General features: G+C 65.4%; 49 protein-coding genes, 3 tRNA genes and 2 other RNA genes (2 of these 54 running past the window's edge). 13 read left to right on the top strand and 41 right to left on the bottom strand.

Annotation, left to right across the window (positions count from 1 at the left end; all coding sequences use genetic code 11):
• The 9 genes from ACCQ06_RS06295 to prpB all read right to left on the bottom strand — a co-directional run.
• Nucleotides 1-356, bottom strand: partial view of a MarR family winged helix-turn-helix transcriptional regulator gene (locus ACCQ06_RS06295; RefSeq protein WP_104617464.1) — the 5' portion only. Its footprint begins 133 nt before the window's first position; the window shows 356 of its 489 coding nt (coding positions 1-356); its start codon is at nt 354-356; the stop codon falls past the left edge of the window.
• Between the two features lie 642 nt (nt 357-998).
• On the bottom strand, nt 999-5921 hold the full coding sequence (locus ACCQ06_RS06290; RefSeq protein WP_372365281.1) for an alpha-2-macroglobulin family protein: 4923 nt from the start codon (nt 5919-5921) through the stop codon (nt 999-1001).
• Nucleotides 5922-6618: 697 nt separating this feature from the next.
• Nucleotides 6619-6695, bottom strand: a non-coding RNA gene (locus ACCQ06_RS06285) — sX9 sRNA.
• 60 nt (nt 6696-6755) lie between these two features.
• Entirely contained in the window at nt 6756-7748 is a 993-nt protein-coding gene (locus tag ACCQ06_RS06280) for a nucleoside hydrolase (protein WP_316691320.1), read from the bottom strand.
• Nucleotides 7749-7825: 77 nt separating this feature from the next.
• Nucleotides 7826-10042, bottom strand: coding sequence for a TonB-dependent receptor (locus ACCQ06_RS06275; RefSeq protein WP_228324333.1), 2217 nt, complete (start codon nt 10040-10042; stop codon nt 7826-7828).
• A 419-nt stretch (nt 10043-10461) separates the two neighbouring features.
• Nucleotides 10462-11661 carry a 2-methylaconitate cis-trans isomerase PrpF gene (gene prpF, locus ACCQ06_RS06270; RefSeq protein ID WP_104617103.1) on the bottom strand — a complete coding sequence of 400 codons (1200 nt, stop codon included), beginning with the start codon at nt 11659-11661 and terminating at the stop codon, nt 10462-10464.
• Nucleotides 11662-11729: 68 nt separating this feature from the next.
• Complete coding sequence (gene acnD, locus ACCQ06_RS06265) at nt 11730-14372, bottom strand: Fe/S-dependent 2-methylisocitrate dehydratase AcnD (RefSeq protein ID WP_316691316.1); 2643 nt, start codon at nt 14370-14372, stop codon at nt 11730-11732.
• A 201-nt stretch (nt 14373-14573) separates the two neighbouring features.
• Nucleotides 14574-15728: a bifunctional 2-methylcitrate synthase/citrate synthase gene (gene prpC / locus ACCQ06_RS06260; RefSeq protein ID WP_228324330.1), complete on the bottom strand. Its 1155-nt coding sequence runs from the start codon at nt 15726-15728 to the stop codon at nt 14574-14576.
• Nucleotides 15729-15800: 72 nt separating this feature from the next.
• Nucleotides 15801-16697, bottom strand: coding sequence for a methylisocitrate lyase (gene prpB / locus ACCQ06_RS06255; RefSeq protein WP_055846320.1), 897 nt, complete (start codon nt 16695-16697; stop codon nt 15801-15803).
• Between the two features lie 145 nt (nt 16698-16842).
• Here prpB and prpR point away from each other — a divergent pair, with 145 nt between their 5' ends.
• Nucleotides 16843-18441, top strand: coding sequence for a propionate catabolism operon regulatory protein PrpR (gene prpR / locus ACCQ06_RS06250; protein WP_316691313.1), 1599 nt, complete (start codon nt 16843-16845; stop codon nt 18439-18441).
• 134 nt (nt 18442-18575) lie between these two features.
• Here prpR and ACCQ06_RS06245 read toward each other — a convergent pair whose 3' ends face one another.
• The 13 genes from ACCQ06_RS06245 to ACCQ06_RS06185 all read right to left on the bottom strand — a co-directional run bounded on the left by ACCQ06_RS06245 (nt 18576) and on the right by ACCQ06_RS06185 (nt 29733).
• The gene (locus ACCQ06_RS06245) at nt 18576-18902 is read right to left on the bottom strand and encodes a hypothetical protein (protein WP_104617099.1); all 327 of its coding nucleotides are present in this window, start codon (nt 18900-18902) and stop codon (nt 18576-18578) included.
• A 425-nt stretch (nt 18903-19327) separates the two neighbouring features.
• Nucleotides 19328-19402 (bottom strand) — tRNA-Val (locus ACCQ06_RS06240).
• 319 nt (nt 19403-19721) lie between these two features.
• On the bottom strand, nt 19722-20075 hold the full coding sequence (locus ACCQ06_RS06235; RefSeq protein WP_104617098.1) for a PilZ domain-containing protein: 354 nt from the start codon (nt 20073-20075) through the stop codon (nt 19722-19724).
• Nucleotides 20072-21031 (bottom strand): DNA polymerase III subunit delta', encoded by a 960-nt coding sequence (locus tag ACCQ06_RS06230; protein WP_316691309.1) that lies wholly within the window; start codon nt 21029-21031, stop codon nt 20072-20074. Before ACCQ06_RS06230 ends, ACCQ06_RS06235 begins: the two co-directional genes overlap by 4 nt.
• The gene (mltG, locus tag ACCQ06_RS06225) at nt 21028-22101 is read right to left on the bottom strand and encodes an endolytic transglycosylase MltG (protein ID WP_316691307.1); all 1074 of its coding nucleotides are present in this window, start codon (nt 22099-22101) and stop codon (nt 21028-21030) included. The genes ACCQ06_RS06230 and mltG overlap by 4 nt, the downstream gene beginning before the upstream one ends.
• A gap of 60 nt (nt 22102-22161) precedes the next feature.
• Nucleotides 22162-23517, bottom strand: a complete 1356-nt coding sequence (locus ACCQ06_RS06220; RefSeq protein ID WP_316691305.1) for an aminodeoxychorismate synthase component I — start codon at nt 23515-23517, stop codon at nt 22162-22164.
• 175 nt (nt 23518-23692) lie between these two features.
• Nucleotides 23693-24928, bottom strand: a complete 1236-nt coding sequence (fabF, locus tag ACCQ06_RS06215) for a beta-ketoacyl-ACP synthase II (protein WP_104617094.1) — start codon at nt 24926-24928, stop codon at nt 23693-23695.
• Between the two features lie 141 nt (nt 24929-25069).
• Nucleotides 25070-25309, bottom strand: coding sequence for an acyl carrier protein (gene acpP / locus ACCQ06_RS06210; protein ID WP_002814322.1), 240 nt, complete (start codon nt 25307-25309; stop codon nt 25070-25072).
• 156 nt (nt 25310-25465) lie between these two features.
• Nucleotides 25466-26209 (bottom strand): 3-oxoacyl-ACP reductase FabG, encoded by a 744-nt coding sequence (gene fabG / locus ACCQ06_RS06205; RefSeq protein WP_104617093.1) that lies wholly within the window; start codon nt 26207-26209, stop codon nt 25466-25468.
• An 82-nt stretch (nt 26210-26291) separates the two neighbouring features.
• Nucleotides 26292-27236: an ACP S-malonyltransferase gene (gene fabD / locus ACCQ06_RS06200; RefSeq protein ID WP_316691293.1), complete on the bottom strand. Its 945-nt coding sequence runs from the start codon at nt 27234-27236 to the stop codon at nt 26292-26294.
• A 628-nt stretch (nt 27237-27864) separates the two neighbouring features.
• The gene (locus ACCQ06_RS06195; protein WP_228324322.1) at nt 27865-28842 is read right to left on the bottom strand and encodes a beta-ketoacyl-ACP synthase III; all 978 of its coding nucleotides are present in this window, start codon (nt 28840-28842) and stop codon (nt 27865-27867) included.
• A gap of 89 nt (nt 28843-28931) precedes the next feature.
• Nucleotides 28932-29126 carry a 50S ribosomal protein L32 gene (rpmF, locus tag ACCQ06_RS06190; RefSeq protein ID WP_003483870.1) on the bottom strand — a complete coding sequence of 65 codons (195 nt, stop codon included), beginning with the start codon at nt 29124-29126 and terminating at the stop codon, nt 28932-28934.
• Between the two features lie 97 nt (nt 29127-29223).
• Nucleotides 29224-29733 carry a YceD family protein gene (locus ACCQ06_RS06185; RefSeq protein WP_104617090.1) on the bottom strand — a complete coding sequence of 170 codons (510 nt, stop codon included), beginning with the start codon at nt 29731-29733 and terminating at the stop codon, nt 29224-29226.
• Between the two features lie 109 nt (nt 29734-29842).
• Here ACCQ06_RS06185 and ACCQ06_RS06180 point away from each other — a divergent pair, with 109 nt between their 5' ends.
• A complete protein-coding gene (locus ACCQ06_RS06180; protein ID WP_316691270.1) occupies nt 29843-30418 on the top strand; it encodes a Maf family protein in 576 nt (191 codons plus the stop codon).
• Between the two features lie 154 nt (nt 30419-30572).
• On the opposite strand, the gene ACCQ06_RS06175 is transcribed toward ACCQ06_RS06180, so the two are convergent.
• Genes ACCQ06_RS06175 through ACCQ06_RS06165 form a run of 3 tightly spaced genes read right to left on the bottom strand, consistent with a single transcriptional unit; the run spans nt 30573 to nt 35247 of the window.
• Nucleotides 30573-32387, bottom strand: coding sequence for a hypothetical protein (locus ACCQ06_RS06175; RefSeq protein ID WP_316691268.1), 1815 nt, complete (start codon nt 32385-32387; stop codon nt 30573-30575).
• Nucleotides 32388-32401: 14 nt separating this feature from the next.
• Nucleotides 32402-33397 (bottom strand): glycosyltransferase, encoded by a 996-nt coding sequence (locus tag ACCQ06_RS06170; RefSeq protein ID WP_316691266.1) that lies wholly within the window; start codon nt 33395-33397, stop codon nt 32402-32404.
• A gap of 8 nt (nt 33398-33405) precedes the next feature.
• Nucleotides 33406-35247 (bottom strand): glycosyltransferase family 39 protein, encoded by a 1842-nt coding sequence (locus tag ACCQ06_RS06165; protein WP_228324318.1) that lies wholly within the window; start codon nt 35245-35247, stop codon nt 33406-33408.
• 37 nt (nt 35248-35284) lie between these two features.
• Here ACCQ06_RS06165 and ACCQ06_RS06160 point away from each other — a divergent pair, with 37 nt between their 5' ends.
• From ACCQ06_RS06160 to ACCQ06_RS06145, 4 genes are read left to right on the top strand one after another with little or no spacing between them, the layout of a single operon-like run.
• Nucleotides 35285-36238 (top strand): AAA family ATPase, encoded by a 954-nt coding sequence (locus tag ACCQ06_RS06160; protein WP_228324317.1) that lies wholly within the window; start codon nt 35285-35287, stop codon nt 36236-36238.
• Nucleotides 36239-36243: 5 nt separating this feature from the next.
• On the top strand, nt 36244-37200 hold the full coding sequence (locus ACCQ06_RS06155) for a DUF58 domain-containing protein (protein ID WP_316691263.1): 957 nt from the start codon (nt 36244-36246) through the stop codon (nt 37198-37200).
• Nucleotides 37193-39142: a transglutaminase TgpA family protein gene (locus ACCQ06_RS06150; RefSeq protein ID WP_316691261.1), complete on the top strand. Its 1950-nt coding sequence runs from the start codon at nt 37193-37195 to the stop codon at nt 39140-39142. The genes ACCQ06_RS06155 and ACCQ06_RS06150 overlap by 8 nt, the downstream gene beginning before the upstream one ends.
• On the top strand, nt 39139-39672 hold the full coding sequence (locus ACCQ06_RS06145) for a Slp family lipoprotein (RefSeq protein ID WP_005995216.1): 534 nt from the start codon (nt 39139-39141) through the stop codon (nt 39670-39672). The genes ACCQ06_RS06150 and ACCQ06_RS06145 overlap by 4 nt, the downstream gene beginning before the upstream one ends.
• 323 nt (nt 39673-39995) lie before the next feature.
• On the opposite strand, the gene ACCQ06_RS06140 is transcribed toward ACCQ06_RS06145, so the two are convergent.
• The 4 genes from ACCQ06_RS06140 to dnaX all read right to left on the bottom strand — a co-directional run bounded on the left by ACCQ06_RS06140 (nt 39996) and on the right by dnaX (nt 43777).
• Complete coding sequence (locus ACCQ06_RS06140; RefSeq protein WP_316691258.1) at nt 39996-40346, bottom strand: histidine triad nucleotide-binding protein; 351 nt, start codon at nt 40344-40346, stop codon at nt 39996-39998.
• Nucleotides 40347-40624: 278 nt separating this feature from the next.
• Nucleotides 40625-41218 carry a recombination mediator RecR gene (gene recR / locus ACCQ06_RS06135; RefSeq protein ID WP_055845864.1) on the bottom strand — a complete coding sequence of 198 codons (594 nt, stop codon included), beginning with the start codon at nt 41216-41218 and terminating at the stop codon, nt 40625-40627.
• Nucleotides 41219-41315: 97 nt separating this feature from the next.
• The gene (locus tag ACCQ06_RS06130) at nt 41316-41636 is read right to left on the bottom strand and encodes a YbaB/EbfC family nucleoid-associated protein (protein WP_005913896.1); all 321 of its coding nucleotides are present in this window, start codon (nt 41634-41636) and stop codon (nt 41316-41318) included.
• A 5-nt stretch (nt 41637-41641) separates the two neighbouring features.
• Nucleotides 41642-43777 (bottom strand): DNA polymerase III subunit gamma/tau, encoded by a 2136-nt coding sequence (gene dnaX, locus ACCQ06_RS06125; protein WP_316691229.1) that lies wholly within the window; start codon nt 43775-43777, stop codon nt 41642-41644.
• A gap of 135 nt (nt 43778-43912) precedes the next feature.
• Between dnaX and ACCQ06_RS06120 the strand changes: the two genes are divergently transcribed.
• Together ACCQ06_RS06120 and ffs are read left to right on the top strand one after the other, a co-directional pair.
• A tRNA-Ser gene (locus ACCQ06_RS06120) sits at nt 43913-44005 on the top strand.
• Nucleotides 44006-44080: 75 nt separating this feature from the next.
• Nucleotides 44081-44177: signal recognition particle sRNA small type (ffs, locus tag ACCQ06_RS06115), an RNA gene on the top strand.
• Nucleotides 44178-44335: 158 nt separating this feature from the next.
• Here the strand turns inward: ffs and ACCQ06_RS06110 are convergent.
• The 3 genes from ACCQ06_RS06110 to moaC are packed head-to-tail and all read right to left on the bottom strand — an operon-like array spanning nt 44336 to nt 45515.
• Nucleotides 44336-44779, bottom strand: a complete 444-nt coding sequence (locus ACCQ06_RS06110) for a molybdenum cofactor biosynthesis protein MoaE (RefSeq protein ID WP_316691227.1) — start codon at nt 44777-44779, stop codon at nt 44336-44338.
• A complete protein-coding gene (locus tag ACCQ06_RS06105) occupies nt 44776-45021 on the bottom strand; it encodes a MoaD/ThiS family protein (RefSeq protein WP_046963186.1) in 246 nt (81 codons plus the stop codon). The genes ACCQ06_RS06110 and ACCQ06_RS06105 overlap by 4 nt, the downstream gene beginning before the upstream one ends.
• Complete coding sequence (moaC, locus tag ACCQ06_RS06100; RefSeq protein WP_316691225.1) at nt 45018-45515, bottom strand: cyclic pyranopterin monophosphate synthase MoaC; 498 nt, start codon at nt 45513-45515, stop codon at nt 45018-45020. Before moaC ends, ACCQ06_RS06105 begins: the two co-directional genes overlap by 4 nt.
• A 117-nt stretch (nt 45516-45632) precedes the next feature.
• Here moaC and ACCQ06_RS06095 point away from each other — a divergent pair, with 117 nt between their 5' ends.
• Complete coding sequence (locus tag ACCQ06_RS06095; RefSeq protein WP_316691223.1) at nt 45633-45968, top strand: hypothetical protein; 336 nt, start codon at nt 45633-45635, stop codon at nt 45966-45968.
• Here the strand turns inward: ACCQ06_RS06095 and moaA are convergent.
• From moaA to ACCQ06_RS06080, 3 genes are read right to left on the bottom strand one after another with little or no spacing between them, the layout of a single operon-like run.
• Nucleotides 45915-46949 (bottom strand): GTP 3',8-cyclase MoaA, encoded by a 1035-nt coding sequence (gene moaA / locus ACCQ06_RS06090; RefSeq protein ID WP_228324291.1) that lies wholly within the window; start codon nt 46947-46949, stop codon nt 45915-45917. The genes ACCQ06_RS06095 and moaA overlap by 54 nt on opposite strands.
• Nucleotides 46949-47698 (bottom strand): MBL fold metallo-hydrolase, encoded by a 750-nt coding sequence (locus tag ACCQ06_RS06085; RefSeq protein WP_316691221.1) that lies wholly within the window; start codon nt 47696-47698, stop codon nt 46949-46951. Before ACCQ06_RS06085 ends, moaA begins: the two co-directional genes overlap by 1 nt.
• A complete protein-coding gene (locus ACCQ06_RS06080) occupies nt 47698-48447 on the bottom strand; it encodes a 3-deoxy-D-manno-octulosonic acid kinase (protein ID WP_104617017.1) in 750 nt (249 codons plus the stop codon). The genes ACCQ06_RS06085 and ACCQ06_RS06080 overlap by 1 nt, the downstream gene beginning before the upstream one ends.
• A gap of 20 nt (nt 48448-48467) precedes the next feature.
• On the opposite strand from ACCQ06_RS06080, the gene ACCQ06_RS06075 reads away from it, so the two are divergent.
• The gene (locus ACCQ06_RS06075; RefSeq protein WP_316691215.1) at nt 48468-49517 is read left to right on the top strand and encodes a glycosyltransferase family 9 protein; all 1050 of its coding nucleotides are present in this window, start codon (nt 48468-48470) and stop codon (nt 49515-49517) included.
• Between the two features lie 195 nt (nt 49518-49712).
• On the opposite strand, the gene ACCQ06_RS06070 is transcribed toward ACCQ06_RS06075, so the two are convergent.
• Both ACCQ06_RS06070 and ACCQ06_RS06065 read right to left on the bottom strand, forming a co-directional pair.
• Entirely contained in the window at nt 49713-50117 is a 405-nt protein-coding gene (locus ACCQ06_RS06070) for a DUF6165 family protein (protein ID WP_104617019.1), read from the bottom strand.
• Between the two features lie 260 nt (nt 50118-50377).
• Nucleotides 50378-50468: transfer RNA gene (locus tag ACCQ06_RS06065), tRNA-Ser, on the bottom strand.
• Nucleotides 50469-50664: 196 nt separating this feature from the next.
• Between ACCQ06_RS06065 and ACCQ06_RS06060 the strand changes: the two genes are divergently transcribed.
• Nucleotides 50665-51369 carry a PP2C family protein-serine/threonine phosphatase gene (locus ACCQ06_RS06060; RefSeq protein ID WP_104617020.1) on the top strand — a complete coding sequence of 235 codons (705 nt, stop codon included), beginning with the start codon at nt 50665-50667 and terminating at the stop codon, nt 51367-51369.
• Between the two features lie 127 nt (nt 51370-51496).
• Here ACCQ06_RS06060 and dnaQ read toward each other — a convergent pair whose 3' ends face one another.
• Genes dnaQ through ACCQ06_RS06045 form a run of 3 tightly spaced genes read right to left on the bottom strand, consistent with a single transcriptional unit; the run spans nt 51497 to nt 53380 of the window.
• Nucleotides 51497-52231: a DNA polymerase III subunit epsilon gene (gene dnaQ, locus ACCQ06_RS06055; RefSeq protein WP_228324286.1), complete on the bottom strand. Its 735-nt coding sequence runs from the start codon at nt 52229-52231 to the stop codon at nt 51497-51499.
• A gap of 8 nt (nt 52232-52239) precedes the next feature.
• Nucleotides 52240-52695 carry a ribonuclease HI gene (rnhA, locus tag ACCQ06_RS06050; protein WP_104617022.1) on the bottom strand — a complete coding sequence of 152 codons (456 nt, stop codon included), beginning with the start codon at nt 52693-52695 and terminating at the stop codon, nt 52240-52242.
• Nucleotides 52696-52723: 28 nt separating this feature from the next.
• Nucleotides 52724-53380, bottom strand: coding sequence for a hypothetical protein (locus tag ACCQ06_RS06045; RefSeq protein ID WP_316691209.1), 657 nt, complete (start codon nt 53378-53380; stop codon nt 52724-52726).
• Between the two features lie 12 nt (nt 53381-53392).
• Between ACCQ06_RS06045 and gloB the strand changes: the two genes are divergently transcribed.
• Entirely contained in the window at nt 53393-54160 is a 768-nt protein-coding gene (gene gloB / locus ACCQ06_RS06040; RefSeq protein WP_316691207.1) for a hydroxyacylglutathione hydrolase, read from the top strand.
• Nucleotides 54157-55356, top strand: coding sequence for a lytic transglycosylase domain-containing protein (locus ACCQ06_RS06035; RefSeq protein WP_104617025.1), 1200 nt, complete (start codon nt 54157-54159; stop codon nt 55354-55356). Before gloB ends, ACCQ06_RS06035 begins: the two co-directional genes overlap by 4 nt.
• A 652-nt stretch (nt 55357-56008) precedes the next feature.
• On the opposite strand, the gene ACCQ06_RS06030 is transcribed toward ACCQ06_RS06035, so the two are convergent.
• A protein-coding gene (locus tag ACCQ06_RS06030; RefSeq protein WP_316691204.1) for a peptidyl-prolyl cis-trans isomerase crosses the window boundary here: on the bottom strand, nt 56009-56481 show its 3' portion. Its footprint extends 1498 nt past the window's final position; 473 of the gene's 1971 nt are visible here — the last part of the coding sequence; its start codon lies off the right edge, out of view; the stop codon is at nt 56009-56011.

The following is a 56481-nucleotide window of genomic DNA, read 5'->3' as shown; positions in this document are numbered from 1 at the left end:
GCCTGGTCGAGTGGGGCTACGGCGTTCTCGGCGCCGTTCACTGCCTCGATGCCGGCCTGGGTGAGGGCAACGAGCTTGGCGCGGCGGTGATGGGGATTCGGCTGGAATTCGACCATCCCGTGCGCGGCAAGCACATCGACGATGCGCTGCACCGCCTGCCGGGTAAGGCCCATGTTGCGGGCGATCGAGGCCGCAGGAAGCGGCGCGGGCGCATACCGTAACGCCGCCAATACCTGCCACCACGCACTGGTGAGCCCAAGATGGGCAACCAATTCGTTGCCAGCACCGATCAATCGGCCGTTGGTCGCAAATACCGCCAGCGCCAGCTCACGTACCGGCACCTCCATCGCCTGCATACGACAACCCCTTTTCAAGTTGACAACATGCTGTCAACTTGGAGGTGAGCGATGCGTGATCGGGTGGTTGCAAGCCGCCAGCGGGGCATCGCGGGATGGCCTCGGCATTGGCCGACACTCAACACCGGGTGCACTTATTAACGAGGTCGATCTGCCCGTTTCCTGGAGAGATACCAGGACAGCCTTTTGCGGGGTGCCGGGTTGCCGGGTTGCCCGCGTCAGTCATCGTGTCTGCGGAATGGTTTGCGCGACCTTCTACCCGCCCCAACCCTCCCGAGCGAGCTGCGTGACGGCTGCTCGCGCACAGCTGCATCGCGTGCATCGGTAACGGTGACGTCGGGAGTCCACGGTTCCGCTTTCGGGCATCTTCCCCGCACATGAGAAGGCAGGCCATCGACCGTTGCAGCCACGCCGTCCTGTCGCCTGCGGAAGAGATCGGGGTCAGGGCATGGGCATAAATCACGGGGCAATGCAGGACGCCAGGCATCGCAGCCGCCCGCATCGATTGCCTCATCCGCTCCCGCGGAGCGTGCCGCCTACCCATCACCATGCTACGTGGCAGCACGAGCAGCGCCCCGGTCATCGCCCTTTCCCCGGAGGGAGAAGGGCTAATGTTTCTCAGCGCGAAAGGCCAATGCCCTCCTACGGCTGCACCACCGTGATCGTCGCCGGGGTGGTGCGGCCTACGCCACGCAGCTCGGGGCGATACATGTCTTCCACCAGCGACGGCGGCACGGTGTAGGTGCCCGGCGTCACCGCGCGCACCAGGTAATACACCTGCGCCTTGCTGCCCGACGACAGCGCCAGCGCGGCCACATAGCGGTCGTCGCGGAACTCTTCATGCTTGACGTCGGCGGCGCTGGAGCGCTCGCTGACGCCGATACCGTCCACCACCACATCGGCCCATTGCTTGGCATCGCCGAGATTGAAATTCTCGATTTCCAGGCCGGCCGGCAACAGATCGGTGAGCAACGCATCGGGCATCGATTCGTTGGCGGTGATGGTGACGCGCACGATCAGCGCCTCGCCTTCCTTCAGTGCACGCGGCGTCCACGGCTTGCCGTCGGTGGTGTACCAGCTGCGCTCCACGCTGAGGTGGCGCGTGTCTGCTTCCGGTGCAGTGCGCGGGATGCCGGCCACTTCCAGACTGGCATACATCGGCGCTTCGCCTTGCGGCGCGAACTGCACGCCGCGGGCCAGCGCCGCACTGTCGAAGCTGCGTCCGAACACGCGGGCCGGTGCGATCTGCTGCACCTCGTCGCCGACGGTCAAACTGCCCGAGACCTGCTTGCCCTGCCCCACCATCAACGCCTTGCCCAGCCGCGCCAGCGCAATCTGCTCCTGCGTGCTCAGCCACAACACTCCGCCGGCGCGGCGTGCATCCAGTGCCTGCCCCAGGGCCACCACACGGGTGTCGTACTCGGGCTTGGACAAACCGCGTTCGTGCAGCAACGCCATCATCAAGGCATCGTCGCGCACCACGCTGCCGTAATCGCTCAGATAGCGCGGACGCTCGGCGCTGTCCTTGGCAAACCCGGCCCTGATCGCCGCGTCGCCGCGCTTGGTGTCGCCCTGCAGCGACAACGCCGCGCCCAGATGCACCAGCGACAGGCCGGTCAACGCCTTGTCGCGCTGGTTGTCGTACAACGCACGCAGCGTGCCCAGCGGGGCACGGTTGACGCGTGCCAGCACGTAACCCGACCACGCCTGGTTGGCGAACTTCAGGTTGTCGCGACGGTCCTGCCCATAGAACTCGTTGCCGCCGGAGAGCAGATCTTCGCTCAGGCGATTGAGTGCCTTCTGCAGCACGTTATCGGGCACCGCAAAGCCGGCGTCCTTGGCGTCGAGCAGGAACTCGGCGATATAGGGGGTCAGGCCCGGATTGACGTAGCCATCGTCGCCCCACATCGAAAAATGCCCGCTGGCGATCTGCATCGACGCCAGGCGGCCGAACGCGCCTTCCATGCGCTCGCGGCGCGTGGCCGCATCCAGCCCCTTGGTGCCCAGCGCCTTGGCGGTGGCCTCGTCGAGCAACAGCGCCGCATACCCCTTGCTGGTGGTCTGCTCGGCGCAGCCGTACGGGTAATCCAGCGCGCCCTGCATGGCGCTGGCGAACGGAATCGGCGGCAGCGGGCTGACCAGCATGCGCGCAGTCACCGAGCCGGCCATCAGGCCGTCGGCAAAACTGCTGTCCAGCGTCACCGGCGCCAGCGGATCGAGCACGCGGGTCTGCGTGCGCAACACCTGCGGCCACCCGGCACGCACCGGCAGCTCGTAGTTGCGGTCGGCCCTGAAGCCATTGCCGTCCACACGCACGCGCACCTTGGCCACGCTATAACCTTCGGTGGCCGTCAGCGGGAAGCTCAGCGTCTGCTTGGCATCCACGCCCAGCTTGATGCTGCGCGCCGCCTCGGCAATGGCCAGCGGGCCGATGCCGTCCACGCGCACGTTGAACTCGCCCGGCTTGCCGGTGAAGTTCTGCACGTCCAGCGTCACCGTGCTGCGGTCGCCCGGCGCCATCACGCGCGGCATGCTGGCTTCGGCCAGGATCGGCGCACGCACGATGGTTTCCATATCGCGGTTGCCGTAGCGCGTGTCCGAATACACCAGCGCCGACACCCGCAAGGTGCCATTGAAATCCGGCACCGGCAGTTGCACGCGCGCATTACCCTTGGCATCGAGCGTCACCGACCCGGAGAACAGGTCCACGGTCTGCACGCGGGCGGTCGGGCGTTTGGCCTGCGGCAGCGCTTCCAGCGCCATGTCGCCGCCGAACTTGAGCTTGCCGCTGGCGCCTTCGAAACTTTCGATCACGCGGCCATAAATGTCATAGGCATCGGTGCCCAGGCGCCGTTGCGCGAAGAACTGCGCGTTGGCATCGGGCACCGGGAAACGGGTGATGTTGAGGATGCCCACGTCCACCGCCGAGATGGTGACATGCGCCGCCTTGCCCGCCAGCTCCGGCACGCTCACCGTCACCGGCAACGATTGTTCGGGACGCATCTGCTTGGGCGCGGACAAGCCCACCGCCACGCGCCGTGCCTTGCGATCCATCGGCACATGCGCCACGCCCACCGCACGCGCGGGGGTGATCTTGCTCGGCGCGGTACCGCCACGGAACACCAGCGCGGTGACGTACACGTCATGGCGCTCCCAGGCTTCTGTCACCGGAATTTCGAACGTGCTGCCCGGCTTGACGTCGATATCCTGCACGTACAGCAGCTTGTCGCTTTCCACCAGCAACACGCCCTTGCCGGCGTGCGGCGGGGTCAGCGTGACCTTGAGCGTGTCGCCGGCGCGGTAGCCGGTCTTGTCCAGCGCCAGCTTGACCTTGTCCGGGCGCGCATCCAGGCCGCGGTTTTCGTCGTTCCAGCTCCAGCCGGCACGGAACGGGTAACGCGTGGTCAGCCCGGTGGCCGGGTCGAACACGTCCAGGCGGTACTCGCCCCACTCCACCGGAAAATCGAGCTTGGCATTGGCGCTGCCCAAATCGAGCGTGCGGGTGTCCTTGTTCTCGAAGCGGCGGGTGAAGTCGTAGTCCCAATGGTCGTCGGTGTAGTTCCAGTGGTAGTCGCGCAGCTCGCGCACCAGGGTGGCCTTCAGGCCCTTGGCCGGCTGCGGTTTGCCATCGGCATCCACGCGGGTGAGTTCGAAGCGCGCATTGCCATTGGCATCGGCGCCGTCTTCGTCGTCGAACAACGGGCGCACGCCGACCAGCGCCTTGGCCGGCCACAGCACGCGCTTGACGGTGCGGGTCACCGTGCGCCCGCCGGTTTCGTAGACGCTGCCGGAGACCACTGCCGCGATCGTGCTGACCGGCTTGGCTTCGGCCGGCAGCGCGATGTCTTCGCGCAGGATGCCGTCGCTGCCGAACTCGGTATCGATCACGTCCTTGGCTTCGCGCGGCAGCTCCAGGGTGGGGTCGCCGAAGAACCAGCCCGGCAACGACTCCAGCGGATGCTGCTCGACGCTGACCGCGAGTTTGGCGGTGAAGCGGTTGCCATCGGCCGGTGCGCCGTACAGATACGCGGCAGTGGCGACCAGCTTGAACGGCTGGCCGGCACTCAAGGTCTTTTGCGCGGCATCCAGGTCCAGCTTCATGCGCTCGGGCAGAAACTCTTCCACGCGCACGGTCATGCCCTGCACGGCATCCTTGCTGGCCGGGTCGGTGCGGAACTCCACCTGCCAGCGGCCGGTCGCGGCATCGGCAGGAATCTGCTGGGTGAATTCGAAGTAGCCCTGCTCGCCCGGCTGCAGTTTGGTTTCGCGGAAGGTCTTGCCGTCCGGCTGCTTGAGGCGCAGGAAGACCGGTTGCGGCTTGGTAGGCTTGCCATCGTTGTCGCGCAGGATCGCCGACACACGCATGGTTTCGCCGGGGCGATACAGATCGCGGCCGGCCCAGGCGAACACGTCGAACCACGCACTCTGACGCCCGGCCACCGCGAATTCGCTCAGATCCAGCGCCGGTTGATTGAACGGCAGCAACGAGACATCGGTCTTGCTGCGCGCCACCAGCACGTGGCCGGCATCGAGCGTGTAGTTGAGCAGCGCATTGCCGTTACCGTCGGTGGCGCCCTTGAGGAACAGCTCGCCCTTGGCATCGAGGATGCGCACTTCCACATTCTTGATCGGCTCGCCGCTCTGCAGCGAGGCTGTGTGTACGAACAACTTGTCCTTGTAGGCGCGCGTGTGCAGGCCGATATCGCTGACGGTGAAGAACGCCGTCTCTTGTTCGTTCTCGAAGCTGCCGGCGCGCTTCATCACCGCAAAGTACAGGCCAGGCTCCTGCAGCTCCTTGATGTCCTGCGTCGGCAGGTAGGTCAGCACGCGCTCGTTCTGCTTGCCGCCCAGGATGAACCGGTTGACGTACACCGGCTCGGCCAGCCTGGACAGCGGTTGCTTGTCGTTATATTCGCTCTCAAGCTCCCAGCTGCCACGACGGCCGCCGCGCTGGAACTGCTGGAAGAACGCCGGCAGCGACTTCTCGCGCACGCGCAGAAATTCCACGTCCACTTCCGGCACGTTGACCGACACCACCGGCAGGCCGCGGCTTTCGCGTGCCGGCAACACGCTGCCCTGCGAAGCGAACCCGACCACCGGCTTGAGTTCGCCGGTGTAGACCTTCTGCTTGAGCGGCTTGCCCAGGCGGCTGCCATCGGCGGCCAGCAGATTGGCGTCGATCAGCACCGTGTAGTCCTTGGCGGCTTCCACGTACGGGTAGCGCAACGTCTTGCCGTCATCGGACAGCGACCAGCTGCTGTCGCCGGTACCGACCTTTTCTTCGAAGCGCACCAGCGCATCGAAATCCTGCGTGCCCACCAGCGGACGCGAGAATTCCAGCGCCAGCGACAGGCCGTCGCCGGTCTGGTCGGGATAGGCGCGCGCGAGCGCAAACCCGGTAATCGCCTGCTTGTCGGCCTTGATCGCCTCGCCGCTGGCGGTGGGCAGCTGCCCGCTTTCGTTGCGTTTGCAAGCCACCCCGCCGATCGCCACGGTCAGCAGTACCACCCAAAGCAGCATGCGCCGCGCGCCAAACCACTTCATCCCTGATTGCTGCCTGTCCATTCGCGCTACCCCATGACTGAGGCGGCCAGTATAGCGATGTGCTTCACGCCGCCGATGTCGGATGTGTGGTCGGTCGTGGACTTGCCGATGGGCGGTGATCGTGTGCAGCGGTAGACGCATGGCGACGGTAACGGTGCGCCCGACTGGCGATCAGCGCAGTGGTGTACTCAGTCCGCTTATAGCGACCAGTCAAACCACTTCACGCCATCGCTTAGAGGGCCGCTGGGCTACGACTGGGCTGCAGGGCCCTTGCCCGCCTACCATCGCGGGACACGCTGCAAGTACGTCCTTGTAAGCTCTTACGCGGCATCCATGCCGCGTAAGGTCCCGCGATGGTAGGCGGGCAAGGACCAATACAGATGGTCGGTGTGCATGGTGCAAGCAATGCATGACATGAGTTACCTGGATCACCGCGTGGACAATCAGCCCCATATCGCAACGAAATCCACGACAGCGTTTAAAAGGCAGCCGGCTCACTGTCTGGCGCGGTGTCCTCACCGATTGCGGGACCGTGTGGCGGCATGGATGCCGCCACCGAGCCTCCATTGACGGATGTACGGCGTGTCCCGCGAGCGGTGAGGGCATCGCGCCTTCGACCAACCAGGCGTTTGACTGCATCCCAAAAGTGCAGCCAACAAAACCACTGCGCTCACCGTCAGGCAGGCGCTAACTCCGTTGGTTCGCTGCTCTTAAGAGCAGCGAGCAAAACGTAATGAGCAGTCGTCAGGCAGGTATGGACGGCGCACTCAGAACCGGAATGCACACGTGGTACATGCCGCACCGAGTAACTGCCACGCCCGCCTGGCGGCTGCAAAGTGGTTTTGTTGGCTGCTCTCAGTGCAACTGCAACACCGTGCGCATGTATAGGTCGATCAACGCCGGCTTGTCCGCACGCAGACAGGCCTGCACGTTCGGCGTGCCCGGCACCTCGCGCGTATCGCCTTGCGCATCGATATCCAGATGCAGCGGCGTGGTCGGGCACAGTTCGGGGCGCAGCAACCAGGCCACCGGCACGGCATCGAACAAGGTCGGCGTTGCGCTCGCCCAGGGCTGGTCGGTGTTGCGCCATTGGTAGTAGAGCTGGGTGAGCGCGTCGGTCAGGCCATCGCCGTGCGCAAACAGCGCGATACGCTCGGGTTCTTCCAGGGTGATCTGGGTGGCATCCAGCGGCAGCAGGACGATTGGCACACCGGCCGCGAACACGCGCTGCGCGGCCGCCACATCGGACACGATGTTGTACTCGGCGGCCGGCGCGCTGGCCGGGCGATACGCGGACTTACCGTAGCCCACCCGCACCGACCCGCCCATCGCCACGATGCGCTTGAGCTTGGCAAAGCCCGCCGGGTCGCGTTGCTGCGCCAGTGCGGCATCGGTCATGGGGCCCAGCACCAGCAAGGTCACCTCACCCGGGTGGCGCTGCGCCTGCTGCAGGATCATCGTCGCCGCATCGGGCAAGCCGCTCGGCAGCTGCCCTTTCGCAGCCCAGCGCGCCTGACTGAAGGCGATCGTGCTGGTGGTGCGCTTGCCCATCGCCAACGGGATGTCGCTGCGCCCGGCCTGCTGCAACAAACGCTGCAACAGCTGTACACGCAGCGTGGTATCCCCCCACGCCGATGCAATGCCCAGCACCTGCACCTGTGGGCGACGCAACAGCAGTGCCAGCGCGAACGCATCGTCGATGTCGTCGCCGATATCGGTGGACACCACCACCATGTCGGCAGGCGCAGCTGCGCTCTGCACCGCCGCCGCGGGCGCCTGCGCCCACGCGGCGGCGCAGAGGCACCACATCGCCAGCATGCTCCAGGTGCGTTGCCATCTGTGTTGCATCTGTTCTCTCCTCCCGCAAAAAAAAAACCGCCGGCATGCTGGCCGGCGGTTCGCGTTCTACCGTACAACGGTGCCGATCAGAAGTTGGCGCGGAACTGGGCGCCAACGATGCGCGGGTCGTTGATGAAGCCGGTGAGGTTGTTGAAATCGATCGCACCGGTCACGCGGATCTGGTTGGTGCAGTTGCGGCAGAACACCGACAGCTCGTACGCACCGGCGCCCCAGTTGTAACCAATCTTGGCGCCGCCTTCGACCAGCGGCTGGCCGGTGAATTCCTTGGAGTCGTACAGGAAGAAATTCACTTCGCTGCGGTAGGACCAGTCGGTGTAGAAGAACAGCTCGCCATCGTTGCCCATCGGGATGCCGTAACGCAGCGTGGCGTTGGCCATCCACTTGGACGCCTGCGGCAGATCGTTACCGTCGATCAGCGCGCGGCCGGCCGCATTGAGCGGGTCGGTCACGGTGCAGGTGCGGCACACGCCCACCGACAGGTTCGGGTCGTCGATACGGGTCCAGTTGTAGGCGCCACCGGCGGTGACGCGCAGGTTCTGGGTGAGCAGCGCTTCGAAATCGAACTCGGCGCCGCGTGCCTTGGTCTTGTCGGCGTTGAGCAGACGCACATCGTTGGAGGCGCCGCCCACCGCGGTGAGCTGCTGGTTCTTGACCCGGAAATCGTAGATGTCAAAGCTCAGACGCGCGCGGTTGTCGAACAGATCCGACTTGACGCCGATCTCGAACGAATCCACCGTCTCCGGCTCGGCCACGGTCAGCGGCGCTGTGCCCGAGGGCACGCCGAAGCTGGCGCCGCGGAAGCCACGTGCGGCACGTGCATACACGTTGACGTCGTCGTTGATGGAGAACGTCGCCGCCAGGTCGCCGGTGACCTTGGAGTTGTCGGTCTCGCCGCTGGATGGCTCGACCAGCGTGACGCGATCCAGCGCCAGCACGTCGAAGGTCTTCTTGTCATAGGTGTAGCGGATACCGGCGCGCAGGTTCAGGCGATCGGTGGCCGCATAGTTCAACGAACCGAATGCCGCCCATGAGGTATTGCGCTGGCGGGTGAGCTGGTAGCTGGCCAGATCGCCGCCGCTGAAGGTGTTGTAGGTGTAGTTTTCGCCCTCCACATCGTCGTGGAAGTAGTACAGGCCGGCCTGCCAGTTGAGCGGGCCTTCGTACTGCGATTCGGCACGCAGTTCCTGGCTGTACTGGTCCAGGCTCTTGATGCCGCCGGCGGTTTCCACCGGGAACGGAATCGCGCCCGGGCCGGACGGCGGTGCGAACACCGCGCCGAAGCCGCCGTCGATGTCGCCACGGCTGTAGTACTTGCCGATGCCTTCATAGGCGGTGATCGAGTGCAGCGCGATATCGCCCAGGTCCCAGGTCAGATTGGCGCTGCCGCCATAGGTCTGCAGTTCCTGGGTGTTGGCGCCGTCGATGAAGGATTTTTCGGCGTCGAAGCCATCCACCAGCTGGTTGGTGCCGGGCTGGATGATATTGGCGCGGAACAGGCGCGCGGTGCCGTCCAGATGGCGCGCGTGCGCGTTGAACAATGCGCTGAAATCGTCGCTGGCCTGGTACAGCAACTGCAGGCGCACCGCCGAGTCGGTATAGCCTTCCAGATCGCGGCCGTCGCGGTTCTCCACCCAGTCGTCGCGGCGCTGGCCCAGGGTGGACAGACGCGCCGCCCAATGCTCGCCCATCGCGATGCTCAGGCCGCTTTCCAGCGTCATGGTGCCGTAGGTGCCATAGGACAGGCTGGCGTAGCCGTCGTTGGAGCCGATGGTCGGCTTGACCGAGTTGAACTTGACCACGCCGGCCGGCGTATTGCGGCCGAACAAGGTGCCCTGCGGGCCGCGCAGCACTTCCAGGCCTTCCAGATCGAAGATCGGGAAGCCCTTCAGGAAGGCGTTTTCCTGTACCACGTCGTCATAGATCAACGACACCGGCTGCGAGGCGTAGGTATTGAAGTCGGTGTTGCCGTAGCCGCGGATATACACGCGCGGGAACACACGGCCGTTGGACGATTCGATGTTCAGGCTCGGCGCCTTACCGGCCAGCACGCGGATGTCCGAGCCGCTGGTGGAAATGGCGTCCAGAAATTCCGGGCGCAACACGCTGGCAGACACCGGCACATCCTTGGAGTCTTCCGAGCGACGCTCGACCGTAACCTTGACCGCATCCAGACGCACGACACCGTCGTCGCCAGAGGCCTGCTGCGCAGCAGCGTGGAACGGAAGAAGCGAAACGACGGCAACGGCAAGCGCGCTGATCTTGAGCGACCGGCTGGCTGACATGGGAAGACTCCGAATTCGGTTGGCGGAGCGGCCTGATTTCCATGCCGCGTTGCAACAGAATTAACACGAATTACACAAATATGGCAGAGCGCGTGCGAAAAAGTTTTCTAAATTCGCAAGAGCGTTCTAATTAATGCAACAGAGGCGTGCAATTTGGGCGCTGGAGCGTTGCGTGTCTCAGCAGGCAGTGCTCAGCAAATCGGGCGCAGCAACAGGCTTGGCTGCACTGGACCCGGCGATGGCATAGGTCGCGGCGCATGCGCGAGCCCCAGGAAGCCCCATACGACGACTGCCCCCAATACCGATTGACGAGCGCGTAGACAAGCCGCAATGGACCGCCGGCAGGTTTTTAAAGCGGCGTGGATGCGCCCACTCCGCCCGCTACCGGAGACATCCACCCACGTGCATCCGTGTTCCGTTCACTCGACGTTGGCAACATCACCAGGCACGCGCACCCAACCTTCCATCAGCACGCGCGCACTGCGGCTCATCAGCGCCTTGGTCACCTGCCACTGCCCGTCCACCAGCGTCGCCTCCGCACCGACACGCAAGGTGCCGGACGGATGGCCGAAACGCACCGCCGAGCGCGTCGCGCCGCCTGCGGCCAGATTGACCAGGGTGCCGGGCACCGCCGCTGCGGTCCCGATGGCGACGGCGGCGGTACCCATCATCGCGTGGTGCAACTTGCCCATCGACATCGCACGCACCAGCAGATCGATCTCGCCAGCAAGCACCGGCTTGCCGCTGGAGGCGGTGTAGTCGGCCGGCGGCGCAACGAAGGCGACCTTGGGGGTGTGCTGGCGCGTGGCGGCGTCGTCGATGTTGGCAATCAACCCCATCCGCACCGCGCCATGTGCGCGCAGTGTTTCGAACATGGCCAGCGCACGCGGATCGCCATTGATTGCGTCCTGCAATTCGGTGCCGGTGTAACCCAGGTCATGCGCGTTGACAAAAATGGTCGGGATGCCGGCATTGATCAGCGTGGCGGCGATCGTGCCCAGGCCGGGAATCTCCAGCTGATCGATCAGCTTGCCGGTGGGAAACATCGCGCCGCCCTCGCCCTCGGCCGCATCGGCGGGGTCGAGAAATTCCAGCTGCACTTCGGCAGCGGGAAAGGTCACCCCATCCAGCTCGAAGTCGCCGGTTTCCTGCACCTGTCCGTCGCTCATCGGCACGTGCGCCACGATGGTCTTGCCGATATTGGCCTGCCAGATCCGCACCGTCGCCACACCATCGTGCGGCACCCGCGCCGCATCGACCAGGCCATTGGCGATCGCAAACGGCCCCACCGCCGCCGACAGGTTGCCGCAGTTGCCGCTCCAATCCACGAACGCACTGTCGATGGACACCTGCCCGAACAGATAGTCCACATCATGCCCGTCGCGCGTACTGGCAGAGACGATCACGCTCTTGCTGGTACTGGACGTGGCCCCGCCCATGCCATCGATCTGCTTGGCATACGGATCGGGGCTGCCGATCACCCGCAGCAACAACGCATCGCGCGCCGGCCCCGGCTGTTGTGCGGCAACCGGCAGATCCTGCAGGCGGAAAAACACACCCTTGCTGGTGCCACCGCGCAGGTAGGTGGCGGGGATGCGGAGTTGGGGGAGATAGATCATGGGAGGGCCGGGATTGGGGATTGGAGAATGGGGATTGGGTGGCAGAACCACGGCAAGGGCCATAGACGCTAGTGCGGTTGCGGTGCTGATGTCGCCTTCAACTCATCTCGATTCCCGACTCCCGATTCCCGGCTCTCAAGAAAATCCTGCGCAAACCGCTGCAACACGCCGCCGGCTTCATAGATCGCCACTTCTTCCGCAGTATCCAGACGGCAGGTCACCGGCACCTGCAGCTGCTCGCCGTTACGGCGATGGATCGATAACGTCAGCGTTGCGCCTGGCGTGCGCTCGCCCATCACGTCGAATGTTTCGCTGCCGTCGATACCTAGTGTCTTGCGATCGGTGCCCGGCTTGAATTCCAGCGGCAATACGCCCATGCCGATCAGGTTGGTGCGGTGGATCCGCTCGAAGCCTTCGGCCACGATCGCTTCCACGCCCGCCAGCCGTACGCCCTTGGCCGCCCAGTCGCGCGACGAGCCCTGCCCGTAATCGGCGCCGGCAATGATGACCAACGGCTGCTTGCGCGTCATATAGGTTTCGATCGCCTCCCACATGCGCACGACCTGCCCGTCCGGCTCCAGCCGTGCCAGCGAACCGGCGGTGACCTGCCCATCCACCACGGCCATTTCGTTGACCAACTTCGGGTTGGCGAAGGTGGCGCGTTGCGCGGTGAGGTGGTCGCCGCGATGGGTGGCGTAGGAATTGAAGTCTTCTTCCGGCACGCCCATCTGCGCCAGGTATTCGCCGGCCGCACTGCTGGCCATGATGGCGTTGGAGGGCGACAGGTGATCGGTGGTGATGTTGTCGCCCAGCACCGCCAGCGCGCGCATGCCATGCAGCGTGCGTATACCGGCCAGTGCGCCCTCCCAATACGGCGGACGGCGAATATAGGTGCTGGTTGGGCGCCAGTCGTACAGCGGGCTCACGCGCGCGCCCTGCCCGACGCTGCGCTTGAACATCGGGTCGTAGACGCTGCGGAAATGTTCTGGCTTGACGCTGCGCGCCACCACCGCATCGATCTCCGCATCGGTCGGCCACAACTCTTTGAGCGTGATCGGCGTGCCATCCGCATCGATGCCGAGCGCATCCTTTTCGATATCGAAGCGCACCGTTCCTGCGATGGCATAGGCGATCACCAATGGCGGCGAAGCGAGAAACGCCTGCTTGGCATACGGATGGATGCGCCCATCGAAATTGCGGTTGCCCGATAACACCGCCGTCGCATACAGGTCGCGATCGATGATCTCCTGCTGGATCACCGGGTCCAGCGCGCCGCTCATGCCATTGCAGGTGGTGCAGGCAAACGCCACGATGCCGAAGCCCAGCTGCTCCAGCTCGCTCAGCAGGCCGGCCTCTTCCAGATACAGCTGCACCGCCTTGGAGCCGGGCGCCAGCGAACTTTTCACCCACGGTTTGCGGGTCAGGCCGCGCGCATTGGCGTTGCGCGCCAGCAGGCCGGCGGCGATGACGTTACGTGGATTGGAGGTGTTGGTGCACGAGGTGATCGCCGCGATGATCACCGCGCCATCGGGCATCTGCCCTGGCACGTCTTCCCATGCAGCGGCGATGCCACGGCTTGCCAGCTCGGTAGTCGCCACCCGCTTGTGCGGGTTGGATGGCCCGGCCATGTTGCGTACCACGCTAGACAGATCGAACTGCAGCACGCGCTCGTACTGCGCGGTGACCAGAGCGTCGGCCCACAAGCCGGTCTGCCGCGCATAGGTTTCCACCAGCGCAATCTGCGCGTCCTCGCGGCCGGTCAGCCGCAGGTAGTCGATGGTCTGCTGGTCGATGTAGAACATCGCCGCGGTCGCGCCGAATTCCGGCGTCATATTGGAGATGGTGGCGCGGTCGCCGATGGTCAGCGCGCTGGCGCCGGCACCGTAAAACTCCAGGTATGCACCGACCACGCGCTGCTGGCGCAGGAATTCGGTCAAGGCCAGCACGATGTCGGTGGCGGTGATGCCCGGCGCCGGCCGGCCCAACAATTCCACGCCGATGATGTCGGGCAACCGCATCCACGACGCGCGCCCCAGCATCACGGTCTCCGCTTCCAGCCCGCCCACACCCACGGCGATCACGCCCAACGCATCCACGTGCGGGGTGTGGCTGTCGGTGCCCACGCAGGTATCCGGAAACGCCACGCCATCCAGTGTGTAGATCACCGGCGACATCTTCTCCAGATTGATCTGATGCATGATCCCGTTGCCCGGCGGAATCACCTCCATGTTCTCGAACGCACGCTTGGTCCATTCGATGAAGTGAAAGCGATCGGCATTGCGGCGATCTTCCACGCTGCGATTCTTGGCAAAGGCCTGCTTGTCGAAGCCGGCGTATTCCACTGCCAGCGAGTGATCGACGATCAACTGCACCGGCACCACCGGATTGACCTGCGCCGGGTCGCCGCCCTGCTCGGCGATGGCATCGCGCAAGCCGGCAAGGTCCACCAGCGCGGTCTGCCCCAGGATATCGTGGCAGACCACACGTGCCGGAAACCACGGGAAATCCAGGTCGCGCTTGCGCTCGATCAGCTGGCGCAGGTAGGCCTCCAGCAGTTGCGGCTCGGCGCGCCGCACCAGATTTTCGGCATGCACGCGCGCGGTGTACGGCAACGTTGCATACGCGCCCGGCTGCAACGCATCCACTGCGGCGCGTGCATCGAAATACTCCAACGAGGTGCCCGGCAAGGGCTTACGGTACTGGCTGTTCATGGCTGGCGATATCACAAGGCGGGCGAGGTTTCTTGCGGTTGCGGTACTGCTATTGCGGTGCGATTGCAGTGCTGCGATTGCGTTGCTGTTGCGGTGCTGCTACACGGCGCCACTGCTACCGCGATGCGGTTGCGGTGCCCTTCTCCCGCAAGCGGGAGAAGGTGCCCGAAGGGCGGATGAGGGCCAGCGCCGCCCACACAGTCAGGCGCGCTGGTCCAACGGCACGAAGACCTGATCTTCCGGCCCGGTGTAATTAGCCGACGGGCGAATGATCTTGCCGTCCACGCGCTGCTCGATGATGTGCGCGCTCCAACCGGCCGTGCGCGCCAGCACGAACAGCGGCGTAAACATCGCCGTCGGCACACCCATCATGTGGTAGCTCACCGCACTGAACCAATCCAGGTTGGGGAACATCTTCTTGATATCCCACATCACCGTTTCCAGGCGCTCGGCGATGTCGTACATCTTGCGGCTGCCCTGCGCATCGGACAGCTCGCGCGCCACATCCTTGATCACCTTGTTACGCGGGTCGGACACCGTGTACACCGGGTGGCCGAAGCCGATCACCACTTCCTTGCGCTCCACGCGCGCCTTGATATCGGCCTCGGCTTCGTCCGGCGTGTCGTAGCGCTTCTGCACTTCGAACGCCACTTCGTTGGCGCCGCCGTGCTTGGGTCCGCGCAGCGCGCCGATGCCACCGGCGATGGCGCTGTACATATCGCTGCCGGTGCCGGCGATCACCCGGCATGCGAACGTGGACGCGTTGAACTCGTGCTCGGCATACAGGATCAGGCTGGTGTGCATTGCACGCACCCACGACTCCTTGGGCGCAAACCCGTGCAGCAGATGCAGGAAATGCCCGCCGATCGAATCGTCATCGGTCTCCACCTCGATACGCTTGCCGTTGTGGCTGTAGTGATACCAATACAGCAGCATCGAGCCCAACGACGCCATCAGCTTGTCGGCGATGTCGCGCGCGCCCGGATGATTGTGGTCGTCCTTTTCCGGCTGCAGGCAGCCCAGCACCGAGACGCCGGTGCGCATCACATCCATCGGGTGCGCCGACGGCGGCAGTTGCTCCAGCGCCGCTTTCACTGCAGCCGGCACGCCCCGCAACGACCGCAACTTGGCCTTGTAACCGCGCAATTCGCCGCTATTGGGCAGCTTGCCGTGCACCAGCAGGTACGCAATTTCCTCGAACTCGCTGGTGGTTGCCAGATCCAGAATGTCGTAACCGCGATAGTGCAGATCGTTGCCGCTGCGCCCCACGGTGCACAGCGCAGTGTTGCCTGCGGCAGTGCCGGACAGGGCAACGGATTTTTTCGGCTTGAAACCGGGGATGGTGGTGTCGTTCATGCGATGAGCTCCCAAGCGGTGGCGTGTTGCGGTGTCACGGAGGAGTGACCAGGTGGACGCAGCAAGCGGCGATCATGCGCCTTTGCGTGCAAACAGTGCATCCAGGCGTTGTTCGTAGTCGTGGTAGCCGATGCGTTCGTAGAGTTCTTCGCGCGTCTGCATGGTTTCCAGCACTGCTTGTTGATGGCCATCGCGCCGGATCGCGGTATACACATCCTCGGCGGCCTTGTTGGCCGCACGAAATGCCGACAGCGGAAACAACTGGATCGCCACGCCGGCAGCGGCCAGTTGGTCGCGCGTAAACAGCGGCGTCTTGCCGAACTCGGTGATGTTGGCTAGCACCGGCACGCCCACCGCATCGACAAAGCGCTTGTAGGTGTCCAGGTCGTAGGCGGCCTCGGCAAAGATGCCGTCGGCGCCCGCTTCCACGCAGGCAATGGCGCGCTCGATCGCCGCGTCCACGCCTTCCATCTGGATGGCATCGGTCCGTGCGATCAAAAAGAACGCCGGGTCGGTCTTGGCATCGGCCGCCGCCTTGACCCGGTCCACCATCTCGCCCTGACTGACGATCTCCTTGCCCGGCCGATGCCCGCAGCGCTTGGCGCCGACCTGGTCTTCGATATGGCAACCGGCCGCGCCCGCCTTGATCAGCGATTTGATGGTGCGCTCGATGTTGAACGCGCTCGGCCCGAAGCCGGTGTCCACGTCCACCAGCAGCGGCAACCCGCATACATCGGTAATGCGGCGCACATCGATCAGCACATCTTCCAACGTATTGATGCCCAGATCCGGCAGCCCCAACGAACCCGCCGCCACGCCGCCGCCCGAGAGATAGATGGCCTGATACCCGGCACGCTGGGCCAGCAGCGCATGGTTGGCATTGATCGCACCGATGACCTGCAGCGGCGACTCGGCGGCCAGCGCCGCGCGGAAGCGGGTACCGGCGGAAGAAATGGGCGAGGACGTCATGGCGATTCCTGGGATGGGATAGTGGATAGTTCGCAAACCCTGTGCCAATCGCAAGCGCTTGATTCCACTGGGCACCGTCAGCGAATCGTTGCGAATATGCAACGCCTGGCGCAACATGAAACACTTATGGAACACGCCAACGTCGATGCGTAACCCCTCCCCCGCCGACCCGGCAGACACATCGCCGCCGGTGATCTGGACCGTCAGCGTGTCGCGGCTGACCGGCCTGCTTGCCGATGTCATCCCCGAATTCGACCAGCGCGCGCGGATCGAGCAGATCAACCTCGGCTTTGCCGACGCCGTGGACGTCATCGGCCAGCGCCTGCGCCGCGAGCGCTGCGATGTCTTGGTCGCTGGCGGCTCCAACGCCGCCTACCTGCGCAGCCGGCTTGCGCTGCCGCTGGCGCCGATCCAGGCCACCGGCTTCGACCTCATGGAAGCGTTGGCGCGTGCGCGCCGCATCGCACCGCGCATCGGCGTGGTGACCCATGCCAGCGACGTTCCCTCGTTCCACGCCTTCCAGCGCAGCTTCGACCTGGACATCGAACACCGCCGCTTCGTCACTGCCGAGGACGCGCGCGACTGCATTGCCGACCTGCGTGCCGGCGGTATCCAGGTCATCGTGGGTACCGGCATGGCGATCGATTTCGCCGAACAGGCCGGCCTGCCTGGTGTGCTGCTGTATTCGGCAGATTCGGTCCGTCACGCACTGGAAAACGCCATCGCATTAGGCACTGCTTCCAGCCAGGAACGCCCAACCGCCCGCAGCAACGCACGACGGACACGCCGCAGCGACGCGCTGCTTGGCGACGACACGGCAATGGTGCACGTCCGCGAGCTGGTGCAGTTGTATGCGCCGCACGCGGGCACCGTGTTGATCAGCGGTCAGACCGGGACCGGCAAGGAGTTGGTCGCCCGACAACTGCATGTCGGCAGTCGCCGGCGCGGCCGCTTTGTCGCGATCAATTGCGGCGCCATCACCGAATCGCTGCTGGAAGCGGAATTGTTCGGCTACAGCGATGGTGCGTTCACCGGCGCACGCCGCGGCGGCCACACCGGCCTGATCGAAGCCGCGCAGGAAGGCACGTTGTTTCTCGACGAAATCGGCGAATTGCCGATGGCGCTACAGACGCGCTTGCTGCGCGTACTGGAAGAACGCGAAGTGCTGCGCGTCGGCGCCACCGTGCCAATTGCCGTGGATGTGCGCGTGATCGCAGCCAGCCTGCAGGATCTGCATTCCCTGGTCGAGCAAGGGCGCTTTCGCCGCGACCTGTTCTATCGCTTGAACGCACTACGCATCGCACTACCGCCGTTACGCCACCGCCCCGACGACATTGCGATGCTGCTGACGCATTATTTTCAGCAACTGGGCAGCATCGCATCGCCATTGTCGCCCGCAGCACTGCACCGGCTGCAGCAGCATGCATGGCCGGGCAACGTGCGCGAACTACGGAACCTGGTCGAACGCTTATGCATTCACTGGAAGGCGCAGGCGCACGACCACCTAAGCCTGGAACAACTCCAACGCTGGGCGCCGGAACTGTTCGACGCACACGTCAGCGACCCTGCACCACAGGCGCACACCGAGCTTGCAGCATCGCGCCTGCAACTCACCGCCGCAGCGGTGCGCACGGCAGTGGAACGCGCCAACGGCAACCGTGCCCTCGCCGCCCAGGCGCTCGGCGTTTCGCGCACCACCTTGTGGCGTTGGATGCAGGCACAGGCCATGGCGCCACAGCGTTGAACACCGCACGTTAGCTCGGCTTTCAGCCCAGGTTGGACAGGGGCAACGCCGTACATCGGGTGATGCACTACTGCATGCAGCACCACCACACGCTACTGAGCGTGACAATCAGCACGCACGCGTCGATACGGCGATTACTTGATCCGCGTGTACTCGGTATCGCCCGTGCTCAGACGGCCTGTCGCCTCGTCGATCGCATAATTGACCGTACCGCTGCCGCTGGACACCTGCAGCACACCCTTGGTCAGCAGCGCCGGATAATTTCGGGTCCTCACGCCACTACCGAACAGCTCCGGCGTGGTATCGCGAATGATGAAGCTTTCGCCATTGTGCTCGATGCTCAGCACATTCTTCTGCGACTTCACATTGACCCACTTGCCCACGTACTGCTCGCCAACATCGCGCGCGCACCCGGCCAACAGCAACATCGCAACCAGCGCACTTCCAAGCAGCGTCTTCATCGCCACTCCATCTCGATCCGGGGCTTTGCAGGATGGCAAGTCCCTGTCGAGCTCGCAAGGCACCGACCCTAGCGAAAAGTGCTTACGTGCACCGCTTCTCGAAATGCAATGCAGCGTCACTACCAAGTGTGAGACAGCGACCCTGGCACACGGATTCATCACTGGTGCAATCGATTAACCGCAGCGTCCAAGCCATGCAGATGGCCAGTCCTGATCGAACGCGCAAGAAACGCGACATCGCGATGTCTCGCGCCAACGCGAACCACCGCACAACACGCATGCCGCTGAGTGAGTGGCAGTGGCTGCCGAGTGCTGCATAAGAATGAGGACTGCGGCGCTATCGCATCGCCCATCCATGCAGTCGCTACGACACTGCGGCAAAGAAAAAACCGGCTTTCGCCGGTTTTCATCTGACTCTGAATTCATGGTGGGCGGTACAAGGTTCGAACTTGTGACCCTTGCCGTGTGAAGGCAATGCTCTACCGCTGAGCTAACCGCCCGGTGACGCGAGCCGCACATTATAGGGCAGCCGCAGCAATCGTCAACAGCCGCGTTCGCGCCGGCGGATGCCTACTGAAACCACGGCAGTTTGCAGACGCCGGCTTCCTCTCGTCAGCCGGCGGCGCTGCACCTCTCGACCCGGCATCACGCACGTTAACTGCCTGGCCGTAGCGCCAAGCCGATCACTTGCCTGGCGCCTGATGGCTCATTCCCACCTGGCAGGAGTCTCACCTACACCGCAGTCAGCGCACTGCAATCAGTGGCAGCCCTGCCGCTGCAGTTGTGCGGCGGCCGGCCGCATGCCCAACAACAACCGCATCACATCGTATGCGTCGGCTTGTCCGAGGTGGTCAGGCCGGCCAGCAGGGTTTCGATCTTGTTGCGCACCGCCTCGCCTTCCGGGCCGTCCGGAAACTGCACGCCGATGCCGGCGGCGCGGTTGCCCTGCGCGCCCGCAGGCGTGGTCCATATCACCTTGCCGGCCACCGGCAGGCGCTCGCTGGAATCGGGCAGGGTCAGCAGCAGGAAAACTTCATCGCCCAGCATGTAGCGCTTGGGCGTGGGCACGAAGATGCCGCCGCCTTTCACGAACGGCATGTACGCGCCGTAGAGCGCCGGCTTGTCTTTCAACGCCAGCGACAAAATGCCTTGGCGTGCATTCATTGCACTCATCGAGTTCCCCTAGAACGTGTCTGGTGCGCTCCATCGCGCCAGGCCAGCAGCAATTCCGTCACTGCCAGGTCGGCGCGGACGGTGGTGCGCAGCAGATCGCGTGTGCGATTGGCGGCGTCGAACCAGGTCGCCAGCTTGTGCAACCGCGATGGATCGGTCAAGCCAGCCGAGGCCTGCGCCAATGCCAGGTCTGCGGCGTGCCGCAACCGCTGATCGGCCTGGCCGTCGTTGGTCCAGCGCTGCGCAACCTCTACCGCACCCGCGCGGCCGCTGGCGATCTGCTCCAGGTCCTGCGCCACCGCGCGACGCACCGTCAGGCCATCCTCGCGCAACCACTGTGCGGCCAGCCCGGGGTGGCCGCGTGCAGCGTCCAGCGCTTCCTGTGCCGCCCGCTCGCTGACGCCCTGTGCCAGCAACCAGGCCAGCGCTTCATGCGCGGGCGGCAGCTTGAATTCCAGGCGCTGGCAGCGGCTGCGGATGGTGGCCGGCAAACGCGCCGGCTGCGCGCTGATCAGCCACAGGTAGCGGCCCGGCGAAGGCTCTTCCAGGGTCTTGAGCAAGGCATTGCAGGCGGCGCGATTGATCGCATCGGCCGGGTCGACGATCACCACCTGGGCGATGCCGTACTGCGGCGTCAGCGACAGCTTTTGCGACACCTCGCGCACCTGCTCGATGACGATTTCCGTGCGCAGCTTGTCGCCGGTGCGATTGGGAATGAACGAGATCAGCTGCAGATCCGGATGGGTGCCGGCGGCGATCAGCTGCCGCGTGCGCTGCGCCAACGCCGGGTCCGGTGAGCTGGCCAGCACGTGCTCGGCCAGCGCCAGTGCCACGCCGCGCTTGCCCAACCCTTCCGGTCCGCAGATCAGCAACCCGTGTCCGAGCCGGCCAGCATCCAGCGCCGCCACGGTCTGGTCGAAGGCGCGTTGCTGCCAGGGCGAAAACGCGGCGGTCATGGCGTGGGCTCCGGTGGCGGCATGTTCGGCAGGCGGCGACGCTGCAGGTAGCGCGCCACTGCCGCGTTATGGTCGGCCAGGGTGGCCGAAAACGCATGCGCGCCGGTGCCGTCGCCAACGGCGACGAAATACAGCGCATCGCCGGGGGCCGGGCGCACTGCAGCCAGCAGCGCCTCGCGGCCGGGCATGGCGATCGGTGTGGGGGTCAGGCCGGTGCGGGTGTAGGTGTTGTACGGGGTATCGGTGGTCAGGTCGCGGCGGCGGATGTTGCCGTCGTAGCTGCTGCCGATGCCGTAGATCACGGTGGGGTCGGTCTGCAACTTCATGCCCAACTGCAGGCGGCGCAGGAACACCCCGGCGATCAACGGCCGCTCGCTGCCCAGCGCGGTTTCCTTTTCGATGATGGACGCCAGGATCAGCGCCTGCTCCGGCGAGGTCAGCGGCACGTTGGCGGCGCGCTGCTCCCAGGCCTGCGCCAGCGCGGTGTCCATTGCTGCGTGGGCGCGCTTGAGCACGTCCAGATCGCTGTCGCCGCGTTGATACAGATAGGTCTCCGGCAGGAAGCGGCCTTCCGGGTGCTGGTTGGCGAAACCCAGCCGCGCCATCAATGCGGCGTCATCCAGCGTGCCGATGGTCTGCTGCAACGGCGTGGCGGTGGCCAGCGCGGCGCGCAGCTGACGGAAATTCCAGCCCTCCACAATGGTGAAGCGGTACTGGATCACCCGGCCCTGGCGCATGCGACCGAGCAGTTCGCGCGGCGACAGGGCCGGCGCCAATGCGTACTCGCCCACCTTGAGTTTGCCGGCCGCATCGACCTGGCGCGCCAGCAGTTGCCATTCCAGATCGGTGCCTTGCGCGATGCCGGCCTCGCGCAATTTGCGCAAGGTGGCCCTGAGCGAATCGCCCGGCGCAATCACCACGCTGGGCGCCGTGGCGCTCACCGGCGTCTGCGCGAAGTGCAGGTAATGCCGCCATGCCACCAGCGCGGCAATCGCCAGCAGCGCTACGAGCAGCAATGCCGTGCCCAGCACGGCCAGACATCCGCGTTTGCCAGTCACCGCCACACCCACCTCGTCATTGCCCTAGCGCCGCGCAGGATACCGCGCGCCGGTGATGTCCCGTTGAAGCGCTCATGTCGGCTCGATCGCACGCAGCACGCCCCGTGCCTTGGCGCGGGTTTCGTCCAGCTCGCGTTGCGGGTCCGAGTCCACCACGATGCCGGCGCCGGTGCGAAAGCGCACCTGCGCGCCTGCCACCTCCGCGGTGCGGATCAGGATGTTCAGATCCATGTCGCCGTCGCGGTTGAGCCAGCCGAACGCGCCGGTGTAGGCGCCGCGCGCGGTCTGTTCGAGCTCGGCGATGATCTGCATGCAGCGCACCTTCGGACAGCCGGTGATGGTGCCGCCCGGGAACACCGCTGCGATCACCTCGCCCGGCGTGACCCCTGCGCGCAGACGGCCACGCACGTTGCTGACGATGTGATGCACGTGGGCATAGCTTTCCACCGCCATCAGTTCGTCCACCTCGACCGTGCCGGGCACGCAGATCCGGCCCAGGTCGTTGCGCTCCAGGTCGATCAGCATGACGTGCTCGGCGCGTTCTTTCGGGTGCCCGACCAGCTCGCGGATGCGCGCCGCGTCGTCGTCGCCGGCAAAGCGCGCGCGCGTTCCGGCGATCGGGCGGGTCTGCACCGTAGCGCCGTGCACCGACACCAGCCGCTCGGGCGAGGAACTCACCACCGCGCGCCCGGCCGCCACGAACACGCCGGCGAACGGCGCAGGGTTGGCCGAACGCAGCCGGGCGTGCAGCGCCGCCGGATCCACCACAGCGGCAAAGCGTGCATTCCAGGCGCGCGAAATATTGGCCTGGAACACATCGCCGGCACGCAGGTAATCGAGCACCCGCTGCACCGCATCGGTAAAGCGCTCGGGCGCATCTTCGTCCACCGCAACCGGCCCGACCCAGTCCGGCAACGGCGGCAGCGCGGCGCAGGCGGCAATGTCGTCGACGATACGATCCAGCAGATCGTCGCGACCAGGTTCGGCCAGCGCGATGCAGCGGCCTTCCACGCGATCGCGCAACACCGCTGCCGGCGCACGCAAGGCGATAGCGCTCGGCAGGCGGTCGGCCCGCGCAGGCAGCTGCAGGATCGGCTCGATCTGCGCGGCCAGTTCGTAGTCCAGCAATACCGCCCAGCCACCGCGAAACGGCAATGCGCTGGTCGCATCGCGCGGCAGCCGTTCGGCATGCCAGGCGGCATCCAGCGCGTCCAAAAAATTGCATTCGAGCGCTTGACCATCGCCATCGCGCGTCACGCCATCCGGATCCAGCCGCAGGCTGGCGCCATCTGCCAGCAACAGCACATCCCAGCGCCCATGCTCGGTACCGGAAGCAGTGGATTCCAGCAACGCCGGATACCGTTGCGGCGCCAACCGATGCAGCGCCAGCAAATCGATGTCCGCGTGCAGTGGTCGAGTGAGCGTCATCGGTCCGGGGTGGCGTGAGATGCGAAAGCGCGCCGCCTTCTAGAAGGCAGCGCGCGCGATGGGTAGATCAGGATTAGGTCAAGCCAACACTGTCCGGCTGGCCGCACGAACGCAGTGGGCGCGGCGGCCAAGGACTGTTGCGTGGCGCGCCGTGCGAGCGCGCAGACGCGCCGACTCAGATGCGCTTGAACACCAGCGTGCCGTTGGTGCCGCCAAACCCGAAGCCGTTGGACATCACCGCATCCACCTGCACTTCGCGCGCCACGTTCGGCACGTAATCCAGGTCGCAGCCTTCGCTGGCTTCTTCCAGGTTGATCGTCGGCGGGATGATGCCGGTGTGCAGCGCCATCACCGAGAAGATCGCTTCCACACCGCCGGCCGCGCCCAGCAGATGCCCGGTCATCGACTTGGTCGAGCTGACCATGGTCTTGTAGGCGTGGTCGCCCAGCGCGCGCTTCATCGCCAGCGTTTCGGCCAGATCGCCCAGCGGCGTGGAGGTACCGTGCGCGTTGAGGTAACCGATCTGCTCGGGGTTGAGCTTGGCATCGCGCATGGCCGCGACCATGCTGCGCGCCGCGCCTTCGCCGTCTTCGCTGGGGGCGGTCATGTGGAACGCGTCGGAGCTGGCACCGAAGCCGACCAGCTCGGCATAGATGCGCGCGCCACGCGCCTTGGCGTGTTCGTACTCTTCCAGCACCAGCACGCCGGCGCCGTCGCCCAGCACGAAGCCGTCGCGCTGCTTGTCCCAGGGACGCGATGCAGCGGTGGGGTCGTCGTTACGGGTGGACATCGCCTTCATCGCGCAGAACCCGCCCACCGAACTCGGCGAGGAACCGCGCTCGGCGCCGCCGGCCAGCATCACGTCGGCGTCGCCGTACTGGATCATACGCATCGCCGTGCCGATCGAGTGATTGGACGTGGCGCACGCCGATACGGCCGAGAACGTCGGGCCCTTCAGGCCTTTGATCAGGCTGACCTGGCCCGGCAGCATGTTGATGATGGTGCTGGGCACATAGAACGGCGAAATCTTGCGCGCGCCGCCCTCATGGAATTTGATGGTCTGCTCTTCGATACCGAGCAGCCCGCCGATGCCGGAGCCGAGAATGGCACCAGTGCGTTCGGCATTGCTTTCGTCGATGACCAAGCCGGAATCGTCCAGCGCCATGAACGAGGCGCCGACACCGTAGTGGATGAACGAATCCATCTTTTTGACGTCCTTGGCGGACACAAAAAGCGTGGGGTCGAAATTCTTGATTTCGCCAGCGATCTTGGTGGTGAACTGCGAGGCATCGATCTGCGTGATCGGGCCAATGCCTGAGCGCCCGTGGATGATCCCATCCCAGCTGCTGGCCAGATCATTGCCCAGCGGCGACACCATGCCCATGCCGGTAACGACAACACGACGACTCATTGCAGATCTCCTCACCACGGAACGGACGGTGCTTGCGGTTTGCGGGTGACACTTGAAAAACACAGGGCCGCATCAGCGGCCCCATGGAATGTCTGACGCAGTAGCGGCGCAATGCACGCCACCGCAGTCAGGAACAACGCATCAGCTCTTGACGTGAGCCTTGACGTAGTCGATCGCCTGCTGGACCGAGGTGATCTTCTCGGCCTCTTCGTCCGGGATCTCGCACTCGAACTCTTCTTCCAGCGCCATCACCAGCTCGACGGTGTCCAGCGAGTCGGCACCCAGGTCATCGACGAACGATGCGCTGGTGGTGACTTCCTCTTCCTTGACGCCGAGTTGTTCGACGACGATTTTCTTGACGCGTTCTTCGATGGTGCTCATTGGGGATATCGCTCCAGCTGGAGTAGTGGTGGTACGAAAAAAACGCCATCGCCGCTGCGATGGCCGCGTTGGATAGTGTAGTGGAAGCGCCCGAGCCTTGCATTGCATCACAAGTCCCGGCCGATCAGCCACTTAGCGCCTCCCGGCGGCGCACGCTCACGGCATGTACATGCCACCGTTGACGTGCAGGGTCTCGCCGGTGATATAGCGGGCGGTCGGGCCGGCCAGGAACGCCACCGCGTTGGCGATGTCCTCCGGCGCGCCCAGGTGACCGAGCGCGATCTGCTGCAGCAAGGCGGCCTTGGCCTCCTCCGGCAACGCCTTGGTCATATCGGTATCGATGAAACCGGGCGCCACCACATTCACGGTAATCCCGCGCGAACCGATTTCCTTGGCCAGCGACTTGGAGAACGCGATGATGCCGGCCTTGGCTGCGGCGTAGTTGGTCTGGCCCGGATTGCCGGTCACCCCGACCACCGAGGCGATATTGACGATGCGGCCCTTGCGCGCCTTCATCATGCCGCGCATCACCGCCTTGGACGTACGGAACACGCTGGTCAGATTGGTGTCGATGATGGCTTGCCAATCGTCGTCCTTCATCCGCATCAACAGGTTGTCGCGGGTGATGCCGGCGTTGTTGACCAGAATCGAGATGGCGCCGAATTCCTTGCCGATCGCCTCGATCAGGCCATCGACCGCCGCCGCATCGGTGACGTTGAGTTCGCGACCGTGGCTGCCGTGGGCCGCCAGCCGCTCGCCGATGGCCGTGGCGCCGGAGGCCGAGGTAGCGGTACCGATGACGGTGGCGCCCTGGGCGGCCAAGGTGTCGGCAATGGCCGCGCCGATGCCGCGACTGGCGCCGGTGACCAGGGCAATTTCGCCCTGCAGAGGCTTGCTCATGACTACTGTTCCTCGAAGGGGGACGCTGCGATCAGTGCCGCGAGCGTCGAGGGATGCCGGTAGCACCGGCATGTGCGTCGGATCAGTGCGCCCACGCGTCGAGCGCGCCGGCGTAATCGGCTGGCGTGGCCAACGGGCGGGCGTCCAGGCTCTTGTCGATGCGCTTGATCAGCCCGCTCAACACCTTGCCCGGGCCGCATTCGGCGATCTTGGTGATGTCATGGGCCGCCAGCGCCTGCACGCAGCCGGTCCACTGCACCGGTAGGTACAACTGCTCGACCAGGGCCTGGCGAATCGCCGCGCTGCCCTCGTGCACGCGCGCATCGACGTTCTGCACCACCGGAATCTGCGGCGTCTGCCAGCTCAACCCGGCCATCGCTTCGCCGAGCTGATTGGCCGCATCGCGCATCAGCGGCGTGTGCGACGGCACGCTCACCGCCAGCTTGACCGCCTTGCGCACGCCGCGCTCGGCCAGCAAGGCCAGCGCACGATCCACCGCCGCCGCATCGCCGCCAATCACGATCTGCCCGGGCGAATTGAAGTTGGCCGGCACCACCACCTGGCTGCCTGCCGCCTCGGCGCAGACTTCCAACACCAGGGCGTCGTCGGCGCCCAACACGGCGGCCATCGCACCGACACCCGCCGGCGCTGCGGCCTGCATGAATTGTCCGCGCAGCCGTACCAGGTGCGCACCGTCATGCAGCGACAAGGCACCAGAGGCCACCAGCGCGGTGTATTCGCCCAGGCTGTGCCCAGCAAGCAAGGCCGGACGCGCACCACGCTGCGCAGTCCACAGCCGCCACACCGCCACCCCCGCCGCCAGCAGCGCCGGCTGGGTGTACTCGGTGCGGTTGAGCATCTCTTCCGGGCCGCCCTGGGACAGCGCCCACAAGTCGACACCGGCGCCTTCGGAGGCTTCGGCAAACGTTTCGCGAACCTGCGGATGCAGTTCGGACAGTTCGGCCAGCATCCCCAGGGACTGCGAGCCCTGGCCGGGGAAGACGAAGGCGAGAGTGGATTCGGTCACGCGCGGCTGCCAGCAAAAATCGAGCCGGGATGATACGTGCGAAATCGCCCTAGCGTCTGTACTGCCGCGTATGCAGCAGAGTTTGCGACAGGACTCGGCCGGGCTGAAAGAACCGCTGCAACCGGCCAATGTGGCCGCCGATAAACCTTCAAATGCATACGGCCAATACCGAAGCCGGAGCGAACGCACCCACCAAGGAAAAGACTGGCTGGCGCGTGGCAGGGCGCGTGTAGAGTGCCGCAACGATGGCGGCGCGTAGGCAAATCGGCAGCACAGGGCTACCTCAAAACAAGCGAGCGTTGTCGCTCAGAATCAGCTCGATTTGGTCGCAGCCAAGCAAACTCGCGGACTATTGACCGCATCCGCATGCAACTCGCCGATCCGCTACACACGCAGGACCGCGCGCGGAATTGCCGCCACGGCGCAACACGGGGCGCACGGCACCCAGGCCCCAGCAGCATGCAAAGAGATGAAGAGACCGAGCGAGACCGGCCAATTGCAGCGGCAATAAGGCTTACGCCGGAGCACGGTCCAGCGATCACAGCGTGTTTGAGTTCGTTTCTGCAGGACGCATCGCCCTGACAGCGTCAGACCCTGTCCACCGTCGAGGTGGCAGGGCCTGCGTAACTCAGTAGCGCAGCAGCGCCGAGCCCCAGGTAAATCCACCACCGAACGCTTCCAGCAGCAGCAATTGGCCACGCTGCACGCGACCCGAGCGGACCGCTTCGTCCAGCGCCAGCGGCACCGAGGCCGACGAAGTGTTGCCGTGGCGATCCACGGTGACGATCACCTGCTCCATCGGCAGATCCAGCCGCTTGGCGGTGGCTTCGATGATGCGCAAATTGGCCTGATGCGGGATCAGCCAATCCAGGTCGTGCTTGTCGTAGCCGTTGGCGGCCAGGGTCTCATCGACCACCGAATCCAGCGCTTTGACTGCATATTTGAAGACGTCGTTGCCTTTCATCAGCAACGCGCCGCCGCCATTCTTGCCTTCGCCGAAACCGACCGACACGCCCACCGGGTCCCACAGCAGCTCTTTCTTGCTGCCGTCGGCATGCAGATGGGTGCTGAGGATGCCGGTCTCTTCGTCGGCCTTGAGGATCACCGCGCCAGCACCGTCGCCGAACAGCACGCAGGTGGTGCGGTCGGTCCAGTCGACGATACGAGTCAGCGTCTCCGCACCCACCACCAGCACGGTCTTGGCATCGCCGCTGCGCACGAACTTGTCGGCCACGCTGAGCGCGTAGACAAAGCCCGAGCAGGCGGCGTTGACGTCCATCGCGCCGCAACCGATGTTGCCCAGACGCGCCTGCAGCAGGCAGGCCGTGGACGGGAAGATCAGGTCGGGCGTGGTGGTGCCGATGACGATCAGGTCGATCTCGTCGGCGGTGACGCCGGCCGCTTCCATCGCCTTCAGCGAGGCGAAGTACGCCAGATCGCTGGTGGTCTGGTCGTCGGCGACGATATGACGTTCACGGATACCAGTACGCGAGAAGATCCATTCATCGCTGGTGTCGACGATCTTGGACATGTCGTCGTTGGTCAACACCTTTTCGGGCAAATAGCTACCCGTGCCCGCGATTCTGGAATAGATCCGCTTGCTCATGCTGTTTCCTGGTGCAAGAGCCGCGGTGATTGGCGGCTCCGGAAGTATCGAGGGTCACCCGCCAACAAAACTGCGGCGGGCGCCACGGATCAATCTTCTTGGACGGCCGACGACTTGGTCGCGATCACCTTCTTGCCACGGTAGTAACCGTCAGCGGTGATGTGGTGGCGCAGATGGATCTCGCCGCTGGTCGGGTCGGTCGACAGCTGCTTGGCGGTGAGGGCATCGTGCGAACGACGCTGGCCGCGACGCGACGGGGTGACACGGGATTTCTGCACAGCCATGGGATTGCTCCAACTTTAGTTCGATAACTTGTCTGTTGAGTCGAACAGCACGCTCTACGCCCGCGTCGACCTGTCTTTCCGCCCTTAACAGCGGCGGTTACTGTTTCTTCAACGCTGCCAGCGCCGCGAACGGACTGGCCTTGTCTTGCTCTTCCTGGCTCGGCACCCACTCAGCCTCGACGGCTTCGCTGCCCGGCGCCATCGGCACCACCGGTACCGACAGCACCAGTTCGTCCTCCACCAGATCCGTCGCCCGCAGCATGCCGTCGTCGGGCACCAGCAAGGCTTCGTAATCTGGCGGCAATGCCGCCTCTTCGTCCTCGTTGCGGATCAGGCCAAGGCGCTGGCTGATCTGCACCGGGTACAGAAAACGCTGCAAGGTGCGCTGGCAAGCCAGCGGCAGCTCGACATCGATGCTGAGTTCGACATAGGCGACCTTGAGCAGATCGTCCTGATCGAACTGGAGCGAATAAACACATTCGCCATCGGTATCGACAAGGCTCCCCTGCAAACGGGTCATCGCAGAGAGCGGGATGCGGCCATCGAAGCGCCTGCGCGCTGCGACCATCCGCCAAGCATCCAGCATTTCGGGTACGTTCGCGGACATAAGCCGCAGAATGTTAAAGACCCGCAGTAGCCATGTCAAATGCACCCATTCACATGTGCCGCGCGGCGCGCGGGCTGGCAGACTCCCGTGCCCGCCTCTTTCGACGTTCATGATGCCACGCCTGATCCTTGCCTCTACCTCCGTCTACCGGCGCGAGCTGCTCGGCCGCCTGCGACTGGACTTCGCCACCGCCCGCCCGGAGGTCGAAGAGCAGGCGCTGCCGGGCGAGGCGCCGAGCGCGCTCGCCAGCCGCCTGGCTGCCGAAAAGGCCGCCGCAGTGGCCGCGCATGCGCCCGACGCTTGGGTCATCGGCTCGGACCAGGTCGCCGATCTGGACGGGCGTGCCCTGGGCAAACCGGGAACCCTGGACCAGGCACGCGCGCAGCTAGGCGCCATGTCCGGGCGCGTGGTGCGCTTCCACACCGCCGTCAGCCTGATCGGCCCCGACCAGCACCTGCACGCGCTGGACGTGACCGAGGTACAGCTGCGCCCACTGACACCGGTGGAGATCGAACGCTACCTGGCCGCCGAGCCCGCGCTGGATTGCGCCGGCAGCTTCAAATGCGAGGGCCTGGGCATCAGCCTGTTCGATGCGATTCGCTCGGACGACCCCACCGCGCTGGTTGGCCTGCCGCTGATCGCGCTGGCGCGGCTGTTAAGGCAGGCCGGGTTTACGATTCCGTGAGGCCCGATTCGAGTGCGGCGACGCTGTTCAGGCGCATCGATCGAAAGTCGGCCGTGACAGTACAGACATACAACCACGAGGGTGCTGAAGCGGCCACTGAAGCCGCGCATGACCATACACAGCTGCCCGGCCGCACAACGCCTGGCCGCTTGCACTACTGCGGGCGAGCGAGCTCGCAGAACTGGTAGGGGTATTGGGCTTGTCCGACATGCGAGGACAAGGTGCGGCAATGTGACGGATCCAGGGTCAGCCCATACGCAGCCAGGCGCTGCTGCGCAGACTCGCGCACCGCACGATCTGCAGCGGCGATATCCAGCGCTTTGCCCTTGGAAACCTGCAGCACGCAGCGCCCCGGCGACACTTCCAGCTCCGCACGCAGACCGCGCGCGATCAACCAGCGCAACCGCGTGCACCGAGGCTGGATGTCCCAGGCAAACTGCCGCGCCCAGCCGTTCATGCGATCAATCCGCAATTGCTGCTTGTCGCGTGTCGCACCCAACATCGCGTACAGCTGCGGCCGCTCGGCGATCAAGGCCTTGACCCGGGCGCGGTACTGATCGGTCTCGGAGAGATTGGTCGCAACCCCGATATAGCGCGCCTGCTGCGGCAGCAGCGGCACACGCCAGGACTGCGGCTCGTCGCCGACCAGCAGCACCGTGGATGCCGCAGGATCGGCAAGCGCTGGTTGCTCGACCTGAAAACTGTCGCGCGCCCATGCCTCATGCCCCCAGTCCTTCCATCCAACCACCGCAACCAGCGCACACGCACCGATCAACCACCCAGCCTTGCGATCTGCATTCACCGCGAAGGCGCGCCGGCACACGACCCACAGCGCCAATGGCGCAAGCAGCTCCAGTACCAACAGATAGCGGTGGATACTGAAGACCGCTTGCCACAGCGCGTAGGCAATACCGAAGAACACCAACAGCACAACCGCTGCGCGATCGCGATTCGTTGCGGGCACGCGACGACGCAGCACGGTGCGTCCCGCGGCCATCAGCGCGACCGCATACAACACCGCCCACCCCGCCTGCACCAGACCGAGATCGCCGATGCGTTGCGGTTTGAGCGTAAACAGCAGCGGCCAGATCAGGTGTTCGCCGATGCTGCGCGGCAGCCATCGAACATCCGCAATCGACACCGGCTGAGCCAGCGGCGACTTGAACACGCCATTGAATTGCGGAAACAGCGGATTGCCCAGGTGTTGCCAGACCTGCCAGTACCAAGGCCCGGCCACGAGCAGCAAGACCAGCACGGCGACACCGGCAAGCACGCCCAACCCCAGAACCCGTGAGCGCATGCGTCCACCGTCGCAAAGCACCGCCGGCGCCAGCGCCAACGCGTACAGCGCATTGGTGAGCTTGAGCGCGATCGCCAGACCGATCAGCGCGCCGGCGATAACCCATAACCGCGTGACACGTCGGTCCTGCCGCGCGTTGGCCTGCGCCAACAGCACGACCGCCAACGACGCCAGCACCGGGATCGCGCTGGCGGTATCGCCCATGGTGTTGCCCAGTTCGGACAGGAACACCGCACTGCACATGCCGGCCAGCGCGAAGAGCGGGGCCCACTGCGCGCGTTGCGATTCCTTGGACAGGACACGCCACGCCACGGCTGCCACCGGCATGAACACCACGGCATGCAGCGCGCCCAATAACGCCCCGATCAACGGCCCGGGCAGATGCAATATCAACCAGGCATGCAGGCTATCGAGCAGCGGACTGAAGTAGCTCTGCATCTGCGCCGGCGCCAGATCCACGCCCAGACGGTTGTGGATCCACGCATCACCGATGTACAGGTGGTAATTGCGCAAATCCCAATTGGCATCCTGGCCAAGACCGAGCGAAAACAGCGCAGCGAGCAGCGGCACGGCAATCACCGCAGTGATGACCTGGCGCTGCGAATGAAAGCCGAACCGGCCATCCGCCCAGCGCAACACACGCTGCCGAAGCGTCGTCCACTTCGACATGCTCATCGATGTCATCAACGCGCTTCCTTGTCATGCGAGGCGGTCACACGATTGCCCACGCCCGGCTCGGCGAGATACGCCAGATGTTTGGCTTCAACGCGTCCACGCGTGACCGTATCCAGGATCAGCCCGCAGGCCAGCAACAGAAACCCAAGCAGCATCAGCGCCACGCACAGGATCGCGGTCGGAAAGCGCGGCACCAACCCGGTTTGCAGATAGGTCTCGAACAAAGGGATCGCCAGCACGATCGACAGCGCGGCGCTGAGCGCAAACCCGATCGAGAAGAACAACAACGGCCGCTCGGCCTTGAACAATTTTGCAATGGTGGTGAGGATGCGCCAGCCGTCGCGCCAGGTATTCAACTTGCTTTGCGACCCTTCCGGGCGCACGCCATAGGCCGTTTCGACCTCGGCCACCGGCATGCGCAACTGCAAGGCATGCACGGCCAGCTCGGTTTCGGTCTCGAACCCCTGCGCATGCGCCGCAAACGATTTGACGTAGCGCCGCGAAAACACCCGGTATCCGGACAACATGTCGTCGAAACTGCGCCCGAACAGCAACCCCGCGCAGCGCGTCAGCAGGACATTGCCGAGCCGGTGCCCTGGCCGATACGCGGCCTGCTGTTGATCGCGTCGCGCGCCGACCACCATGTCCAGCCGTTCGTCGATGAGCTTGCGCACCAGTGCCGGTGCGGCAGCCGCGTCGTACGTCGCATCGCCATCCACCAGCACATAGATATCGGCTTCGACATCGGCAAATCCACGCCGCACCACATTGCCCTTGCCTTGCAACGCAACGCGGCATACCTGCGCGCCCGCCGCCGCCGCGCTCGATGCGGTGGCGTCGCTGGAATTGTTGTCCAGCACATGGATGATCGCTCCCGGCAATGCCGCAGCGAAATCGCCGACCACGTCGGCAACGGTTGCCGCCTCGTTGTGGCATGGCACCAGCACGGCAATTCGAAACCCGGACAGATGTGCGGGATGGGCAGCGGGCAGGGCGTCGGTCATTGCGTGATCTAAGGTGCGGAAACGGTGACAGGCTGCTCAGACCAATCCTCGACGCTGCCGTCGCGGCCGTGCAGGCGCAGGCCCAACCAATGCGTGCCGGATGGCAGCGCGTGCGTGTCGAGCGTGGCGGAGAAGCCGACGTTGGGGTGCTGCGGGTCGGTGGAAATCTTCCAGTACGGGCGGACGTCCATCGGGCTGCCGTAGGCGACCTGCGCGACCGGGCGCCCATCGAGCAGCAACTCCACATCGGCCAGGCCGATGCCGTCCTTGAACGCCCACCCGCGCACCTGGACCTGGCCCGCCACGCGCACATCCGGTAGCGGCGTATCGATCCAGGCCATCGCCGGGGCGATGCACGGCCCGGGCGCGCGTTGCGCCGGCAGTGCGAACAGCAGAAAACGTTGATACCCGTGATCGGTGGACACCACCGTAGGCGGTGGCAACGGCCCGACCATCTCGCAGATGGCGTGATAGCGTTTGAGCAGGTCGCGGTAGCGCTGATCGCTGGGCGACAGCACCAGCAGACGCGGGCCATCCCGGCGTCCATCGCTGAGCAGGCCCCATTGCTGCAACTGCGCGCTGCGCCCGTGCTTGTCGTTCAAGTCGGCACGCAAGACCTCGATCTGCGCATCGTGCAACTGAAAACCTAGTTCGGCGCCCACCTTGAAGTTTTCGGCCAGCACGCGCGTGCCCGGTGGCATCTGCGCCAGCTGACGTTTGACCGCACGCGCCAGATCGTTCCAGCCGGCGAAATTGCGTGGATAGTATTTTTCGCCGGCCGCATGCGCGCGGATCGACGGCACCGACACCGCCAGGTAATAGCCGTACGCCCCCAGCGTGCCGAGCAGCGCAAGCAACCATGCAGCACGGCGCAGCGGAAGCGGCCAACGCAACAGGATCACCGGCACCGCCACCAGCAACGCAAGATAGCCGGGCAGCGGCCAATGGAAACTGATGCGTTCGGCATCGCTGAAGAAGCCGAGCACGAAGATCGCCACGGTCGAGATGCCGCCCAGCAACCCGAAGTACCGCCATTGCGCACGCGACCCGCCGCCGGAGCGCGTCCCGGCCAGGCTCACCTTGACCATGGCCCAGGCCAGCAACGGCGTCACCGCCACCGTCTGGATCAACAGGAACCACAGCCCGCCGACCTGGAACCGCCACGGATGCCGGTCGACCAATTGAAAGCGCAGCCCGGCCTCGTCGTGGTCGGTATTCCAGAACAGCAGCGGTAGCCAGCTCACCGCGCCCACCGTCAGCGCCAGCCAGATGCGCGGGTCGCGCAGCACCGCGCGCCCCTGCGGAATGCACAGCAACGCGATGCAGCCAACGCCGATCACACCCACGAAGCGGTAGTGGCTGAGTGCACCGATCGCCAGACCGATCGCCAGCTCCAGCGCGCTGGTGGCATCGACCTCGCGCAGCAGGCGCGCGCCGGCATCCATGCACAGCACCGCTGCCAAAGCCATCGGCACGTCGGGCACCGCCAGCATGCCCAGCGTGGCCGACAGCGGCATCAACAGCGTCAGGCTGCCGGCCTGCCAGCCCAGGGTGGAGCCGAACCAGCGCGTGGCGATGTGCGCAACCAGCCACGGCAGCAGCGCGGCGATGGCCAGAAACGGCAGCCGCAGCGCCAGCAGATGGTGCCCGCCAACTTCCACACCCAGGCGCGCCAGCCAGGCAGTCAGCCCCGGCAGATCCGAATACGCCGCAGCCAGGTGCTGGCCTTCCTGCCAATAAAACGCTTCGTCCACGAACAGCGGCAGCCGTGCGGCAATCAACAGCTTGACGGCCGTCGCCAGTGTCCACAGGATCACGAAGGTGCGATGTGCCCGTTGGTCCCCCTGCATTGCCCTGTGCACTCTTCTTTTCACCTACGGAATTGTGATGTCGACACCGCTGCGTTCCACGGAAATGCTAACCGATGCGCTGCGTCAATCGCTGCGGCGCGCGCAAGACCAGGTCAATTCGCTGTTGTTGGGCAAGGCGCAGGAAGTGCGGCTGGCGTTCGTGGCACTCCTGTCCGGCGGACATCTGCTGATCGAAGACCTGCCCGGCCTGGGCAAGACCACCCTCGCCCATGCGATGGCTTCCAGCCTGGGATTGGGCTTCCAGCGCGTGCAGTTCACCTCCGATCTGTTGCCGGCCGATGTGCTGGGCGTGTCGGTGTACGACGCGGCCTCGCGCCAGTTCCAGTTCCACCCCGGCCCGGTGTTCACCCATGTGCTGCTGGCCGACGAGATCAATCGCGCCCCGCCGCGTACGCAGAGCTCGTTGCTGGAAGCCATGGCCGAGCAACAGGTCACCCTGGATGGTGTGACCCACGCCTTGCCCGAGCCGTTCTTTGTGATCGCCACGCAGAATCCGGTCGACCTGTCCGGCACGTTTCCGTTGCCGGACTCGCAGCTGGATCGCTTTCTGTTGCGGCTCAGCCTGGGCTACCCCAGCGCCGATGCCGAGCGCGCGCTCCTGTCCGGGGTGGACCGGCGCGAACTGATCGCCCAGGCCGCACCGCAGCTCAGCGATACCGACGTGGTCGCGCTGCGTGCGGTGGTCAGCCAGATCCACAGCAGCGATGCGTTGATCGGCTACGTGCAGGCGCTGCTGCTGCGTAGTCGCCAGCATGCCGGCGTGCGGGTTGGCCTGTCGCCGCGCGCCGGCATCGCGCTGCTGCGCGCCGCCAAGGCGTATGCGCTGTTGCTCGGACGCGAGCATGTGCTGCCGGAAGACGTGCAGGCGCTGTTCGTGGCCGTGGCCGGGCATCGACTGGTGCCGGAAGCAGAATCGTCCTCCGGGCCGGCGCTGGCCAAGGCGCTGCTGCACAGCGTGCCGGTGGACTGACACACGTGCGTGCACCCTTGCGCGGCATCGGCCGCCGGCTCAGCCTGCTGGCCCGTCCGCGGGGAGCGGAAGCGTTGCCGATCGTGCTGGATCGGCGGCGTATCTATGTGTTGCCGACCCGCTTCGGGTTGTTCATCACCGGCTTGCTGCTGGCGATGCTGATGGGCGCGTTGAACTACAACAACAACCCGGCCTTGCTGCTAGCCCTGCTGCTGGCCACCGCCGGGATCGCCAGCAGCATCATGGCGCATCTGCAGTTGTCGGCGCTGCGCATCGAAGCGGTCTCGGCCGAGCCGGTGGTGGCCGGCGAGCCGCTGCGCATGCGGGTGTCGCTGGCACGTCGCGATACCCGCGTGCGGCGCGGGCTGCGGCTGGACCACCTGCAAAGCAGCGGTTTCTGTTCGCTGGTCGAGCACGAGATGGCCGACGTCGATCTGCTCGTGCCCACCACGCAGCGCGGCTGGCAGGACATCGAACGCATCCGGCTGTCGAGCACGCAGCCGCTGGGCCTGGTGCGGGCCTGGTCGTGGGTGTGGCCAGAAACTCCGCTGCTGGCCTATCCCAAACCCGAAGACCACGGCCCCACGCTGCCCGACGGCGCCGGTTCGCCCAACCAGACCCGCCTGCACGCGCAAGGCGAGGAACTGCATCAGCTGCGCCCGTACCGCGCCGGCGATGCGCCACGTACGATTTCCTGGAAGCATTCGGCGCGTCGCGACACCTTGCTGGTGCGCGAATACGAACAGCCCCTCGGCATCGAAGTGACGCTGGACTGGCGCACGCTCAACGCGCTGCCGTACGAACGCCGCATCGCGCGGCTTGCCCGCTGGGTCAATCTGGCCGAGCGCGACGGGCGGCGTTACCGCCTGCTGTTGCCGGGCCAGCCGCCGCTGGGGCCTGCGCAAGGCCCGTCCCACCAACACCTCTGTCTACGCGCCCTGGCGCTGCTTCCGCATGACTGAGCCGTCGCTTCCGATCAGCCAGGCCAGCCGCGGCTGGGTGCTGGCCACCAGTTGGCTGGCGCTGGCGCCGTTGCTGCTGCAGCTGCCCGGCCTGCTCGCCGCCACCATTGCGGTGGCCGCGGTCCTGGTCGGCGTGCTGAGCTGGCGCGGCACCGTGATGGCACCGGTGCGGGTATTGCTGGTGATCGCAATGCTGGCGGCGGTGTACTGGCAGATCGGCATGCGCTTCGGCCGCGATACCGGGTGTGCGGTGCTTGCCGCGATGCTGGCCATCAAGGCTTCCGAACTGCGCACCCTGCGCGATGCGCGCAGCCTGCTCGGCTTTGCCTTGTTCGCGCCGTTTGCGGCATTCCTGCTCGACCAGGGGCCTGCCACGATGGGCCTGGCGCTGCTGGCGGTGGTCAGCGCCTTGCTCAGCATGCAGCGGCTGGCCGACGAAGAGCATCGCACCCACACACCTGCGCTGCGCCTGCAGTTGCGCGGGATCGGCAAGCTGGTGGCCATCGGGGTGCCGCTGGCACTGGCGACCTTCTGGTTGCTGCCGCGTCTGAGTTCGCCGCTGTGGGGCGTGCCCGAGCGCGCGCTGTCGCGGACGGGCCTGTCGGACAACATGTCGCCGGGCGAATGGATCGACCTGATGGCCGACGACAGCCCGGCGCTGCGCGTGCAATTCACCGGCAAGGCGCCACCGCCGCAACAGCGTTACTGGCGCGGGCCGGTGATGTGGGATTTCGACGGCCGCACCTGGCAGCGCGCGCGCTGGACTGGTCGCGGCCAACCCGCGTCGGTCACGCCCGGCCCGCAGACCTATCGTTATCGACTGGATTACGAGCCCACCGACCGTCGCCAGCTGGTGTCGCTGGACCTGCCGACCCAGGGCGTGGCCGACGCCGAGCTGTCGCCCGATTACGAACTGTTCGCGCAGCGACCATTGAGCGCACTGACCCGTTGGGAGTTGCAATCGGCGCCACCGGCACGTTTCGATACCGACCTGCCCGATCAGTTGCGCAAGCGCGCACTCGCACTGCCGCCTGGCTTCAATCCGCGCACCGTTGCGCTTGCCAGGCAATGGCGGGCCGAAGCCGGCAACAACGACGATGCCGTCGTGCAGCGCGCACTGGGATGGATCACCCGCGAATTCGCCTACACGCTGGATACGCCACTGCTTGGCCGCAACAGCGTGGATGAGTTCCTGTTCCAGCAGAAAGCCGGGTTTTGCGAGCACTTCAGCTCCTCGTTCGTGGTGCTGATGCGCGCGGCCGGCATCCCCGCACGCGTGGTGACCGGCTATGCCGGCGGCACCTACAACCGGCTGGGCAACTACTGGGTGGTGCGCCGCATGGATGCGCATGCATGGACCGAAGTGTGGCTGGCCGGCCGCGGCTGGGTGCGTGTGGACCCCACGGCCGCCGTGGCGCCGGAACGCATCTACGACACGCTGGAAGATCGTCTGCAAACCGGTGGCAACAACTTCGCCCAGCTCGGCACCTGGGCCGGCCTGGGCCAGGTCAGCGATTGGCTGCGGCGCGGCTGGAACGATCTGGTGCTGTCCTTCAATGCCGACCGCCAACAACGGCTGCTGCAGCCGTTCGGTATCGACCGCCTGGAGCCCACCCAACTGGCCACCATCTTCGGCGTATTCGCGGTCAGCGCGCTGGCGTGGATGAGCTGGTTGCTGGCGCGCGGCGAACGCGAACGCGACCCACTGCTGCGTGCCTGGCATCGGCTGAGCCGGCGCTACGCCAAGCTGGGCCTTGCCCGCGAACCGCACGAACCGGCTATTGTCTGGGCGCAACGCGTCGCCCGCACCCACCCCGACACACCACTGTTGGCACTCAGCCAACGTTTCGCTGCCGCGCGCTACGCTGGCGCTGATTCGGACAGCGCCTCACTCCTTAAAGATCTGCAGCAGCATCGCCCGCGAACCGGAGTTTCCTCATGAGTACCCGCTTTCTTTTTCCCATTGTCGCTGTGCTCGGGCTCGCAGCCTGCGCCACCGCGCCCAAGCCGCTGCAGGGCCAGTTCCCCACGGTCAGCCCGAGCGATTCCACTGCCAGCGCGCAGCTCGGCACTTCGGTGCGCTGGGGCGGCAAGATCATCCAGACCAAGCCGAGCCAGGGCCAGACCTGCTTCGAGTTGATTTCGCGCCCGCTCAACGCCAGCGGCCGTCCGGACCGCAATGCCGTGGACGCCAGCGATGGCCGTTTCCTGGCCTGCCGCTCGGGCTTCTATGACCCGGCAGTGTTCGAGCCAGGCCGCGAAGTCACCTTCATCGGCAAGATCGAAGGCTATGAGACCACCAAGATCGGCGAGTACGACTACAAGCTGCCCAAGGTGGCGGCGGACGTGGTCTACCTGTGGCCGGAAGTGCGCGACGTCGACGTGATTCCGGCATACCCGTATGGTCCCTGGGGCGACCCGTGGGGTCCGCGCTGGGGCGGCGGTTGGGGCTGGGGCCGCGGCTGGTGGTAAGCGCCCGCTGAGTCCGCTGTGATCCAAAACGCCGCTCTTGAAGGAGCGGCGTTTTTATTTATGCGGGCAAGTTTGTTTGTGTGGGTAAGCGGCCGGTATTAGCGCGTTTCTGCTGGATCCTGATTTCGCCATTTCGCCAGCCCCGGCGCTGCGCGGGCGCTACAAGCCCTACTGGAGCCGCGACTGCGCGGCTGATATGAGCGCCTGCTTGTGTACATCGGCTCGCAACCGCAGCACTGGCGATCGGCCATGCCCAACCCTTGCCAGCCCTTTCCGCGGGAGAATCTGTTCGGTCACAGCGATGGCAACGCCCAGCGCTTCCGTCAGGGCGTGCCGAAGCGACCCAGCGGTGCACCGGCCAGCAGATGCAGATGGATGTGGAACACCGTCTGCCCGGCATGCTCGCGGCAATTCATCACGATGCGATAGCCGTCCTGCGCCAGGCCCTGCTCACGTGCGTACGCGGCAGCGGCGAGCGCCAACTTGCCGACCAGCAACGCCTGCTCCGGCGAGACGTCGTCCAGCGTGGAAATGGCGTGCAGCTTGGGAATGAAGAGCACATGTACCGGCGCCTGCGGCGCGATGTCTTCGAAGCCCAGCACCTCGTCGTCTTCGTAAACGATGGTGGCCGGGATTTCGCGACGGATGATCTTGCTGAAGATGGTGTCGGACATGGCGGGGATTAGGGATTGGCCATTTGGGATTGGTAAGAGCTTACCGCGCGCGTGGTCTGGCAGCTTTTGTGCAGCCTCGACCCGTGCCCAGCAGCAATGAGCTGTTTTAGAGGAGCGGCGCCTCCATCGCTTTCATCAACGCGGTAGCTGGATGCTCCCAGCGGTCAGCCGGCTGGTGATTCGAGATTCGAGATTGATGATTCGGGCTTCGTAGAATCTGAAGCGCACAGCCAAACCGCTTTGACCAATCCCAAATCCCGACTCACCAATCCCAGCCCTCAGACCACCTCACTGCGGGTGCCGAAGGCGTGCGACAGCGTGCCGCGATCCACATATTCCAGTTCGCCGCCCAGCGGCATGCCTTGCGCGAGCCGGCTGGGGCGCACGCCATGCTGGCGCGCCAACTGCGCCAGGTAATGCGCGGTGGCCTCGCCCTCCACGGTGGCGTTGGTGGCGATGATCATCTCAGTGATTTCACCGGCGGCCAGGCGTTCGCCGAGTTGGTCCAGCCCCAGCTCGCGCGGGCCGATGCCGTCCAGCGGCGACAGCCGTCCCTGCAGAATGAAATACACCCCGCGATAGCCGGTAGCGTGCTCGATCGCCAAGCGATCGGCCGGTGATTCCACCACGCACAGCTGCTGCCGGTCGCGACTGGCGTTGGCACAGATCGGGCAGATTTCCGCCTCGGTGAAGTCGCGGCATTGCACGCAATGGCCGACCTTTTCCACCGCACTGGCAAGCGCCGTCGCCAGACGCCGCCCACCCTCGCGCTCGCGCTCGAGCACGTGATAGGCCATACGCTGCGCCGATTTCTGGCCCACGCCCGGTAACACCCGGAAGGCTTCGATCAATTGTTCGAGTAAGGAGGACATTGGGTCGGGAATCGGGAATCGGGATTGGGGAATCGCAAAAGCTAAAGACAATCTCGGCCTTACGATTCCCGATTCCCCACTCCCGATTCCCCGCCTCTTAGAACGGCAACTTCATGCCCGGCGGCAGCTGCATGCCGGCGGTAGCCGAACCCATGCGGTCCTTGGATTCGGCATCGATCTTGTTGGAGGCGTCGTTGAAGGCGGCGGCGATCAGGTCTTCGGCCATTTCCTGGTCGGAAAGGATGCTGGGGTCGATCCGCACCTTGCGGCACTCCTTGGCGCCGGTCAGCGTCACGCTGACCATGCCGCCGCCGGCGGTGCCGGTGACTTCCAGCTTGGCCAGTTCTTCCTGGGCGCGCTGCAGGTTTTCCTGCATCTTCTGCGCCTGCTGCATCAATTGGGCAATGTTTCCACGCATGATCGTTACTCGTCGTAAGGGCGGATGGAATCGGGAACGACCCGCGCGCCCTGCTGCTGGATCAGCTGCTGCACATTCGGGTCGTTCATGAAGGCGGTTTCGGCTGCGCTCTGGCGCTCGCCTTTCTGCCGGTTGGCACGCTCATGCAAGGTCTCGACATCGGCATTGCCGGTTTCGATCACGATGCGCGGTGTGTCTCCGAGGACCGGCGCCAGCGCCTGCGCCAGGTTGGCGATGGAGCGTTCGGAGTTGAGATATTCGAAGCCCGGCGCCAGCGCCAGCCGCAGCACGCCATCGCGATGGCCGATAAACGCCGCATTGGCCGCGAGCTGACGCGACGGGCCGTTCAACCCGCTACGCGTGACCAGCTCAAGCCATTGTTCGGCGTCGGCAATGCGGCTGTCGTCGATCAGCGTGCTCGAATCGTTGCTGGACGCCGATGCGGATAGCGATGCTGAAGCTGGCGAAGCTTCGGCAGACGCAGCCACAGCAGAGAGCGCATCTGCAGCCGTCTCTGCCGGCACTGGAGCAGCGGCGGCAGCAAGCGCAGGCACACGTTCGGGCACCGCCATGATCGGCGCCGCAATAGTGGCTTCCGGCGGCAACGCCATTGCAGATTCGGGTGCCAGCACAACCGCCGTATCGGACACGGACGCTGGCGCAGCATGCGTGCGCACCGGCGCATCGTCCACCGCCCACGGCGGCGTGTCGTCAGTGCGCGCAGCAGCGGACGAGCGACCATCGAGCGACGGCTCCGCCGCAGCAAGCACCACAACCGGAGCCGAGGCTGCGTCGGCTGATGCTGCCGTTAGTGCTGCCGTTGGTGTTGGTGTTGGTGCCGATGTTGCTATCGGTGCCGATATTGACGCCGAAGTTGCCGTGGCTACCGGCGCCGTAGCAACACCCACGCCCGACGCCGCTTCAACCACCTCGACCGGCCTGACAGGCACTGCAGCCGCAGCGGTCACTGGTGCCGCCGCCTGCATGCCCACAGCAGCCGCGCGTGCACCGCCGCCTGCGCTGGCGCCGCGTCCATCGTCGCTGCTTCCAGCCGGCACCGCCGCAGCGGGGCGGAACGCCAGCATGCGCAGCACGGCCATCTCGAAACCGGCGCGCGGGCTCGGCGCCAGATACAGATCGCGGCGCCCGTTGAGCGCCATCTGGTACCACAGCTGCACCACTTCCGGCCGCAGCTGCGCCGCGAACGGGGTCGGGTCGATGCCGTCGCCGACAAACGCCACCGACGGCACCAGCTGCTGCACCTGCACGCGGTGCAAGGCCTCGGCCAGGGCTTCCAGCACGCCACCCCAGTCCGGCGAAAACTCCGCAAGTGCGGCCACCACCTGCAGCAGGCGCGCGCCATCGCCGTCGGCCAGCGACTGCAGCATCGCCCCGACCTGGGTGCGGTCTACCGTGCCAAGCATCGTGCGCACCACATCCTCGCGCAGCGCACCGCCGGCATAGGCGATCGCCTGATCCAGCAGCGACAAGCCATCGCGCAGGGAGCCATCGGCCGCCTTGGACAACTGCACGATCGCCGACGGATCCGATTCGATCTCCTCGGCGGCCAGGATGCGGGTCATCTGCCCCTGAATCTGGTCCTCGTCCAAGCGCTTGAGGTTGAACTGCAGGCAGCGCGACAACACCGTCACCGGCAGTTTCTGCGGGTCGGTGGTGGCGAGCAAGAATTTCACGTGTTCCGGCGGCTCTTCCAGGGTTTTGAGCAGCGCGTTGAATGCCGCCTTGGAGAGCATGTGCACTTCGTCGATCAGGTAGACCTTGAACTTGCCGCGCGAGGGCATGTACTGCGCGTTCTCGATCACCTCGCGCACATCGTCCACGCCGGTGTTGGACGCGGCGTCGATTTCCAGCAGGTCGATGTAGCGGCCGGCATCGATGTCCAGGCAGGCCGGGCAGCTGCCGCACGGGTCGGCACTGGTGCCGGTCTCGCAGTTCAGCGACTTGGCGAAAATGCGCGCAATGGTGGTTTTGCCCACGCCGCGCGTGCCGGTGAACAAAAACGCGTGGTGCACGCGCCCGCTGTCGAGCGCGTTGGTGAGCGCGCGGACCACGTGTTCCTGGCCCACGAGTTCGGCAAAACGCTTCGGGCGCCACTTGCGGGCAAGAACGAGATAAGACATCGGGCAACCAGCTTGTTCTGAGCCGATATTGTGCCACGGCCCGTCTCACCGACTGCGCCGGAAAGATTCAGCTTGTGGTACGGGCCGGCGACCGCTAGAATTTGCGACCCTGTTAGACCCCGGTCGTACAGGTACGGAGAGGTGTCCGAGTGGTTGAAGGAGCACGCCTGGAAAGTGTGTAAGCGTCTAAACCGCGCTTCGGGGGTTCGAATCCCCCTCTCTCCGCCAGTTTCATGATTTGCGCAATGACACCACTGTCGCAAATCGCAGGACCATGCCAGTGGCCCACGTCTTATGGTGGCCCCGTCGGTCCCTCGCGACGCTAGATCGAAAATCCCGCCAGGGCCGGAAGGCAGCAACGGTATCGATTGATGCGGGCGCCGAGGTCAACCGGCGGGGACACCACCCTACTTGTCTGTGCACGCGCTGGATCGACCTGGTCGATGCCACAGGCGCATGCCGTTGCCCGCACTCAGCCGCATCCATGACGGATGCGGCCTATGCCATGTCCAAGATCATCTTGGGTACGCTCTTGCACACGTCATTGCGACCGGGACGTCACGGCGATTCAGGATGCAACCAGCCCGCGTCGCCTTCCAGGTAATGCTCGTGCTTCCAGATCGGCACGCGCGCCTTGACCTCGTCGATGATGTAGCGGCACGCGTCGAACGCGACGCCGCGATGCGCCGCACTGACGCCCACCCAGACCGCCATGTCGCCGATCTGTAGCTCGCCGACCCGATGCACGCAGTGCGCATGCACGATGGCGAACCGGCGCGTCGCTTCATCGAGCACACGCTGACCTTCGGCCTGCGCCAGCGCGGCGTAGGCTTCGTAGCGCAACCCCGCAACGCCACGGCCTTCGTTGTGATTGCGCACCCAGCCTTCGAAACTGGCAAACGCACCGGCATGCGGATGCGCGGCGCCGGAACGCAACTGCTCCACCGGCAATGGCAGATCGGAAAGCGCAAAGATGGACACGATGTCATCGCTCACGGTCAACCTCCCGACACTGGCGGAATGAACACCACTTCGCTGCCATCGCGCAGCGCATCGTCCCAGCGCGCGAAGGCGCCGTCGACGGCAACGCGCAACTGCGCAGGCGTCCAGCGCAGGCCGTGCCGCGCATCGAGTTCGGCATACAGGCCACGCAGATCCGGCGCACCGGATTGCACACGCTCATCGGCGATCCCGGCCGCTTCGCGCAGGCTGGCGAAATACAACACCGTCACCGTTGCAGTCATTGCGCCACTCCGATATCGCGCTTGCCGCCACGCTTGGACACCAATTTGGTCGGCCCGATCGTCATGCCGTGCGATAACGCCTTGCACATGTCGTAGACCGTCAGCGCCGCCACGCTGGCGCCGGTGAGCGCTTCCATCTCCACACCGGTGCGATGCACGCAGCGCACGGTGCAGTGAATCTCCAGCAACTGCTCGCCTGCCCAGTCGATCTCGAAACGACAGGCATCGATCGGCAATGGGTGGCAGAACGGAATCAGCTCATGCGTGCGTTTGACGGCCATGGTGCCGGCGATCACTGCGGTCTCGACGATGCCGCCCTTGGCGCTGCGCAGGCCGTTGGCGCGCAACTGCGCGGCGACGGACGCCGGAAACCGCACCCGGCTGGTCGCCGTGGCGCTGCGTGCTGTGACCGCCTTGTCCGAGACATCCACCATGGTGGGGAGCCCGGCATCATCCAGGTGGGTCAGGCGCGTGGAACGGGACTTGGCAGGCATGGGAAACGACACGGTGATAGACGCTCAGGATGCGGCATTGTCGGTGAATGGGGTGCCTTGATGGAACAGCATCCGCCAACTGCGGGCGTGTTTACACCATAACGAACTGCGCAAGGCATGCCGTTCGACCCCATCGCGGCGATCGCGCATGCGCTAGCAACGCTGCGCGAGATCCGGCACCAGCAGTACTCCCGCGAAGGCATCTGCGTGGTTATCGACAGCAGCGGCATTGGCACGCAGCGCAGCGTCAATCTCGCTCTGCGTGTCGCGGCGCCAGGGGACGGCGAATTCAAGGAGTTCCGGATCGAGTCGTGCTGCCTGCGCCTGCGTGTAGTCCCGCACCTATGGATCGAGCAAGCGCGGCTCCAGCACGCACCTGCCGCACAAGCGTGCGCTCACTCATCCGCCGATCAAAAACATCTCGACCGGCTTGCCGCGACGCGGTTCCGATGATGCACGCACTTCACTGTAGCGGTCGCCACGCATGCTCCAGCGTTGACGCAAATGCGCCGCCAGGCCTTGCTCGCCGTCGGCCAAGGCCGGCTTGAGATCGTGGCCCTGGCTGGCGAACAGGCAGGTGTACAAGTGACCATCTGCCGACACGCGCGCGCGCTGGCAGTCGCCGCAAAACGGCACGCTAACCGAACTGACAAACCCCACTTCGCCCGCGCCGTCGACAAACGCGTGGCGTTGCGCGACTTCGCCGGTGTAATTGGCGTCCAGCGCCATCAGCGGCCAGCGTGCGTGAATGCGCGCGTGCAACTGCGCAGAGCTCACCACCGCTTCCGGCGTCCAGCCGTTGCAACTGCCCACGTCCATGAATTCGATGAAGCGCAACACATGCCCGGTGCCGCGGAAGTGCTCCACCAGCGGCAGCACCTGATCTTCGTTGACGCCACGCTGCACCACACAGTTGATCTTCAACCGCGTAAAGCCGGCCTGTTCGGCGGCGGCAATGCCGGCCAGCACCTGCGCGATGTCGCCGCGGTCGCCGCTCATGCGCTTGAATAGCGCCGGCTCCAGCGCATCCATGCTCACCGTGATGCGCCGCAACCCGGCCTGACGCAGCGCCTCGGCCTGCCGCGCAAGCAAGACGCCATTGGTGGTCAGCGCCAGATCCTCAATCCCCTCGATGGCGGTGAGTCGCGCAATCAAGGTCGGCAAATCGCGACGCAGCAACGGCTCGCCACCGGTCAAGCGCACCTTGGTGACACCCACCGACACGAACGCCCGCACAAGCGTTTCCAGCTGATCGAAGCTCAAGCGCTGTTGCGCATCGAAGCCGTAATCGTCGGGCACGCGGTCGGCCGGCATGCAATAACCGCAGCGGAAATTGCAGGCTTCGATCACCGACAGGCGCAGATCGCGCAGCGGGCGACCGTAGCGGTCCTGCATCGGGGCACCGGCCAGGGTCGGCAGCGACAAGGCGCCCATCAGCGCACCGTGTCGGCGGCCGGGTCCGCCAACGTCAAGTGTTGTCCGGGCACGGCCACGCTATGGCCGCGTGCACGCAGCACGTCGCCGTCGGCGTCGCTGGCATAGTGGTACAGCAGCATGCGGCTCAACAGGTCCTGCGGGTATTCCCGCTCCAGATCATCCACGCCAGTATGCGACGGGTTGCCGTGAACACCGCAGTCATGCGCGATGAGCTCGTTGTCGTCCGCATAACGCTTCAGCATTTCCGGAATCGGCCGGGTATCGCCGGTCCACACCAGCGCCCCTTTCAGGCGCAGCCCGTAGGCCGTCTCCGGCCAATGGTGGCGCACCGGGAACACCTCCAGCCGTACTCCGTCGTGCCAGAAGGCATCGCCGACCGGCACCAGCTGAAACGCATCCCAGAAGTTCGCCCCGCCCTCGGCCAGCACGTTCGGGTAGTCGGCGATGCGCCGCTGCAGCAGCGGCACTACCGGCGCCGGCACATACAGGCGCGTGCGCCCGCGTCGCTCGGAGAAGTAGCTGTCGACGAAGACTCGCTCCAGCCCGCCAACATGGTCCAGATGCACATGGGTGATGAAAATGGCCTGCGGCAGGTGGCCGTAATGCGCTTGATAGGCGGTCAGCCCCTCGCTGCCGCAGTCGATGGTCAGCCACGGCGCACCAGCGCGCTCGAGCGTGGCCATCGGCGAACCGAGCGCCACCGCCGACGCATTGCCGACCCCCTGCACGCGCAATGCCCACTGCATCAGTAGCCCCGGCCCCAGGCCAGCTCGTAGGCGCGATGCAGCCGCTCGTAATCCTTGTCGACATCTTCGCGGCTGCGATTGCCGCGCAGCTTCAACAGCGACCGATGCAGCCGCTTGAGATTGCGCTCGCGCCAGCGCGTGGCCGGAATGCGCAGCACGCCACGGTCGAAATCGATCAGCCAACCATGCCCGCCGGCATCGAACAGGATGTTGTGCGCATTGAGATCAGCATGATCCAGGCCGGCGCGATGGAAACGCGCAATCAGTTGCCCGGTCGCTTCCCACGGCGCGCCACGCCCGGCCACCTGCGCGTGATCGGCCAACGAGCGCACATCTTCCAGCCGCTCCATCAACAGCGCCGCGCGATAGCCCAGGCCTTCGCGCAGATAGCAGGCCGCCAGGGGGCGTGGCACCGGCAGCTTGCGTGTGATCAGTTCGCGCATCAGCCGGAACTCGGCAAAACTGCGTGTGCGCCCCGCGCCTTTCCAAAGATACCGGTCGCGGCTGACGCGCGCGGCCATGCCGCCGCGCAGATACTGCCGCAACACACTGCGGCCGAACGGCGCATCCACAAACCAGGCGCCGCCGCGCCCACCTTCGTCGACCGGCCGCGCCCTGTCGCCCCAGTGTTGCGGCGAAAACAGCCCGGCGTCGGCTTGCCGCAGCCGTTCGCGGTCGAACAGAATGGCGCCATAGCCGCAGCCCTCGCGGTACGGCGTCAGCGCTTCGGTGGCGTCGAAAGAAACCATCTATCGAGTCTAACAACACCATGGCTGTAACGCCTGCATCGCTGTGTTTGCTGCGCTTGTCCGCCCTGGGCGACGTGACCCATGTGGTGCCGCTGGTGCGCACGCTACAGGCGGGTTTCCCGCAGACGCAGCTGCACTGGATCATCGACAAGGCCGGCCTGAAGCTGCTCGACGGCCTGCCCGGCGTGCACTTCCATGCCTACGACAAACGCAGCGGCGTGTCCGGCATGCGTGCGCTGCGCCAGGCAATGGCACCGCTGGGACGCTTTGAGGCCCTGTTGCAGATGCAGGTGGCGTTGCGCGCCAATGTGCTGTCGGCATTCGTACCGGCGCGCCGCCGCATCGGCTACGACCGCAGCCGCTCCAAGGATCTGCACGGCCTGTTCGTCAACGAACGCATTGCCGACCGCCCCGGCATCCACGTGCTGGACGCCATCGGCAGCTTCGCCGAGCCGCTGGGCCTGCGCCAGACCCAGGTGCGCTGGGACCTGCCGGTGCCCGACGCTGCGCACGCCTGGGCGCGCGCGCAATGGGACGACGATGGCCACCCGGTGCTGATGATTTCCCCGTGCTCCAGTCACGTGCGGCGCAACTGGTACCCGGACCGCCACGCCGCGCTTGCCGACCATGCGGCGGCCCAGGGCTGGCGGGTGGTGCTGTGCGGCGGCCGCAGCGAACTGGAACGCAGCACCGCCGATGCCATCGTGGCGAATACGCACGCCCCGGTGCTGGATCTGGTCGGCAAGGACACCCTCAAGCAGCTGCCTGCGCTGCTCGCCCGCGCCAACCTGGTGGTCACACCGGATTCGGGCCCGATGCATATCGCCAATGCGATGGGCAGCAAGGTGCTGGGATTGCACGCGGCCAGCAATCCACGACGCAGCGGCCCGTATTCGGACGTGCGCTATTGCGTGGACCGTTACGACGCGGCGGCGCGCAAGTTTCTGCACAAGCCGGCCGATCAGCTCGGCTGGGGCACCAAGATCGAGTTCGACGATGTGATGTCGCTGATTACCGTCGACGACGCGATTGCTGCGTTCGAGCGCTATCGGGCGGATCATCTCCGCTAACGGCCGGCGACCGGATCTGTCCAAGTGATGGCCGGATCCGTCTGGCGAATGACGCGTCGCGCCGTTCTTCGTCCGCGCAAGGACTGAGTCACCAGGCCGATGCACCCTGCATTGCTCAAGCCGTCTATCGCGATGAAAGACGACCCTCGCATCAGTGTGCCGATTGGTACCGGCGCACTCGGTCCATCACTCCGCTCAGGCGCCGGTCGCGCGATAGTCCTGGTAGGACTTCTCTTCCACGTACGAAGACCCCAACGCCAGATTGATGTCCTTCTTGATCCGCGCGCGCTCGTCGTTTTCGATATAGACGCTGCGCGCCAGCTGCACAAACGCGTCGTCGAAGGTTTGCGCCTGCTCCTTGAGCCGGATGTCGTCTTCGATCACCCACAGCCGCTCGTTGACGGCCTTGAGCTCGGCGCGCAGCCGCACGATGTCGTGGCCGGCAGCCGGATGCGCCATCCAGCTGGTTTCCAGCGCTGACAACTCATTACGCACATTGGCCAACTTGGCCGCATCGCGGATGCGCTCGGACTTGATCTGCAGGATCGCGATCTTATCGAGCAGCTCACCAAAGGACACGGGCACCAGGATCTCGGACATGACAAGCCTCCAACGGGGATCGAACGGATTGTAGTCGTCGCAACGCCAACCGACTGCGACACATAAACAAAAGCCCCCTTGCGGGGGCTGATGCGAATCTGGCTGTGAGTCGTGGGGATTCACTCGGCACTACGTGCCTTCGCCCTGCGGGCGGCTTCGCCGTGCACACAGCGATGCCATCTGTCGAACCCGGGGCTTCTCACCCCACCAATGACGCCGGCAAAACTCACGCGTCATTGGCACAACTTGTCGCCTCAATCTGGCGGAGAGGGGGGGATTCGAACCCCCGAGGCGCTATAAACGCCTGCCTGATTTCGAGTCAGGTACATTCAACCGCTCTGCCACCTCTCCAGATGGTCCCCAGTGTCCTGGGGCCGTGCATCATACGGGCACACGCTTCAGGCCACAAGCGGCCTGAGCCATCGCCGGGCAGACCCGCCGCCGGCCCGGCGTGAACCGGCACTACCACTGGCGCGAGCGCCGTGTTGCTGCCGGCCGGCCGGGCCGCGATGATGGGCACGCATCTTCTCCCTGGCGACCCGGCCCCATGCTCGAATTCGGACACCTCACCCACGTCGGCCTGCGCCGTGACCTGAACGAGGACACCTATTACGGCGACAGCGAACTGGGGCTGTGGCTGGTGGCCGACGGCATGGGTGGGCACGCCTGTGGCGAGGTAGCCAGCGCACTGGCACGCGAAACCATCGTGCGCGAAGTCCGCGCCGGCACCCCGCTCGCGCAAGCAGTGCGCATCGCCGACGAAGAGATCATCAAGACCTCGCGCCGCTGCAACGACACCTTGCCGATGGGCACCACCGTGGTCGCCGCACGCGTCCTGGGCCATCGTTTCGAGGTGGCCTGGGTCGGCGACAGCCGCGCCTACCTATGGCGCGACGGGCGGCTGGCGCAACTCAGCCAGGACCATAGTTACGTGCAGGAACTCATCGCCCAAGGCACGCTCACCAGCGAGCAGGCGCGCGCGCATCCGCATCGCAATGTGGTCACCCAGGCACTGGGCGTCACCGACCCGGTACATCTCAACGTTGCCACCATGCAGGGCGAGCTCAAATCCGGCATGCAGCTGTTGCTGTGCAGCGACGGGCTGACCGAAGAAGTGGACGACACGGCGATTGCGGCCACCCTGTCGCAAGCCGATTGCAGCGCACAGGAGTGCGTGGAATGCCTGGTCGCCGCGGCACTGGACGGCGGCGGCTCGGACAACATCACCGCGATCCTGGTGCGTAGCTACTGAGCAAGGCTGCGCAGCGTCGATGTCGGACGTCGGCCTTCGCATACGCTGCAGACCTCCTGACGCCCTGACCATGCGCGGTACACGCAGTCGGTGGCGTGTGCCGCAAGCAATGGACAGCAGCGCCGCCTCAACCGGCGACAGCGCTCTCTTCAGCCGGCGCATCCCACAGCGCGCGGCCGGCCTTCTTGCGCAACTGCGCCAACCGCGCTTCGTGCGCCTGCGATTCCGACGCAGTCACCACCACGCGTGGGCGCGGCAGCAGCAATGCGGGGTCGAACGCGATCATGCCGCTGCCCTCATTGTTGTTCCGGCCGGCATCGGCACTCGCAAAGCCGATCTCCTCTTGACCGGACGTCAGCGCGATATACACATCGGCCAGAATCTGCGCATCGAGCAAGGCGCCATGCAACTGGCGATGCGCGTTGTCCACGCCCAAGCGTTTGCACAGGGCATCGAGCGAATTGCGCTGCCCCGGGTAACGCTCGCGCGCCATCATCAAGGTATCGACCACGGTGGCGCGGTCGATGATGCGGCCGTAGCCATTGCCCAGCAGCGACAGTTCGTTATCCAGAAAACCCAGATCGAACGCAGCGTTGTGGATGATCAATTCCGCGCCGTCGATATAGGCCAGGAACTCCTCCACCACATCGCCGAACAACGGCTTGTCGGCCAGAAATTCCAGGGTCAGCCCGGTAACTTCCTGCGCCCCCGGCTCGAAATCGCAATCCGGCTTCAGATAGCGATGAAAATTGTGACCGCTCGGGCGCCGTTCCAGCAGCTCCACCGCACCGATTTCGACGACGCGGTTGCCTTTGCGCCATTCCAGGCCGGTGGTTTCTGTATCGAGAATGATCTGACGCATGAATCCTCTTACGCAGTTGCAGCGCCGCCGCGCTGGGCGATGGTGGCCTGATTGCGGGCAAGCACGTCGACGCGCTCGTTGTCCGGGTCGCCATTGTGGCCTTTCACCCAGCGCCAATCGATGGTGTGCCGCTGGGTGGCCGCGTGCAGCCGCTCCCACAGTTCGCGATTCTTGACCGGATCGCCGCCAGCGGTTTTCCAGCCGCGTCGCACCCAGCCGGACATCCACTCGGTGATGCCCTGGCGCACGTACTGCGAATCGGTATGCAGCACGATCTGGCACGGCTCGGTGAGCGTTTCCAGCGCCATGATCGCGGCCATCAATTCCATGCGGTTGTTGGTGGACAGCGTTTCACCGCCGGCCAATTCCTTTTCGCGGCCGTTGTAACGCAGCAGGGCCGCCCAACCGCCTGGCCCCGGATTGCCGAGGCAGGAGCCGTCGGTATGCACTTCAATTGATTTCATCAGCTTCCACAGTTGTCGCGTACTAAGGTCAGATCGTGGCCACCGGTTGCGGCCAGCGCGTTGGCCGCGCGATCGGTGTCGGCGCAATCGGTGCGGAGGCGCGTTTTTCCACTTCGAGCAAATACACCGCCCGCCATGGCGCACGGCCAGGATCGGAGGAACCGCGCCCGGTCCGCCAGATCGGCCCAAGGTAGCGCTCGGTTTCCACGCACTGCAAGCCGGCCTGCTGCGCGAGCGATCGCCAGCGATCCGGGCGCAATGCCACCGGGCCGCGCCGCGCCCAATGAAACCGATATGGGCTCAGCGGATTGAGCGTGAACAGCCACAGCCGGCCTCCCGGCATCAACAGCCGCTCGCATTCGGCCAGAAACTCCGCCGCACCGCCAACCACCGCATGCTGCACCACGATGGCCTGCAGGCTTTCGGTGGGCAACGGAAACGGCATCGCGCACCGGGCATCGCCGGCAAAGCGTCCGGCGCTACGAAACAGGCGCAACCCGCGGCCATCGAGCAACTCGCGTTGCGGCAACTCCTTGGTCGGCGCCACCCACAACCAGGGCTGGGATGGCCTCGTCTGCAGTGCCTCCAACGCCAGGCGGCGCTCGGACTGGAGCAGGCTGCGCCCCGCATCCGTATCAAACCAGGATGAGACGCCAGCTTGACGGGAGAATGGGGCGGCAGGCATGGTCCCAATTCTATGCGACTGACCGCCCTACCCGCATTCGACGATAACTACATCTGGGCGCTGGTCGCCGCAGAGGGCCGTGCCGTCATTGTCGACCCGGGCCAGGCCGAGCCGGTGATCGCCGCCGCCGCGCGCGAAGGCTGGACGCCCAGCGCGGTGCTGCTCACCCATCATCATGCCGACCACATCGGCGGCGTGGCAGCGCTGCAGCAGCGTTGGCCCGAGCTCGAACTGTTCGGCCCGGACGACGAGCGCATCCCCGCAGACGCCCGCCGCGTCGGCCAGGGCGAGCGGTTGCGGTTGCTGGACACCAGATTCGATGTGCTGGAGGTGCCCGGCCACACCCGCAGCCATATCGCCTTTGTGACAGACCGCCATCTGTTCAGTGGTGATACCCTGTTCAGCCTAGGCTGTGGGCGGATGTTCGAAGGTACAGCTCCTCAGATGTTCGACTCGTTGCAGCGCCTGGCCTCTCTGCCCGGCGAAACGCTTGTGTGTTGCGGCCACGAATACACCCTGGCCAACGCGGCCTTTGCGCTGCACGTCGATCCCACCAACGCTGCCTTGCAGCGCCGTCAACAGGAAGCCCAGGCCATGCGTCAAGCAGCCCGTCCTACCCTGGCGATTTCGCTCAAGAGTGAACTGGCCACCAATCCGTTCTTACGTACCAGCCGTCCTGAAATCCGCGCTGCGGTGGCACCACGTGCCGCCGGCGTACTTTCCTCCGAAGTAGACGTTTTCGCCGAACTTCGGCGCTGGAAAGACGAATTTCGCGCATGAGGCGCCTGGTTCTGGCAGTACTGGTCGCCGTTGCGGCCATTGCACCGGCAGCGGCTGCACCGGCAGCGGCCCCGTCCAATGACGCGAGCCGCCCCACATCCGTCGACAGCACCGCTGTCGCGTCCAACGCTCCCAGCATGCGCAACGGGCGTGAGATCTTTTCGTCGTTCCTGGAAGGCCGCGCCGACCCGGGCTGCGACAGCGAACACAGCGATACCCGCTGGGAACAGCACTTCTCACGCGCTCCGGCCCGCCTGGCCGACGACGCGCAGGATGTCCTGCCGCTGTTCGGGTATGTGGTCGACGAACTGCGTGCCGCCGACATGCCGACCGAATTTGCGCTGATTCCGTTTGTCGAGAGCGGCTACCGCCCTGGCGCGCGCAACGGCAGCGGCCCGGCAGGACTTTGGCAGTTCATTGCCACCACCGCGCGCAATCACCACGTGCCGGTCGGGGCGCAGTACGACGGCCGCCTATCGGCCGTGGATTCCACCACTGCAGCGGTGCGATATCTCAAGACGCTGTATGGCATGTTCGGCGGCGATTGGCGCCTGGCGCTGATGGCCTACAACGCTGGCGAATACCGCGTCCTGCAGGCCATGCGCAGTGCCGGCATGAACGCGCAGAACGCGCGTCCGTCGGAGCTGCCGGGCATGTCCAAGGTCACTTACGACTATGTCGAAAAACTGCATGCGCTGGCCTGCGTGCTCGATCATGCGCAGCAACAGGGCGCGCTGATGACATCGCTGGATCGCCCAGTCCCGGTATTGACCGAACATGCACTTCCGGCTGGTACCAGCCTTAATACCTGGGCCGGGCAGCGTGCGATCGAGCCGCAACTGTTGGCCCGCCTCAACCCTGCAGTGGCAAGCGCCCGTGCGGCCCCCAAGGGTGTCCACGTGCTGGCCCCTGCCGCGGCAGCGAAGCCCGGCTCCAGCGGCGAAGTGGTGGCATCCACCTCTGCAGGTATGGACGTCGACACAGCTGGAGCCGCAACAGCGGTCGCCAGCACTACGACGGCCCAGCCATCGCGCTCCTCGCCCGCCCGCACCCACACCGTGCGCACTGGCGAGTCTGCATGGGCCATCGCACGGCGCTACGGCATCACGGTCGCCACCCTGCTCGCAAGCAACGGCCTGGATAAGCAGGCCGTGTTGAAGCCGGGCATGGTGCTGTCGTTCAACGACACGCCCTGAGCGAGCCGCTTGATCAGCCGCGCATGCGGCTGGTTATCGCGAGGCTTTGCTTGACTGATCGCCGTCGTTTGAGAACTCATCTAGGTCTCGAAGCGCCTCGACTGATTGCTGCCGTTGCATCGCGTGCGTCTTGATAACTCGCTGGCATCGGTCGACGCAGAACTTTACTGCATCGGCGGGCGAGTCATCGGACTGCAGCTTCCCGTATGGCTCGCAGCTGCCCGAACTCAGGGAAAAGGCGCCGACACGTTCCAAGAACGGTCGGCGCAGCGCTGGCCAGACATCCGCGCTGCCAACACCCAAGCCACATGCTCACGACGGAGCGGCACATGGCCAGACCAACCGCCAGGAGCGGCCAAGCGAACCCAGCGAGTAAGTCGTCAGAGGGGCATGGACGGCACACTCGGACCCGGACCGCAGGAGCGTGACACTCCGCACCGAAGACAGGCCGCGCGCGCCGCGGCTATAAGCGTCTATCAGCCGTTCGTACCGTGCTGTGTATGCTCGACGGCAGACCGGCTGGACACTGACTGCTCACCACTTTGCATCGACGGCTGAAACACGACCACATACCAATGCGCAACGCCAACAGCGCACAAAGAAAAAGCCCGGTCACCCGGGCTCTCTCTTTGCATCCGGCGACAGCCAGCCGTTACAACTGCGCCTCTTCAATCTGGATCTTGTAGCGCTTGCGCATTTCCTTGACGTAGGCCTGCGCGGCGTTGTTGCCGTCGATCTGGCTCAGCTGCTCGCGCAGCATCGTCTGCTGCTCGGCCGGCATCTGCTTCAGGTCGCCCGGCGTGGCCTTGCTGATCACGAACACCGCAAAGCGGCCGCCATCCAGCTCCACCTTACCCACCGACGGCTTGCCCTCGGTCGGACGCGGCGCGCTGAAGATTGCCCGATTTGCGGCCGACGTCGGAATCGGCGCAGTGCGCGGCAGGCCCGGGATCGGCTGCACCTGCAGCTTCTCGCTCGCCGCCAGCGCCTGCAGGGTTTCACCCTTCTGCACGCGTGCCAGCAGCGCATCGGCGGCCGCGGCTGCAGCCTTCTCGGTACGGTCGGCATGTACCGCCGCAATCACCTTGTCGCGCACCTTGTCCAACGGCAACGCCTGCTCGGCGG

It is taken from the genome of Xanthomonas sp. NCPPB 4467 (assembly GCF_041475665.2).
GTDB classification, from domain to species: domain Bacteria; phylum Pseudomonadota; class Gammaproteobacteria; order Xanthomonadales; family Xanthomonadaceae; genus Xanthomonas; species Xanthomonas dyei.
Note: the sequence above shows the minus strand (reverse complement) of the source record. Positions and strands in the feature narration are given on the sequence as shown.

What these genes read in the sequence shown, in the direction of transcription:
- ACCQ06_RS06195 (WP_228324322.1), bottom strand. Translation starts at nt 28,842, where the DNA reads ATGAGCAAGCGGATCTATTCCAGAATCGCGGGCACGGGTAGCTATTTG.
- ACCQ06_RS06035 (WP_104617025.1), top strand. Translation starts at nt 54,157, where the DNA reads ATGAGGCGCCTGGTTCTGGCAGTACTGGTCGCCGTTGCGGCCATTGCA.
- gloB (WP_316691207.1), top strand. Translation starts at nt 53,393, where the DNA reads ATGCGACTGACCGCCCTACCCGCATTCGACGATAACTACATCTGGGCG.
- ACCQ06_RS06060 (WP_104617020.1), top strand. Translation starts at nt 50,665, where the DNA reads ATGCTCGAATTCGGACACCTCACCCACGTCGGCCTGCGCCGTGACCTG.
- dnaQ (WP_228324286.1), bottom strand. Translation starts at nt 52,231, where the DNA reads ATGCGTCAGATCATTCTCGATACAGAAACCACCGGCCTGGAATGGCGC.
- prpF (WP_104617103.1), bottom strand. Translation starts at nt 11,661, where the DNA reads ATGATCTATCTCCCCCAACTCCGCATCCCCGCCACCTACCTGCGCGGT.
- rpmF (WP_003483870.1), bottom strand. Translation starts at nt 29,126, where the DNA reads ATGGCTGTGCAGAAATCCCGTGTCACCCCGTCGCGTCGCGGCCAGCGT.
- recR (WP_055845864.1), bottom strand. Translation starts at nt 41,218, where the DNA reads ATGTCCTCCTTACTCGAACAATTGATCGAAGCCTTCCGGGTGTTACCG.
- ACCQ06_RS06130 (WP_005913896.1), bottom strand. Translation starts at nt 41,636, where the DNA reads ATGCGTGGAAACATTGCCCAATTGATGCAGCAGGCGCAGAAGATGCAG.
- ACCQ06_RS06185 (WP_104617090.1), bottom strand. Translation starts at nt 29,733, where the DNA reads ATGTCCGCGAACGTACCCGAAATGCTGGATGCTTGGCGGATGGTCGCA.
- ACCQ06_RS06080 (WP_104617017.1), bottom strand. Translation starts at nt 48,447, where the DNA reads ATGGTTTCTTTCGACGCCACCGAAGCGCTGACGCCGTACCGCGAGGGC.
- ACCQ06_RS06095 (WP_316691223.1), top strand. Translation starts at nt 45,633, where the DNA reads ATGCCGTTCGACCCCATCGCGGCGATCGCGCATGCGCTAGCAACGCTG.
- ACCQ06_RS06235 (WP_104617098.1), bottom strand. Translation starts at nt 20,075, where the DNA reads ATGAGTGCAATGAATGCACGCCAAGGCATTTTGTCGCTGGCGTTGAAA.
- ACCQ06_RS06045 (WP_316691209.1), bottom strand. Translation starts at nt 53,380, where the DNA reads ATGCCTGCCGCCCCATTCTCCCGTCAAGCTGGCGTCTCATCCTGGTTT.
- moaC (WP_316691225.1), bottom strand. Translation starts at nt 45,515, where the DNA reads ATGCCTGCCAAGTCCCGTTCCACGCGCCTGACCCACCTGGATGATGCC.
- ACCQ06_RS06220 (WP_316691305.1), bottom strand. Translation starts at nt 23,517, where the DNA reads ATGACGCTCACTCGACCACTGCACGCGGACATCGATTTGCTGGCGCTG.
- prpB (WP_055846320.1), bottom strand. Translation starts at nt 16,697, where the DNA reads ATGACGTCCTCGCCCATTTCTTCCGCCGGTACCCGCTTCCGCGCGGCG.
- ACCQ06_RS06070 (WP_104617019.1), bottom strand. Translation starts at nt 50,117, where the DNA reads ATGTCCGAGATCCTGGTGCCCGTGTCCTTTGGTGAGCTGCTCGATAAG.
- acnD (WP_316691316.1), bottom strand. Translation starts at nt 14,372, where the DNA reads ATGAACAGCCAGTACCGTAAGCCCTTGCCGGGCACCTCGTTGGAGTAT.
- ACCQ06_RS06280 (WP_316691320.1), bottom strand. Translation starts at nt 7,748, where the DNA reads ATGCAACACAGATGGCAACGCACCTGGAGCATGCTGGCGATGTGGTGC.
- ACCQ06_RS06230 (WP_316691309.1), bottom strand. Translation starts at nt 21,031, where the DNA reads ATGACCGCCGCGTTTTCGCCCTGGCAGCAACGCGCCTTCGACCAGACC.
- ACCQ06_RS06145 (WP_005995216.1), top strand. Translation starts at nt 39,139, where the DNA reads ATGAGTACCCGCTTTCTTTTTCCCATTGTCGCTGTGCTCGGGCTCGCA.
- ACCQ06_RS06075 (WP_316691215.1), top strand. Translation starts at nt 48,468, where the DNA reads ATGGCTGTAACGCCTGCATCGCTGTGTTTGCTGCGCTTGTCCGCCCTG.
- acpP (WP_002814322.1), bottom strand. Translation starts at nt 25,309, where the DNA reads ATGAGCACCATCGAAGAACGCGTCAAGAAAATCGTCGTCGAACAACTC.
- ACCQ06_RS06180 (WP_316691270.1), top strand. Translation starts at nt 29,843, where the DNA reads ATGATGCCACGCCTGATCCTTGCCTCTACCTCCGTCTACCGGCGCGAG.
- fabF (WP_104617094.1), bottom strand. Translation starts at nt 24,928, where the DNA reads ATGAGTCGTCGTGTTGTCGTTACCGGCATGGGCATGGTGTCGCCGCTG.
- prpR (WP_316691313.1), top strand. Translation starts at nt 16,843, where the DNA reads ATGCGTAACCCCTCCCCCGCCGACCCGGCAGACACATCGCCGCCGGTG.
- ACCQ06_RS06085 (WP_316691221.1), bottom strand. Translation starts at nt 47,698, where the DNA reads ATGCAGTGGGCATTGCGCGTGCAGGGGGTCGGCAATGCGTCGGCGGTG.
- ACCQ06_RS06175 (WP_316691268.1), bottom strand. Translation starts at nt 32,387, where the DNA reads ATGTCGAAGTGGACGACGCTTCGGCAGCGTGTGTTGCGCTGGGCGGAT.
- ACCQ06_RS06245 (WP_104617099.1), bottom strand. Translation starts at nt 18,902, where the DNA reads ATGAAGACGCTGCTTGGAAGTGCGCTGGTTGCGATGTTGCTGTTGGCC.
- rnhA (WP_104617022.1), bottom strand. Translation starts at nt 52,695, where the DNA reads ATGAAATCAATTGAAGTGCATACCGACGGCTCCTGCCTCGGCAATCCG.
- ACCQ06_RS06165 (WP_228324318.1), bottom strand. Translation starts at nt 35,247, where the DNA reads ATGCAGGGGGACCAACGGGCACATCGCACCTTCGTGATCCTGTGGACA.
- ACCQ06_RS06150 (WP_316691261.1), top strand. Translation starts at nt 37,193, where the DNA reads ATGACTGAGCCGTCGCTTCCGATCAGCCAGGCCAGCCGCGGCTGGGTG.
- dnaX (WP_316691229.1), bottom strand. Translation starts at nt 43,777, where the DNA reads ATGTCTTATCTCGTTCTTGCCCGCAAGTGGCGCCCGAAGCGTTTTGCC.
- moaA (WP_228324291.1), bottom strand. Translation starts at nt 46,949, where the DNA reads ATGGGCGCCTTGTCGCTGCCGACCCTGGCCGGTGCCCCGATGCAGGAC.
- ACCQ06_RS06160 (WP_228324317.1), top strand. Translation starts at nt 35,285, where the DNA reads ATGTCGACACCGCTGCGTTCCACGGAAATGCTAACCGATGCGCTGCGT.
- prpC (WP_228324330.1), bottom strand. Translation starts at nt 15,728, where the DNA reads ATGAACGACACCACCATCCCCGGTTTCAAGCCGAAAAAATCCGTTGCC.
- fabG (WP_104617093.1), bottom strand. Translation starts at nt 26,209, where the DNA reads ATGAGCAAGCCTCTGCAGGGCGAAATTGCCCTGGTCACCGGCGCCAGT.
- ACCQ06_RS06140 (WP_316691258.1), bottom strand. Translation starts at nt 40,346, where the DNA reads ATGTCCGACACCATCTTCAGCAAGATCATCCGTCGCGAAATCCCGGCC.
- ACCQ06_RS06275 (WP_228324333.1), bottom strand. Translation starts at nt 10,042, where the DNA reads ATGTCAGCCAGCCGGTCGCTCAAGATCAGCGCGCTTGCCGTTGCCGTC.
- ACCQ06_RS06105 (WP_046963186.1), bottom strand. Translation starts at nt 45,021, where the DNA reads ATGACTGCAACGGTGACGGTGTTGTATTTCGCCAGCCTGCGCGAAGCG.
- ACCQ06_RS06290 (WP_372365281.1), bottom strand. Translation starts at nt 5,921, where the DNA reads ATGGACAGGCAGCAATCAGGGATGAAGTGGTTTGGCGCGCGGCGCATG.
- ACCQ06_RS06170 (WP_316691266.1), bottom strand. Translation starts at nt 33,397, where the DNA reads ATGACCGACGCCCTGCCCGCTGCCCATCCCGCACATCTGTCCGGGTTT.